This is a genomic window from Mesorhizobium sp. BR1-1-3 (assembly GCF_020165455.1).
GTDB classification, from domain to species: Bacteria; Pseudomonadota; Alphaproteobacteria; order Rhizobiales; family Rhizobiaceae; genus Mesorhizobium; species Mesorhizobium ciceri.
The window spans coordinates 1-42,760 of record NZ_JAIUIC010000025.1; the positions used below are offsets into that span (position 1 = coordinate 1).

At 63.7% G+C, this 42,760-nt stretch carries 40 protein-coding genes; 27 read left to right on the top strand and 13 right to left on the bottom strand.

Features of this window, described 5'->3' with window-relative positions:
- Positions 1–148: 148 nt before the first annotated feature.
- The gene (locus LB559_RS31835) at positions 149–1,486 is read right to left on the bottom strand and encodes an aromatic ring-hydroxylating oxygenase subunit alpha (RefSeq protein WP_224675830.1); all 1,338 of its coding nucleotides are present in this window, start codon (positions 1,484–1,486) and stop codon (positions 149–151) included.
- Positions 1,487–1,614: 128 nt separating this feature from the next.
- Between LB559_RS31835 and LB559_RS31840 the strand changes: the two genes are divergently transcribed.
- On the top strand, positions 1,615–2,532 hold the full coding sequence (locus LB559_RS31840) for a LysR family transcriptional regulator (protein WP_127387524.1): 918 nt from the start codon (positions 1,615–1,617) through the stop codon (positions 2,530–2,532).
- A 3-nt stretch (positions 2,533–2,535) separates the two neighbouring features.
- Here LB559_RS31840 and LB559_RS31845 read toward each other — a convergent pair whose 3' ends face one another.
- On the bottom strand, positions 2,536–3,807 hold the full coding sequence (locus tag LB559_RS31845) for an NAD(P)/FAD-dependent oxidoreductase (protein WP_224675831.1): 1,272 nt from the start codon (positions 3,805–3,807) through the stop codon (positions 2,536–2,538).
- 195 nt (positions 3,808–4,002) lie between these two features.
- Between LB559_RS31845 and LB559_RS31850 the strand changes: the two genes are divergently transcribed.
- The 7 genes from LB559_RS31850 (at position 4,003) to LB559_RS31880 (ending at position 12,762) form a co-directional block, all read left to right on the top strand.
- Positions 4,003–4,995, top strand: a complete 993-nt coding sequence (locus LB559_RS31850) for a dipeptidase (protein WP_081714235.1) — start codon at positions 4,003–4,005, stop codon at positions 4,993–4,995.
- 312 nt (positions 4,996–5,307) lie between these two features.
- Complete coding sequence (locus tag LB559_RS31855) at positions 5,308–6,867, top strand: ABC transporter substrate-binding protein (protein WP_024502512.1); 1,560 nt, start codon at positions 5,308–5,310, stop codon at positions 6,865–6,867.
- A gap of 52 nt (positions 6,868–6,919) precedes the next feature.
- On the top strand, positions 6,920–7,867 hold the full coding sequence (locus LB559_RS31860; RefSeq protein ID WP_063171563.1) for an ABC transporter permease: 948 nt from the start codon (positions 6,920–6,922) through the stop codon (positions 7,865–7,867).
- Positions 7,868–7,889: 22 nt separating this feature from the next.
- Complete coding sequence (locus tag LB559_RS31865) at positions 7,890–8,735, top strand: ABC transporter permease (protein WP_082826413.1); 846 nt, start codon at positions 7,890–7,892, stop codon at positions 8,733–8,735.
- Entirely contained in the window at positions 8,732–9,715 is a 984-nt protein-coding gene (locus LB559_RS31870; RefSeq protein ID WP_224675832.1) for an ABC transporter ATP-binding protein, read from the top strand. The genes LB559_RS31865 and LB559_RS31870 overlap by 4 nt, the downstream gene beginning before the upstream one ends.
- Positions 9,712–10,686 carry an ABC transporter ATP-binding protein gene (locus LB559_RS31875; protein ID WP_013533007.1) on the top strand — a complete coding sequence of 325 codons (975 nt, stop codon included), beginning with the start codon at positions 9,712–9,714 and terminating at the stop codon, positions 10,684–10,686. Before LB559_RS31870 ends, LB559_RS31875 begins: the two co-directional genes overlap by 4 nt.
- Before the next feature lie 48 nt (positions 10,687–10,734).
- On the top strand, positions 10,735–12,762 hold the full coding sequence (locus tag LB559_RS31880; protein ID WP_224675833.1) for a CocE/NonD family hydrolase: 2,028 nt from the start codon (positions 10,735–10,737) through the stop codon (positions 12,760–12,762).
- Between the two features lie 17 nt (positions 12,763–12,779).
- Here the strand turns inward: LB559_RS31880 and LB559_RS31885 are convergent, their stop codons facing one another.
- Complete coding sequence (locus tag LB559_RS31885; protein ID WP_224675834.1) at positions 12,780–13,682, bottom strand: LysR family transcriptional regulator; 903 nt, start codon at positions 13,680–13,682, stop codon at positions 12,780–12,782.
- Between the two features lie 101 nt (positions 13,683–13,783).
- Between LB559_RS31885 and LB559_RS31890 the strand changes: the two genes are divergently transcribed.
- The 3 genes from LB559_RS31890 to LB559_RS31900 all read left to right on the top strand — a co-directional run bounded on the left by LB559_RS31890 (position 13,784) and on the right by LB559_RS31900 (position 16,405).
- The gene (locus tag LB559_RS31890) at positions 13,784–14,773 is read left to right on the top strand and encodes a zinc-dependent alcohol dehydrogenase family protein (RefSeq protein WP_224675835.1); all 990 of its coding nucleotides are present in this window, start codon (positions 13,784–13,786) and stop codon (positions 14,771–14,773) included.
- A gap of 269 nt (positions 14,774–15,042) precedes the next feature.
- Positions 15,043–15,345 carry a zf-TFIIB domain-containing protein gene (locus tag LB559_RS31895; protein ID WP_024502504.1) on the top strand — a complete coding sequence of 101 codons (303 nt, stop codon included), beginning with the start codon at positions 15,043–15,045 and terminating at the stop codon, positions 15,343–15,345.
- 73 nt (positions 15,346–15,418) lie between these two features.
- On the top strand, positions 15,419–16,405 hold the full coding sequence (locus tag LB559_RS31900; protein WP_224675836.1) for a Tim44 domain-containing protein: 987 nt from the start codon (positions 15,419–15,421) through the stop codon (positions 16,403–16,405).
- A gap of 41 nt (positions 16,406–16,446) precedes the next feature.
- Here LB559_RS31900 and LB559_RS31905 read toward each other — a convergent pair whose 3' ends face one another.
- On the bottom strand, positions 16,447–17,544 hold the full coding sequence (locus LB559_RS31905; protein WP_063167548.1) for a lactonase family protein: 1,098 nt from the start codon (positions 17,542–17,544) through the stop codon (positions 16,447–16,449).
- A gap of 199 nt (positions 17,545–17,743) precedes the next feature.
- On the opposite strand from LB559_RS31905, the gene LB559_RS31910 reads away from it, so the two are divergent.
- From LB559_RS31910 to LB559_RS31945, 8 genes are all read left to right on the top strand, one after another.
- Positions 17,744–18,295, top strand: coding sequence for a MaoC family dehydratase (locus LB559_RS31910; protein ID WP_224675837.1), 552 nt, complete (start codon positions 17,744–17,746; stop codon positions 18,293–18,295).
- A 1-nt stretch (position 18,296) separates the two neighbouring features.
- A complete protein-coding gene (locus LB559_RS31915) occupies positions 18,297–19,457 on the top strand; it encodes a CaiB/BaiF CoA transferase family protein (RefSeq protein ID WP_224675838.1) in 1,161 nt (386 codons plus the stop codon).
- Positions 19,454–20,623: an extracellular solute-binding protein gene (locus LB559_RS31920; RefSeq protein ID WP_224675839.1), complete on the top strand. Its 1,170-nt coding sequence runs from the start codon at positions 19,454–19,456 to the stop codon at positions 20,621–20,623. Before LB559_RS31915 ends, LB559_RS31920 begins: the two co-directional genes overlap by 4 nt.
- Before the next feature lie 25 nt (positions 20,624–20,648).
- Complete coding sequence (locus tag LB559_RS31925; protein WP_224675840.1) at positions 20,649–21,836, top strand: ABC transporter substrate-binding protein; 1,188 nt, start codon at positions 20,649–20,651, stop codon at positions 21,834–21,836.
- Positions 21,837–21,902: 66 nt separating this feature from the next.
- Positions 21,903–22,640 (top strand): ATP-binding cassette domain-containing protein, encoded by a 738-nt coding sequence (locus LB559_RS31930; protein ID WP_013533018.1) that lies wholly within the window; start codon positions 21,903–21,905, stop codon positions 22,638–22,640.
- Positions 22,633–23,391 (top strand): ATP-binding cassette domain-containing protein, encoded by a 759-nt coding sequence (locus LB559_RS31935; protein WP_063167545.1) that lies wholly within the window; start codon positions 22,633–22,635, stop codon positions 23,389–23,391. The genes LB559_RS31930 and LB559_RS31935 overlap by 8 nt, the downstream gene beginning before the upstream one ends.
- Positions 23,388–24,338: an ABC transporter permease gene (locus tag LB559_RS31940; RefSeq protein WP_013533020.1), complete on the top strand. Its 951-nt coding sequence runs from the start codon at positions 23,388–23,390 to the stop codon at positions 24,336–24,338. The genes LB559_RS31935 and LB559_RS31940 overlap by 4 nt, the downstream gene beginning before the upstream one ends.
- 1 nt (position 24,339) lies before the next feature.
- Entirely contained in the window at positions 24,340–25,311 is a 972-nt protein-coding gene (locus tag LB559_RS31945; RefSeq protein WP_224675841.1) for an ABC transporter permease, read from the top strand.
- A 9-nt stretch (positions 25,312–25,320) separates the two neighbouring features.
- Here LB559_RS31945 and LB559_RS31950 read toward each other — a convergent pair whose 3' ends face one another.
- Positions 25,321–26,160 carry an amidohydrolase family protein gene (locus tag LB559_RS31950; RefSeq protein ID WP_224675842.1) on the bottom strand — a complete coding sequence of 280 codons (840 nt, stop codon included), beginning with the start codon at positions 26,158–26,160 and terminating at the stop codon, positions 25,321–25,323.
- A gap of 65 nt (positions 26,161–26,225) precedes the next feature.
- Positions 26,226–27,011 carry an IclR family transcriptional regulator gene (locus LB559_RS31955; protein ID WP_013533023.1) on the bottom strand — a complete coding sequence of 262 codons (786 nt, stop codon included), beginning with the start codon at positions 27,009–27,011 and terminating at the stop codon, positions 26,226–26,228.
- Positions 27,012–27,180: 169 nt separating this feature from the next.
- On the opposite strand from LB559_RS31955, the gene LB559_RS31960 reads away from it, so the two are divergent.
- From LB559_RS31960 to LB559_RS31995, 8 genes are all read left to right on the top strand, one after another.
- Complete coding sequence (locus tag LB559_RS31960) at positions 27,181–28,500, top strand: ABC transporter substrate-binding protein (RefSeq protein WP_224675843.1); 1,320 nt, start codon at positions 27,181–27,183, stop codon at positions 28,498–28,500.
- A 135-nt stretch (positions 28,501–28,635) separates the two neighbouring features.
- Positions 28,636–29,532 (top strand): carbohydrate ABC transporter permease, encoded by an 897-nt coding sequence (locus LB559_RS31965; protein WP_013533025.1) that lies wholly within the window; start codon positions 28,636–28,638, stop codon positions 29,530–29,532.
- Between the two features lie 2 nt (positions 29,533–29,534).
- Complete coding sequence (locus LB559_RS31970; RefSeq protein ID WP_063171551.1) at positions 29,535–30,401, top strand: carbohydrate ABC transporter permease; 867 nt, start codon at positions 29,535–29,537, stop codon at positions 30,399–30,401.
- A gap of 4 nt (positions 30,402–30,405) precedes the next feature.
- Entirely contained in the window at positions 30,406–31,503 is a 1,098-nt protein-coding gene (locus LB559_RS31975; protein ID WP_224675844.1) for an ABC transporter ATP-binding protein, read from the top strand.
- Between the two features lie 5 nt (positions 31,504–31,508).
- Positions 31,509–32,621, top strand: coding sequence for a mandelate racemase/muconate lactonizing enzyme family protein (locus LB559_RS31980; protein WP_063167541.1), 1,113 nt, complete (start codon positions 31,509–31,511; stop codon positions 32,619–32,621).
- 9 nt (positions 32,622–32,630) lie between these two features.
- Complete coding sequence (locus LB559_RS31985) at positions 32,631–32,960, top strand: L-rhamnose mutarotase (RefSeq protein ID WP_063171549.1); 330 nt, start codon at positions 32,631–32,633, stop codon at positions 32,958–32,960.
- Positions 32,953–34,029 (top strand): Gfo/Idh/MocA family protein, encoded by a 1,077-nt coding sequence (locus tag LB559_RS31990; protein WP_224675845.1) that lies wholly within the window; start codon positions 32,953–32,955, stop codon positions 34,027–34,029. Before LB559_RS31985 ends, LB559_RS31990 begins: the two co-directional genes overlap by 8 nt.
- A complete protein-coding gene (locus LB559_RS31995) occupies positions 34,026–34,481 on the top strand; it encodes a MaoC/PaaZ C-terminal domain-containing protein (RefSeq protein WP_027163926.1) in 456 nt (151 codons plus the stop codon). The genes LB559_RS31990 and LB559_RS31995 overlap by 4 nt, the downstream gene beginning before the upstream one ends.
- 14 nt (positions 34,482–34,495) lie before the next feature.
- Here the strand turns inward: LB559_RS31995 and LB559_RS32000 are convergent, their stop codons facing one another.
- The 7 genes from LB559_RS32000 to phnY form a co-directional block, all read right to left on the bottom strand.
- On the bottom strand, positions 34,496–35,293 hold the full coding sequence (locus LB559_RS32000) for an ABC transporter permease subunit (protein WP_013533032.1): 798 nt from the start codon (positions 35,291–35,293) through the stop codon (positions 34,496–34,498).
- Between the two features lie 3 nt (positions 35,294–35,296).
- Entirely contained in the window at positions 35,297–36,154 is an 858-nt protein-coding gene (locus LB559_RS32005; protein WP_224675846.1) for a 2-aminoethylphosphonate ABC transporter permease subunit, read from the bottom strand.
- Entirely contained in the window at positions 36,147–37,292 is a 1,146-nt protein-coding gene (locus LB559_RS32010) for an ABC transporter ATP-binding protein (RefSeq protein ID WP_224675847.1), read from the bottom strand. The genes LB559_RS32005 and LB559_RS32010 overlap by 8 nt, the downstream gene beginning before the upstream one ends.
- A 29-nt stretch (positions 37,293–37,321) precedes the next feature.
- Positions 37,322–38,353, bottom strand: a complete 1,032-nt coding sequence (locus LB559_RS32015; RefSeq protein WP_013533035.1) for a 2-aminoethylphosphonate ABC transporter substrate-binding protein — start codon at positions 38,351–38,353, stop codon at positions 37,322–37,324.
- A 255-nt stretch (positions 38,354–38,608) separates the two neighbouring features.
- Complete coding sequence (locus LB559_RS32020; RefSeq protein WP_224675848.1) at positions 38,609–39,619, bottom strand: C-terminal binding protein; 1,011 nt, start codon at positions 39,617–39,619, stop codon at positions 38,609–38,611.
- Positions 39,620–39,621: 2 nt separating this feature from the next.
- Positions 39,622–40,980, bottom strand: coding sequence for an aspartate aminotransferase family protein (locus LB559_RS32025; RefSeq protein ID WP_063167535.1), 1,359 nt, complete (start codon positions 40,978–40,980; stop codon positions 39,622–39,624).
- Between the two features lie 72 nt (positions 40,981–41,052).
- Entirely contained in the window at positions 41,053–42,510 is a 1,458-nt protein-coding gene (gene phnY / locus LB559_RS32030; RefSeq protein WP_224675849.1) for a phosphonoacetaldehyde dehydrogenase, read from the bottom strand.
- Positions 42,511–42,760: the final 250 nt, after the last annotated feature.

Sequence of the window (42,760 nt, forward strand, 5' to 3'; positions counted from 1 at the left end):
CATCCTCAATGCAAAAGCACGCGATGCGCGCAACGAGTTCGCGAGTGCAACTTGACACCCCAGATAGTCGCTCTCCCGCAACATTCCGCCGGCCACCTTCATATGGCATCGGAACGCGACGCCTCAAAGAGGCATCTTCGGCTGCGGGTCAGCGGCGCGTGTTGCAGCTCGCCGCTTTCGGCGAGGCGAAAAGTTCCTTCGGTGCAGACCACTGGCTGAGCGGTGCGCCGCGCGTGCCGGTGATCAGCGAACGCAGTTCTGACAGATAGGTCTGCACGAAGAACGAGGTCTGGCTTTCCAGCGGCGTATAGGGACCCGGCCGGTAGGCGCGCGACATGATGCCGTCGGCATTGTCCTCGGTGATTTTCTTGTCCTGCACCGTGGTGACGTCCCACATCCAGCTGATCGCATCGGCGTCGATGTCGCCATCGGCGTCCTTGTCGACGAGCCATGTCAGGATGACGTCTGTTTCCATGGCGTTGCGCGGTATCATCTGGAACAGCGTGACATAATCATTGGCAGCACTTGCAAACGACAGGCGTCCGAGGCGGAAGCCGCTTTCGCCACCATCATAGGCGTGACGGCCGCCCATCAGGCATGAGACCCCCTCACCTGTATTGGACAGCGTGTTGCGGCCGGATCCGATCGGCTTGCGGTGCATGGCAAACGGCATCGTGTCGAGGTCGCCAGCCTGCCACGCGCCCTTGTGGAACTCGGCATCGCCGATGACGCTGTGCCAGGCCTCGATTTCATTCTGCCACTCGACCGCCTTGTCGGCGTCGCGGGTCGCGGTCACTTTGACATGGCCGTTGACGCGGTAATATTCGGGATGAGCCGGCCGGCAGTGATAGCATTCGAGGAAGTTCTCGAGCACCAGCTTCCAGTTCGCCTTGGTGAGATAGTTCTTGCGCGCGACGATGCGTGCACGGTCAAGGCCGTTTTCGCGCAAGCCGCCGGTCAGCCCGTCCGCGACAGGCTGGATGTCGGGCAGCGAATTGGCATCAAGGCCGCAGAACACGAGGCCGCCGAAACTCTTGCAGGGTACGCGGTGCAGTCCCAGCGCTTCCGGATCGACGCTTTCCGGTAGATCCTGCCGTGACTGCAACTCGCCGGTCAGCCTGAACGACCAGGCATGGTAGGGGCAGACCAGAAGCTTGCCGCGACCATCCTTGGCGCAGAGCCGCGAGCCGCGATGGGTGCAGACATTGTAGTAGGCCGCGACGTCCTCCTCGCCGTCGTCGAAGCGCACGACGATGATCTCCTCGTCGAAAAGCTGGCGCACGATGTAGCGGCCCTTTTCTGGGACCTCGCTGGCATGGGCGACAAGCATCCATTGACGCGGAAACCACAAGTCCCGTTCCAGCGCGAAGATGGCAGGGGCCGCGTAGAAGGCCTGTTCCAGCGACCAGTCCGGACGTTGCCGGTCGATCAGCCTGACGGTCTCGCTTCTGTCGATAGGCTGGCTGTTCGATGTGTAGGCCTGCACGGCAAACACCTTTCTGCTCGCTGGCGTTCGAATGACGTTTCGATAGAGTGTGCGATGCGGAAAGGCTTGCAGCAAATACAGAAATGATAGACCTTCATATCGAAAAGGCATGAAAGCAGGTTTGGATTGTGAAAACCCTCAAGACATCGCTTCCCCTGCTGAACGCCATGGTCGTCTTCGAGGCTGCCGCTAGGCATGGCGGGCTGACGCTGGCCGCACAGGAGCTCAACATCGCACAATCGGCGGTCAGCAGGCATGTCGCCAATCTCGAGCGCCAGCTGTCGGTCGAGCTGTTCACGCGCAGAGGCAACCGCGTCGCCGTCACCGGGGCCGGCAACACGCTGGCCGAAGCGATCCGCGAGGGTCTCGGCACCATCAGGCAAGCGGTCGAGGATTTGACCGCGCACGACAGCGATACATTCGTGATCGGCTGCAGCCACGACTTCGCGCAGGCATGGCTGATGCCGCGCTTCGGCCTCATCACATCGCAGGTTGCCGATGGCCGGGTGCTGCTGCAGACATCCACCGACTACAGGGATTTCGACCAGCCTGAAGTGGCATTGTCGATCCGTTTCGGCGAAGCCGGGCAATGGCCCGAATTCGTGACCGAAAAACTGCTCGAGGGTGAGTGGTTCCCGGTTTGCGCGCCCGCGTTCCTGGCGCGTTATCCGGCGCTCGCCTCGGAAGAGCCTGAGGCTTTCCTGGCAGTGCCGCTGCTGCATCAGGTGACGCCGCCGGGCGCGATCGACAGTTGGCAATCGTGGGTCGGAACCGACCGGAAACTCGACGGACCTCGGTTCACCGGCTACATGTCGATGATACACGAAACCATCGCCGGGCGCGGCGCGGCGCTCGCCTGGGCGGGATTTGCGGACGAGCATCTGCGCCGCGGCCAGCTCGTCCGGCTGACCAAGACGTCGCGGCGCCACGCCGGCTCCTTCCACATCGTCATGAGGAAGAACGCCGGCCCGGTTGTCAGGGCGGTGGCGCAGGCGCTGCTCGGCAGCGTCGGCGACAGCTTGCAGGCAAGCGCCGGGGGCAGCTGACGATCAGGCCTCGCGACCAAACCGCGACGCCTCGTGACGCGCGCCCCAGACCGGCATGGCGGCTTCGATTTCGGCTTCCGACTTGAAAGCATCGGATGCGTAGCGATCGACACGGAACCGGTCGGCGGAAACGAACGGGGTCTGCCCGAGGACCAGTTCGCAAGAGAGCCGGCCAAGACCCGGTCCATGGGTGACGCCGCTCTCATTGTCGCCGCCGACGACCACGATATTGTCGCTGCCGGGGACCTTGCCGACGATAAGGCCGTTGTCGGGCGTGTAGCACGGCACGCCTTGCGCCCAGCTCGCGATCGTCGAACCGCGCAGCGGCGGGAACACCGTCTGCAACTCGGCAAGCTCCTGCTCGGAGGTTTCCTGCATCAGCCCGATATTGTGCGGCTGGCCGGGTTCGATTTCGCTGTCGTTCGTCTTGTAGAGAGGTTTGTAGTGCCGGCCGGTTCCCCACATGACGGCGCCGAATGTCTCGCGCAGCCACAGCCGCAATTCGCGGCACTGGACGGTGGGAATGGTCGATGGCAGCCCACGGTCGTCGGTGACGATGCGCGTTGCAACGACGCGCAGCAGCGGCAACTGCCAGCCAAGGCCTGACAGGACCTGGTTGTTCCAGGCGCCGGCGGCAACAATCACGCCATCAGCCTCAAGACCGCCCTGGTCGGTCTCGATCGTCACCCGGTCGCCGGCATCATGGACGGCAGTCACGCGTGTGTTGCTGCGGAAGACGCCGCCGAGCTCGCTGGTCTGGCCGGTCAGCACCCCCATCGCCAGCTTGGTGTCAAGCTGGATGCCATGCGGATTGTAGGCCGCCGAATGGACCCGGGCCGGATCGATGAGACCCTGCATCTTCTGCCCGATCTGCACGGCATCCAGGTCCTGCATTTCCGGCGGCGCATAGGGAGAATCCAGCACCGGGCGGACGAAGCGTTCGCGCCCGTCCTCGGTCAGCGCCATGATCAAGGTGCCGTTCGGCCGATAACCAATCTCGGCGCCGACCTCGTGCAGCCTGCGATAGAAATCGAGGCCATATTGCTGCAGCTGAAAGCCCTCTTCACCGAGCGGGATCATGCCGGCGGACCAATGGGAGACGAAGCCAGCACCGGCGCTTGTGGTTGCGGCACCCGGCTGGCCGGCATCGATGACCGTCATCCGGCGCACGCCGGACCGCAGCAGATGGAAAGCCGCGCTGCAGCCGATGATGCCGCCGCCAATCACCGCGATATGCCTGCTATCGCTGCCGCCATGGCTTCCGTTTGAACTCATCTTTGTTCTCCCTTTTGCCGATGTTCCGGTCGGAGCGACATACAGCGACGGCGACCATACAGGCTCGTCCCGGACTGTCTAGACACATGTGTCTGTGGCCTGATACTTGATGCGCACTGCATCTGGATCACACGTCCGGAACGCCGCTTGATCCGGCTTTCCGTTGTGTTGTGTCGCCGAGAGAGCGAGGAAAAAGTGAGCGTTTCGACAGCCGCCCAGGCCATTTTCGACAGTGAAATCATATGGGACGCGCATTCCGGCTTCATGCCGGACCCGGCGGCGGACCTGAACAATCTGCAGATCTGGCGCGACGCCGGTATCGACTATCTGTCGATCGATGTCGGCTTCGACCTGTTGCCCTGGGAGCAGACCGTGCGGACGCTCGCAAATTTCCGCCACTGGATCCTTGCCAATCCCGAGCACTACACGCTGGTCTCCTCCGTCGCGGAAATCCGCAAGGCCAAGCTTGAAGGCAAACTGGCGATCACCTTCGACATCGAGGGCATGAACGCGCTCGACGGCCGCGTCGAGATGGTGGAGTTCTATCACCGTCTGGGCGTCCGCCAGATCCTGTTTGCGTACAACAGGAACAACCTGGCCGGCGGCGGTTGCCACGATGTCGAGACCAGCCTGACGGCGTTCGGCCGCGAGGTCATCGACGAGATGAACCGTCTCGGCATGTTCGTCGACGTCACCCATACCGGCTATCGCACCTCGATGGAGGTGATGGAATACTCCAACCGGCCGGTCATCTTCTCGCACTCCAACGCCAAGGCCTTGTGCGGCCATGGCCGCAATATCACCGACGAGCAGATCAAGGCCTGCGCGCGCACCGGCGGCATCGTCGCGATCGTCGGGCTCAATCGTTTCCTGGGAGAGGGACGCACGGACTCGGACAGGTTGGCTGACCACATCGAATATCTCGTCGACCTGGCTGGCCCAAATCATGTCGGCATCGGACTGGACTACGCCTTTCCGGTTGATGTCAAAGGCATCGACCGCATCATTTCCGACAATCCGCAATTCTGGCCCAAGAGCGAATATCCGGAGGGGGCGACGACCTACGCGGCTCCAGGTCAGATGCGCGAACTGACCGAGGTTCTTCTGCGCCGCGGCCAGTCCGAGCAGACCGTGCGCGATGTCCTGGGCGGCAATTTCATGCGCCTGGCGGCTGAAATCTGGAAGTGAGCGGCGGCGGAGAGACCTATCTCCGCTACAACTCTTGATCCAGGCCCCACCGAATGGCGGGCCAGGCCATATCGTCTGCGCGATCACATTCCGCCCGCGACTTGCCCAAGTCGACGCGCCGGCGGCGGTCGGAACAGATGTCGAGATTTTCCGCAAGATCGTCGGTATCCAAGATTCGGACGTGCCGGCAAAATTTTCGCTAGACATAGATGTCTATTATTAGCAGTTTTAGCGGACCGACACATTCGGCCCGGCTTGGAGAATGGCCTGCGGCCTGAAAACAAGACAACGAAAACAGCTGAGGGGTAGAGCATGTCCATTCTAGCCGACACCAGGGTTTCGCGCCGCAGCCTGCTCGCCGGAGCCGGCGCTTTCGGCCTTGCCTCAATGGTCAATCCAAAAGTTTCCTGGTCGAGCGACGGGCCGATCCTCAAGGTGCGATCCTACGCCGACATCCAGACGCTCGACCCTTGCTTCCGGCTGGCGGCGCCTGAAGGCGACATCACCAGCGTCATCTTCGCCGGCCTCGTCGTCACCACGCCTGGCGACAGCTGGGGCTGGCGGCCGATGGCGGCGGAAACGATCAAGCAGCTCGATCCGCTGACCGTCGCCTTCCAGCTGCGCGACAATATCGGCTTCACCGATGGCTACGGCCAGATGACGGCCGAAGACGTCAAGTTTTCGATCGAACGCATCGCCGACCCAGCCAACAAGAGCCCCTATTCCGGCGACTGGGCAACGCTCAAGGAAGTCGAGGTCAAGGACAAGCTGTCGGGGCTGATCCACCTGAAACAAGCCTTCGCGCCGCTGTGGACGTCGACCTTGCCGACGCCGTCTGGCACCATCCTGTCAAAGCGCGCCATCACCGAGCTCGGTGGCAAGATGGGCGTCAAGCCGGTGGCTCAGTCAGGCCCCTACATCCTGAAGGAATGGCTGCCCAAGCAGCGCACGGTGCTGGTCCGCAATCCCGACTGGAAGTACGAGCAAGGTGCCTTCGCGGAAATCCACATTCATCCGATCGAGGACGAGAAGACCGCCGAACTCGGCTATGAGGCCGGCGACCTCGACTACACCTGGACCGCGGTCTCCTCGATCTCGCGCCTGAAGCAGACGCCGCCGCCGAAGACGACCGTGGTGGAGAAGCCTTCGCTGGCCTTTGTCTGGCTCGGCATGAACCAGGATGTCGCTCCCTTCAACAATCCCAACATGCGCCGCGCGGTTCAGTACGCCGTGGACCGCAAGGCGGTGGTCGATGCTGCCTATTTCGGCGCCGCCGCAACCGCCACCGGCATCATCGCGCCCGGCTTGCCCGGCCATCGCGAGAAGAACCTTTTCGATTTCGACCCGGACCGCGCCCGCGACATGATCACCAAGGAAGGATTGGCCGGCACGACGATCACGCTCGACATCCTCAACAAGACCGAGCGGCTGACCGCGGCGCAGGTCGTGCAGTCGAACCTGCAGGATGTCGGCCTCAATGTGGAGATCAAGCAGAACGACAGCGGCACCTTCTGGACGCTTGGCGCCAAGGAAGGCGACTACTGGAAGAAGCTGCAGATGATCATCAGCCGCTTCTCCATGCAGCCGGATCCGAGCTGGGCGACTGCCTGGTTCACCCGCGACCAGATCGGCGTCTGGAACTGGGAGCGGTTTTCCAGCGAGGAATTCGACAAGCTCAATGCCGAAGGCATGGTCGAGCTCGACCCGGCGAAACGCGATGTCATCTACAAGAAGCTGCAGGACCTGATGGAGGAGAACGGCAACTACGTTTTCCTGACGCATGAGGTCACCGGCATCATGAATCGAGACACGCTTGTGGCCGGCCTGAAGCCGAACGGCGAACCCGTGTTCACCGACTTCAAACCGGCATGATGTCGGCGGGCGGGGCTCGCCCCCACCAAAGACCGTCCGACAGGTACCGAAAATGATCCGCTACGCCCTCAAGCGTCTGTGGCTTGGCGCCATCATCATCAGCGTCGCTATGATGATGATGTTCGCCATGGTCTACCTCATTCCCGGCGACCCGGCCTCCGTCGCGCTGGGGCCACGCGCGACGCCGGAGATGATGGAGGCGCTGCGCGTACGCATGGGCCTCGACCAGCCGGTGTGGCGGCAGTTCCTGCACTTCTACGGATCGGTCCTGCGCGGTGACCTGGGCACCGAGGTTCTGTCGAACCGGCCGGTGCTGGACGTGGTGATCGAGCAGCTTCCGTTCACGCTGGCGCTGGTGGTCGGCGGCATCACCTGGTCGGTGGCGCTTGGCATCCCGCTTGGCTGTATCGCCGCGGTGCGCCGAGGCGGCTTTGTCGATCAGGTGATCGGGGTTCTTTCGGTGGCGATGATCGCGGTGCCGTCCTTCGTCGTCGCCATCTATTCGCTGCTGGTGTTCGCGGTCGCACTGCAATGGCTGCCGGCGATCGGCGCCGGCGAACCGGGCGACCTCGCCAGCCGGCTCCAGCACCTCATCCTGCCGTCGCTGGCGGTCGGACTTGGCTGGATCGGCTACATCTCGCGCATGGTGCGCGCCTCGATGCTGGAGACGCTGGAGGCCAGCCATATCCGCACGGCGCGCGCCTTCGGCCTGACAGAGCACCGGATCGTCTACACCTACGCGCTGCGCATTGCCGTGCTGCCAACGATCACCCTGCTCGGCGTCGGTATCGGCCACATGCTGTCGTCTTCCGTTTTCGCCGAAATCGTCTTCGCCCGCCCCGGCATCGGCAAGCTGGTCTATGAGGCGATCTCGGTGCGCAACTACCCCATCGTCTCCGGAGCCGTGCTGGTCACCACGGTCTTCTTCGTCCTCGTCAACGTAGCGGCCGACATTCTGGTCGGTGTATTGGATCCCCGTGTCAGATCAAGTTTCAACTGAGCTGTCTTCCGGCGGCAGCCGGTTGTCCGGATTGTGGCGCACCGTGCGCGGCATCATGCGCGAGCCGCTCGGCGCCGTCGGCCTGACGCTGGTGACGCTGGTGGTGCTGTCGGCGGTGTTTGCCAGCGCGCTGACCAGCTATGCGCCGAGCAAGATATCGCCGGCCGAACGCTTCGCTTCGCCGAGCCTGCTGCATCTGCTCGGCACCGACCACCTCGGCCGTGATCTTCTGACCCGGGTGCTCTATGGCGGGCGCGTCGCGCTCTTGATCGCGCTGGGCGCGACAGCGGTGTCGCTGGTCGTCGGCGTGGTGCTCGGGCTGATCGCCGGCTATGGGCCGCGCTGGCTCGACAATGTGCTGCTGCTGATCTTCGACGCCGTGAAGAGCTTTCCCACCGTCATGCTGGCGCTGACGCTGGTCACCCTGTTCGGCCCCTCGCTCTATGCGGTGGTGCTGGTGGTGATGCTGGTCAATGTGCCGGGCTATGCCCGCATCATCAGGACGCAGACGCTGGTGCTGAAGTCGGCCGAACATGTCATGGCGGCGCGCTCGATGGGCGCCAGTGCCGGCCGTATCCTGCGCGTCCATATCCTGCCCAACATCATCGGCCCGATCCTGATCCTGATATCGATGGACATTCCCGTGGTGGTGGCGATCGAGGCCGGCATGAGCTTCCTCGGGCTCGGCGTGCGGCCGCCAACGCCGAGCTGGGGCGCGATCCTCAATGACGGCTTTGCCAACATCCGCGATTCCTACTGGATCGTGATTGCCGGCGGCCTGCCCATCGTGCTGACCACACTCGGCTTCACCTTCTTCGGCGAGACGCTGCGCGACCTCTTCGATCCCCGGCTGAAGGGGCGGTCATGACGGTTCTCGCGATCAAGGATCTGAGCGTCGCCTTCCACACCGAGAGTGGGCGACTGGAGGCGCTGAAGCAGGTGAGTTTTTCCGTGCCGGCCAACCGCAGCGTTGGCGTGGTCGGCGAATCCGGCTGCGGGAAGTCGACGCTCATCAACGCCATTCTCGGCCTGCTCGCCGACAATGGCGAGATACTATCGGGCGAGATCATCTTCGAGGGCGACAAGGACCTCGCCCGGCTCGACCCCACCGCGATGCGCGGCCTGCGCGGGCAAAGGATCGCCACCGTTTTCCAGGACCCGATGGGTGCGCTCAACCCGGTGCTGTCGGTGGGGCGGCAGATGCGCGACATCCAGTATCGCTCGGGTCTGTCGAAGCGGGACAAGGATGCGCGCTCGGTCGCCATGCTGCGCAAGGTTCGCATTCCCGATCCGGAAAGCCGGCTGACGCAGTTTCCGCACGAATTCTCCGGCGGCATGAAGCAGCGCATCGCCATCGCCATGGCGCTGATGATGGAGCCAGCGCTGCTGATCGCCGACGAGCCGACCACGGCGCTCGATGCGACGCTGGAGGTGGCCACCATCGAACTGCTCAAGGATCTGCAGCGCGACATCGGCTGCTCGGTGCTGTTCATCTCGCATCATCTGGGCGTGATCGCCGAACTCTGCGACGAGATGATCGTGATGTATGCCGGCGAGGTGGTGGAAAGCGGCACGACCCGCGAGATCTTCCACGACGCCCGCCATCCCTACACGCAGAAGCTGCTGGCCTGCGATCCCGCCCGGCTGTCGCAGCGTGTGTCCCGGCTGCCGACGATTGCCGGGACCTTGCCGGACCTGCGCCGCCGACCAAGCGGCTGCGTCTTCCAGCCGCGCTGCGATCGCGCCGACGCCCAATGCCTGACGACGCCTCCCAGCGCCCCTGTCGGCGGATCTCATATCGCCCATTGCTGGCACTCGGACGTTCCACTGGGGGCCATGAGCGCATGAACGAAGACCTGCTCCGTGTCAGCGACCTGCGCGTCTCGTTCCGGGTTGGCGGCCTGTCCGCCAGGCTCGCGGGGCGGGCCACCGAAATCGAAGCGGTCTCCGGCGTCAGTTTCACGCTTCAACGAGGCAGCACCTTCGCGCTGGTCGGCGAATCCGGCTCGGGCAAGACGACGCTGGCGCGCACCCTCAACGGTCTTCAGCCGGTGAAAGCAGGCACGATCGTGTTCGAAGGACAGGAACTGCAAGGCCTGTCCAACGCCGCGATGAAACCGGTGCGGCGGCGCATGCCGATGATGTTCCAGGATCCGGTCGGATCGCTGTCGCCGCGGCTCAGCGTGCGCTCGCTGCTGTCGGAGCCTTTCGTCATCCACGGTTTGTCGGATCGCGATCTCAACGCTGAAGTCACACGGCTTCTTGCGCTGGTCGGGCTGCCGCGCGATTTCGCCGACCGCTACCCGCACCAGCTATCCGGCGGCCAGGCGCGCCGCGTCGGCGTTGCGCGGGCGATCGCGCTGGACCCGGTGCTGGTCGTCGCCGACGAGCCGACCGCCGGCCTCGACGTCTCCGTGCAGGGAGAGGTGCTGAACCTGCTCAACGACCTGCGCGACCGCATGGGCCTGTCGATGCTGATCATCACCCACAATCTGCATGTCGTGCGCCAGATCGCCGACCGCATGGCGGTCATGTATCTCGGACGCTTCGTCGAGCAGGGCGAAACCGAAGCGATCTTCCGTGCCCCGCATCATCCCTATACGGCGGCCCTTCTGTCCGCCAACCCCGAGCCCGATCCAGATCGGGTGCACCAGCGCATCACGCTGCCGGCTGACGTTCCGTCCTTGCTGGCGCGCCCCTCAGGCTGCGAGTTTCACACACGCTGCCCGCAGGCCGAGGGCCGTTGCGCGCTGGATGTCCCCGTCCCGGCCTCGGTCGGCGACAGCCGTCTAACCTGCCATTTCCCGCTGAACACATAAGGATCGCCACCGGCGCAAGTGTCGGCCGGGGCGTTGAGAGGAGCCGCCATGCAAGATATCCGCGTCGTCACCGATTTCCCGCGCAAAATCCGCGAGATCGAGAATTTGTGGATTCCGATGCCGGATGGCGTCAAGCTGGCGGCGCGTGTCTGGCTGCCGGAAGACGCGGAGAGCGATCCCGTGCCGGCGATCCTCGAATATTTGCCCTATCGCAAGCGTGACGGAACGGTGGAGCGCGATGCGCTGACGCATCCCTATTTCGCCGGTCACGGCTATGCCGGCGTGCGGGTCGACATGCGCGGCTCGGGCGACAGCGAAGGACTGTGCAAGGGTGAGTATCTGAAGCAGGAGCAGGATGACTGCCTGGTGGTCATCGAATGGCTGGCGAGGCAATCCTGGTGCTCGGGAAGCGTCGGCATGATCGGCATCAGCTGGGGCGGCTTCAACGGGCTGCAGGTCGCGGCCCGCCGGCCGCCGGCGCTGAAAGCCGTCGTTTCGCTGTGCTCGACCGACGACCGCTATAACGACGACGTGCATTATCTCGGCGGCGCGATGATGTGCGACAATCTGATGTGGGGAACCACCGCCTGGGCCATCGCCATGACCCCGCCCGACCCGCTCATTGTCGGCGACCGCTGGCGCGATCTTTGGAAACAACGGCTGAATGGCAATGGCATCTGGATGCAGGACTGGTTTGAACACCAGCGCCGCGACGATTTCTACAAGCACGGTTCGATCTGCGAGGATTATTCCAATGTCGAAATCCCGGTCTACGCCGTCGGCGGCTGGGCCGACGGTTACCCCAATCCGATCTTCCGGATGCTGGAAAAGCTAAGCGGTCCCCGCAAAGGGCTGATTGGACCCTGGGGCCATAAATATCCGCACTTCGCCATGCCAGGACCGCGCATCGGCTTCCTGCAGGAGTGCCTGCGCTGGTGGGACCAATATCTCAAGGGCATAAACACCGGCATTGCCGACGAGCCGATGCTGCGCGCCTGGATTCAAGATCCCGCACGGCCGGCGGCGATCTATGACGAGCGGCCCGGCCGCTGGGTCGCCGAGCCGGCTTGGCCGGGGCCGGGGGTCGGCGAAAAGGTGCTGAACCTTGCGCCGCATGTGCTGAGCGAGGCCAGGGGCGAAGACACGATCCTGGAGATTTCATCGCCGCAGACGGCCGGCCTGTCGTCCGGCGCCTGGTGCGGTTATGGCGTCATGCCGACCTTGCCGGTCGACCAACGCACGGAAGAAGGCAATGCCCTGATCTTCGAGACGGCGCCGTTGACCGAAGCGGTCGAGATCCTCGGTTTTCCCGAATTCGAGGTCAAGCTCTCCTCCGACAAGCCGATTGCGCTTCTGTCCGCCACGCTGTCGCAAGTGTTCCCGGAAGGTGCTGCCTCGCGCATCAGCTACGGCATCCTCAATCTGAGCCATCGCAACGATGATCTGGACATCGTACCCATGGTGCCGGGCCGGGCGGAGACCGTCCGCATCAAGCTGCGCTGCTGCGGGCAGCGTTTCGAGGCTGGCGAGCGTATCCGGCTGGCACTGGCGACATCGCATTGGCCGATCGTCTTTCCGACCGCCGAGCAGGCGACGCTGTCGATCCATTGCGGGGACAGCCGGCTGATCCTGCCGGTGCGCGCGCCGCAGAAGCGGGACGACACGCTGGGGACCTTCCTGGCTCCGGAAAGCGCCGCGCCGATGGAGCAGGAGGTTCTGGCCAAGGGCGACGGCTTTCAGCGCTCGGTTTCGACAGACCAGGTCACTGGCGAGACCGTCTACCAAGTCGTCAATGATGGCGGCACGGTGCGGCATCCGCATACGGGAATCGTCCTTTCAGCGAAGCATGTCGACCGGTTCTCCATTCACCCCGACGACCCGACTTCGGCGGTCGGCACCTGCACCTGGGAAAAATCCTATGGCCGCGGCGACTGGCAGGCGCGCCTTTCAGTGACGGCGACGGTGCGCGCCCTGCGCGACGTCTGGCGGATCGAGACCCACATCACTGCCCATGACGGAGACGAGCGGATCGTCGACCGCAGCGAGGTCAAGGAGTATCGGCGCGATCTCAACTGAGCGGCGGCGATTGTCAATCAGGCCATCGATTTCGGCAAGGCGACGGCCAGCGCATCGACGGCCAGCCGCACCTTCAGCGGCAGATGCGGTGTCTGCAGCCAAAGCGCGTGGCAGTCGTAGAGATATCGCGGCTGGTCCGGCAACAGCGCCATCAGCGCGCCGGCCTGAATGCGGTCGCGTACCAGCCACCAGGGCAGCCAGGCCAGCCCCATGCCGTCGGCGGCCGCGTCAGCGATGGCATCAAGATCGTCGAGCCGCAGCCGTCCGGTTGGCGTGATCTCGAGCGTGGGTTGCCCCTCGCGCACAAACAACCACGGCTGAACGACCTGGCCGAGCCGGCGGTAGACAATCGCCTGATGGTCGGCGAGATCCTCGATCCGCTGCGGCTCGCCATGAATTCTGAGATAAGAGGGTGCCGCGCAGACGACCATGCCCTGACGCGCGACGCGACGCGCAATCACCCCCCCCTTGTCGTCAAGAGTGCCGGTGCGGATTGCGAGATCGTAGCCGTCCTCGGCAATATCCGCGAAGCGGTCGGTGAGCGACAGGTCGAGTTCCAGCATCGGATATTGACGGGCCAGCTTTAGCAACACGGGGGTCACGCAATGGCGCCCGAAATGCGCCGGCATGGTGACCCGCAGTTTTCCACGTGGCTCCGAAAACTGTTCGGCGGCGAGCGCATCGGCGGCTTCGGCCTCGGCCAGCACCACCCGACAGCGTTCATAGTAAGCGCGGCCGAAGTCGGTCAGGCTCTGCCGTCGCGTGGTCCGGTTGAGCAGCCGCACGCCCAGCCGCTCCTCAAGAAACCGGACATGCTTGCCGACCATCGGTCCGGAGAGATCAAGCGCGACCGCCGCGGCCGCGAACGAGCCGAGATCGACCGCCTTGACGAACACGGCCATGCTCTCAAGCCGATCCATATTCAGAACTCCTGGTTTCTACTGTTCTTCTCTTACAGCCATTTATCCCTGGCAAAACCGGCTGCATAGCTCATTCGGTTCAGATGATTTGGAGTATCCGAATGACACGCGTAGTTCGCTTTCACCAGCATGGTGGCCCCGAGGTTCTGCGCATCGAGGATGTCGCGCTTTCCCCACCGGGTTCGGGCCAAGTTCAAATCCGGGTCAAGGCACTCGGCCTCAATCGCGCCGAAGCGCTGCTGCGCGCGGCTTCCTATATCGAGACGCCGACGCTCCCCTCGGGGCTTGGCCTTGAGGCAGCGGGCGTCATCGAGGCTATTGGCGACGGTGTGAGGGATTTCGCGCCGGGCGACAGCGTCAGTGTCATCCCGCCGCAATCGATGATCCGCTGGCCGGCCTATGGCGAGTTTGCCACCTACCCCGCCGGACTTGTCGTCAAGCATCCGCCGTCGCTCGACTGGCAGACGGCAGCGGCCGTCTGGATGCAGTATCTCACCGCCTATGGCGCGCTGATCGATATCGCCGGGCTGCACAGCGGAGACCACGTGGTGATCACCGCAGCCTCGAGCAGCGTCGGGCTTGCGGCAATCCAGATCGCCAACAGGGTCGGTGCAACAGCGATTGCGGTGACGCGGACATCGGCGAAGAGGCAGGCCCTGCTCGACGCCGGCGCGGCTGAAGTCGTCACCTTGGCCGAGGAGGATTTGGCGGCACGGCTGAATGAGATCGCAGGGCCTGAAGGCGTGCGCGTCGTGTTCGATGCGGTCGGCGGCCCGATCTTCGAGCCACTCACAGCGGCCATGTCGCGTGGCGGCATCCTCATCGAATATGGCGGTCTCAGCCGCGAACCGACGCCATTCCCTCTGCCAGCGGTGCTGAGCAAGACGCTGACACTGCGCGGCTACCTCGTCCACGAGATCACCGGCAACCCTGTGAAACTCGAGGCCGCCAAGGCGTTTATCGTCGAAGGTCTGGAGCACGGAACGCTGAGGCCGATCATCGACAGGACCTTCGCGTTCGACCAAATCGTCGAGGCGCACCGCTACCTGGAGTCGAACGAGCAGTTCGGCAAGATCGTAGTGACGATCTGAGATCGTAGTGACGATCTGAGATCGTGGTGACGATCTGAGATCGTGGTGACGATCTGAATCGTGGTGACTGCCTGAGCAACGGTGGCGAACAAATCATTCTTGCAGGGCAATATCGGCCTTGAAGCCGCGGCTTTGCATCCCTAACTGTTCGGTGCGGGCCGGGCCCCTCTGACTGTCGCTTTTGGCGATTGTGATGTCGGACCGCTTTAACGGGCCCGTTTCCATTCTTTCGGTCAAGCGGGCTCATTCCTTTCGGTTTGGAGCCCCGTATGACATCTACTTCCCTCCTCGGTATGGTTTGCCCCTCCTGCCGCGTCGCGCTCGTGATGAGCGAACGCCAGGGTATCGAAATCGACTACTGTCCGCAGTGCCGCGGCGTCTGGCTTGATCGAGGAGAACTCGACAAGATCATCGAGCGTTCCGGCAGGGAAGCGGCGCCCGCGCCGCAGCCACAGCCGGCAGCATTCTCCCAGCCACAACATGGCCAGAGCCGCGATGACGATTATTCCCGCTCGCACGGTCACCGCTATCCAAAGCGGAAGAAATCATTCTTCGAAGAGTTGTTCGACTGACCGCATGATGCCCGACATCCAGGCCGGCACTTGCTGAAACTTCCGAAACCACATCGACAAAGGTTCATCTCCGATGATTTCCCGCACCAGCCGATTTGCAGCCCTCTTTGCAGGACTGTTCCTTGCATTCTCCATGGTTGCGATGGACCATGCCGAGGCCCGTCGTGGCGGCAGTTTCGGCAGTCGTGGCATGCGTACGTTCCAATCGGCACCGCCGACCAGGACGGCCCCAGCACCGACCGCTCCGGTCGAGCGGTCGATGACGCCCAACACCGGTGTGAACAACGCGGCCCGGCAGCCGCAGGCCGGCCTGCAGAGGCCCGGCTTCATGAGCGGTTTCGGTGGAACGATGATGCGCGGCCTGTTGCTCGGCGGCCTGTTCGGCCTGCTTTTGGGTCAGGGCTTCGGCGGCCTGGCCGGCATGTTCGGTTTCCTGCTTCAGGCCTTGCTGATCGGTGGCGCGATCATGCTGGCCATCAGGTTCTTCCGCTCGCAATCCGCGCGCGGCCCCGCGCCGGCGCTCGCCGGTGCCGGCAATGCACAGGCTTCGCGATTTGAGAACCGCTCAACGGCAGGGCAGCAGACTGCAGGCTCCTTCACAATTCCCGGTTTCGGCGGCGGTTCAGGTGGAGGCTCTCCGGCCGCCGCCTCCGAGGAGATCACGCTGGCCCAGACGGATCTCGACGCATTCCAGCAGCTGCTGACCGATGTCCAGGAAGCATTCGGGCGCGAAGACCATGCCGCTCTGCGCCGGGCGGTTACACCCGAAATGGTATCCTATCTGTCGGAAGAGTTGGCCGACAATGCCCAGAAAGGTCTCAGGAACGAGGTGACTGATATCACCTTGCTGCAGGCCGACATCGCGGAAAGCTGGCGCGAGGATGAGCGCGACTACGCCACGGCCGCCTTGCGCTACGAATCTCGTGACGTGACGCGCGAACGGGCCAGCGACAAAATCGTCGCGGGCGACGATGATCATCCGACAGAGACGACCGAGCTGTGGACTTTCGTGCGTGAGAATGGATCGAACTGGAAGCTCTCGGCAATACAACAGGCTTGAGCCTCGGGCGATTTTTTCCGAGGCTTCGCAGTTGTGGGCGTTCAGCGCACGATCTTGACGCACATCGGCGTGCCGATCTCGATGGCGCGCCCGGTGTCGGTCAGTATGCCGCTGTCGGCGTCGCGGGCGAAGATCGAAATGCGGTCGCCATTCTGGTTGGCGGAAAACAGATGGCCGCCTGACGGCGTCAGCGCCAGGTTACGCGGGGTCGCGCCGCCGCAAGGGATATAGCTGACGAGGCTGAGCGACCCTGTCTGCTGGTCGACCGCCATGATGACGACGCTGTCATGGCCGCGGTTGGAGCCGTAGACAAAACGGCCATCCGGTGAGATCTGGATATCGGCGCAGTGGTTGCTGTCGCGTGCCTCGGCCGGCACCGCCGGCTTTGCGTCGATGATCGAGAGCTTGCCGGTGGCTTCGTCCAGCGCCATCGACACGATGGTCGAATCCAGTTCGTTCATGACGAAGACGAAGCGTCCGTTCGGATGCAGTGCGAGGTGGCGTGGACCGGCGCCGGATGGCAAAGCGGATTCGGTTAGCTTGGCCAGATTGCCCTCGCGCTCGATCCGGTAAGACACCAGCCGGTCGATGCCGAGGTCGGCGACGATGGCTGTTCCCCCGCCGATGGTTTCGGTGACGCTGTGCGCATGCGAGCGTTCCTGCCGCGCCACATTCGGGCCGCTGCCCTCATGCGAAACGCTGGCAAGCGGCGCCGACAAGGCGCCGTTCTCTTCGAAGCCATAGACAGCCACCGCACGATCCGGGCCGCCCTCGCCCATGCCGTAATTGGCGACCAGCAGTTTTGTCCCGTCGCGGGTGATGGTGTTGTGGGCGGCTATGCTACCGAGCGACGGTTGCTTGTTCAGATAAATGAGCGTCCCCGAAGCTCGATCGAAGCTGTAAGCTGAGACGGTGCCCTCGCGCCAGGTGAACACTTCCGAGTTGGCGTAGATCCGCGAGCCGTCCGGCGTCACCGAGAGGAAGGTCGGATTGTCGACGTCGTTGGTCTCGGCCAGTTTTCGTGTTTCCAGCGTCGTCTCGTCAAAGCTGTAGACGCTGAGGCCGACGCCCCGAGCGCCCTGAAAATACGGCGCCTCGCGGTTCAGGCTGCCGACAAAGACCAGACAATTCTCGCGCATGATTTCCTCCCCTACCCGCCTGCGCTTTGGCGCGCGGGAGCAGCCAAAATTTCGCCTGTTCACGCTTGCAACGCAACCCCATATGTGAAAATACTATTTACAAAAGAAGATTGATGGGAGGAGACGTCTTGCATTTCGACGCCTTGATGCGTTTTCCGATAACTGTGACGTGCCCCGTGCAGGTCTGGCGGTGCCGACCATGAACGATTTCGCACCTACCGTCGGTGTCGCCTCGACGCATCCCAAGAACATGCCGGCGGATCACGCCGCGCTGCCGGTGTGGAACGCCGAAAATTGGTTCTATGAGGATTGGCCGGTCGGGCAGAAGATCCGCTCGTTGCGGCGCACAATGGCCGAAGGCGACAGCCATTTGTTCAACACGCTGGTGCTCGACATCCACCCCTATGTGCAGGACCAGATGTTTGCCGAGAACGAAGGCATTTTCGGCAAGCGGCTGATCGCCGGCGCCTTCGTCTTTTCGGCTGGCCTGGGGCTGGTCGCCACCAGCTGCGTCAATGCCTTCTCCTATGGCTACGACAAGCTCCGCTTCATAAAACCCGTCTTCATTGGCGACACGATCTATTCGATCCGCTCCAACCTCGACAAGAAGCCCCGCTACAAGGAAATGGGGCTGATCCGCGCCAGCTATGAGGTGTTCAAGGGCGAAGGCGAGTTGGTTCTCTATTGCGAGCATCTGCAGACGGTGAAGTACCGCAACCCGGCCGACTTCGTCGGCAAGACGGAGAAATAGCATGCCGGCAGCAGCCGAATTGCCGCTCGCCGGTCTCGTCGTCGCCGACATGAGCCAGTTCCTGTCCGGGCCCTATTGCTCACTCAGGCTGCTCGATCTCGGCGCCCGCGTCATCAAGATCGAGCGTCCGGATGGCGGCGACCTGTCGCGCCGGCTCTATCTCAGCGACACCGAGATCGGCGGCGATTCCACCATCTTCCATGCCATCAACCGGGCCAAGGAAAGTCTTGCCATCGACCTCAAGAACGAGGCCGATCTCGAGGCGTTGCGCGGCCTTCTGGCCAAGGCCGATGTGCTGATCCAGAATTTCCGGCCGGGCGTCATCGAGCGGCTCGGCTTGGACTATGAGGCGGTCCGCAAGATCAATCCGCGGCTGGTCTATGCCTCGATCAGCGGCTATGGCGAAGACGGACCATGGGTCAAGAGACCCGGCCAAGACCTGCTGGCGCAGGCGCGCTCCGGCGTGATGTGGCTGAACGGCGATGAGGACCAAGGGCCGGTGCCGTTCGGTCTTGCCATCGGCGACATGCTGGCCGGTGCCGCCTGCGCGCAGGGCATTCTGGCCGCACTCGTGCGGCGCGGCATCACCGGCCAGGGCAGCCATATCGAAACCAGTCTCCTGGAAGCGCTGGTCGATTTCCAGTTCGAGGTGCTGACGACGCATCTCAATGACGGCCGCCGGCTGCCCAGGCGCTCCAGCTTCCGCAGCGCGCATGCCTATCTGTCGGCGCCTTACGGTGTTTACCCGGCCAAGGACGGATACCTCGCCATCGCCATGACGCCGATTCCCAAGCTGGCCGATCTCCTGTCGCTCAGCGAACTCGCACCCTATCGCGACAAGCCTGCGTCGTGGTTCACCGCGCGTGACGACATCAAGGCGATCATCGCACAGCGGATCGCCACCAAGACGATCGACGAGTGGCTTGATATCCTCGAGCCGGCCGACATCTGGTGCGCCAAAGTGCTGACCTGGCCGGAGATGCTGGCGAGCGAAGGGTTCCATTCCCTCGGCATGCTGCAGACTGTGACGCGCGAGGACGATGTCTCGATCCTCACCACCAGTTCGCCGCTCCGGGTCGATGGCATAAGAGCCAAGGCCGATCGGGCGGCGCCCCGCATCGGCGAGCACAGTGCCGGCATCCGCGCGGAGTTCGGCCTGTGAGTTCGCCCAAGCTCAAAGGCATGACCTGGAGCCATCCGCGTGGCTATGATCCGATGGTCGCCTGCTCGGCGCTGTGGCAGCAGAAGACCGGTATTGCCATCGAATGGGACAAGCGCTCGCTGCAGGACTTCGAATCCTTCCCGGTCGAAGAACTGGCGCGCGCCTATGACCTCATCGTCATCGACCATCCGCATGTCGGCCAGATCACGGCCGAAGGCTGCCTGGAGCCGCTGGATGTCGCCGGACGCGAGGCGGAACGCACGGCCCTTGCCTCGGGCAGCATCGGCCAGTCCTATCCGAGCTACAACTGGCAAGGACGGCAATGGGCTTTCCCGATCGATGCGGCAACGCAGGTCCAGGCATGGCGTCCGGATGCGATCGGTGCGCCACCGGCGCGCTGGAGCGAGCTGCTCGATCTCGCCCGGCAAGGCCGCGTGCTGCTGCCGCTGCGGCCGCCTCACGTGTTGATGGTGTTCTACACGCTTGCCGGGAACCTCGGGCATGCCTGCACGACCGATCCATCCGACGATCTGATCGATGTGGAGATCGGTAGCCAAGTCTTCGAGGCAATGCGCGAGATCGCAGCGCTGGTCGATCCCGCGTGTTTCGAGATGGACCCGATTGCCGTCTCCGAACGTATGGCGGAGGCCGGTTCCAGGTTCGTCTGCGCGCCACTGATCTATGGTTACGTTTCCTATGCGACGGCTGGCTTTCGGGCGAACCGGCTGGCCTTTGCCGATGTTCCGGTCATCGGTTCCGGCGGCCCGGTCGGTTCGGCGCTTGGCGGCACCGGCATAGCCGTATCAGCCTTTTCCAAAGCCAGGGATGCCGCGATCGACTTCGCCTATTGGGTCGCGAGCGGCGATGTCCAGCGAGGCGCCTATGCCGCCGCCGGCGGCCAGCCCGGCCATGCAGCGGCCTGGGAGGACCAGGCTGTCAATGAAGCGACCGGCGACTTCTATCGGGATACGCGCGCGACGCTGGAGGGTGCATGGGTGCGGCCGCGCCACGACGGCTACATGACTTTCCAGCAAGCAGCATCCGAACGCATCCTTTCCGGCATGACCTCCCGGCATCAAGCCCGACAGGTTGTTGCCGATCTCAATCGCCTGTTTCGGGAGAGTTCCCCGGTGCAGGTGTCCGGCGCTGCCGGTGGAGGAGCCTGAACCAAACCGAACGGAGGAGAACGAGATGACAGGAATGATCCGCGGCCTGCTGGCCGCAACCGCGCTTGCCTCGCTTGCAACGACCGCCTTTGCGCAGGATGTGCAAGGCGTCATCGGCGGGCTGCCGACCGAACTCAAGGCGCAATATGACGGCGCGCCGCAGAAGGTGCTGCCTTCGGCCTGGGACAATTTCACAGCGCCGCCGAAACCGTGGAAATGGTGCCACTCGGAATCCTACCAGGGCAATCCGTGGCGGGTCACGGTGACCAAGGAATTGAAGCGTCTCGTCGACGGGCTGATCGCCGACGGAACGGTGTCCAGCTTCGAGGTGTCTGATTCCAACAATGAGGCCAGCCAGCAGATCAACCAGATCCGCGCCTTCATCGACAAGAAGTGCTCGATCATCACCTCGATCCCGGGCTCGGCGACGGCACTCGATGATGCGATCGACGCTGCCGCCAAAGCCGGCATTCCGTTCATCACCGCTGCCGGTTCGGTGACCAGCCCGAACGCCATCAATGTCGATTCCAACTATGCGCGCTGGGGCTACGACATGATGGCGGCGATCGGCAAGGCGCAGCCGGACGGCGCCAGCATCCTTCTGGTCGAAGGCATCGCCGGACACCCGATCGTGGTGCAGGAGCGCCAGGGCGCGGACAAGGCGCTGACTGAAAATCCGAAGCTGAAGATCTCGCGCAATGTCAATGGCAACTGGACAGCCAACGTCACCAAGACCGTGGTGCTGCAGGCGATCGCCACCAACCCGGCGCCGATCGATGCAGTGTGGACGACAGGCAGCGAAAGCCGCGTCGTCGCCGAAGCCTTCGCAGAAGCCGGCCGGCCCGCACCATTGATCACCGGCTCGATCACCGGCGATGCGCTGGGCTACTGGAAGGCCAACCCCGACAAGTACCGCTTCGAAGGCCATGCGGTGCTGCCGCACTGGACCGCGCAGACGCTGTTCCGCGTCGGCGAGCGCATGCTCGACGGGCAGAAGCCGAAGCTGAACACGCTGCTGATCCCGATCCCGCCTGTCCACACCGCCGATCTCGGTGCCTGGTACAAGGACTGCATGACGACGGACGCCGTGTCTATCTTCCCGATCCCGCCGAAAGATCCGATGCCGGAGGAATGGCTCGACGCCTATTTCTCGAACCCGGCGCCAACCAAGGGCTGGGACTATTCGAAGGTGCCCGATGCCTGTGCAAAGTGACGCCTGCTAATCTCTCAACAGGCCGGCTCCTTTCGGGGAGCCGGCCTGCCAGCATCGAAATGCGACATGCTTGAAGTCAAAACCATATCCAAACGCTATGGCGAGACGATCGCGCTCGCGGACGCATCGATCGCGTTTCGGGCGGGAACCATCCACACCATCCTGGGCGAGAACGGTTCGGGCAAGAGCACGATGGTCAAGCTGTTGTCCGGCATCGTCCAGCCGGACAGCGGCGCGATCCTCCTGCACGGCAAGCCGTTCTCGGGCGCCAACCCCTCGGCCTTCCAGGCGCAAGGCTTCGCCACGGTGTTCCAGGAGGTGCTGATCGCGCCGGATCGCAGCGTGACCGACAACATCCTGCTCGGCCTCGACGGGCTGGTCCGGCGCGCTGTGCCCCGCAACGAGCGCCGTGATCGGGCGAAAGCTGCGCTTAAGCGCTTCGCGGTCACCGACGTCCCTCTCGACATGCCAGCCGGCCTGCTGCCGCTCGCCGCGCAGCAATTGGTCGTCCTTGCTCGCGCGATCGTGCGCAACCCAAAGATCCTGATCCTCGACGAGGTCACCGCCGCGCTCGACTTCGCCGATCGCGAATCCGTTTTTTCGTTGATGCGTGCGCTTGCCGGCGAGGGCTGCCTGATCCTGTTCATCACCCACCGCATGGACGAGGTGATGTCGCTTTCGGATCGCATCTCGATCCTGCGGGGCGGCAGCGTGGTGCGCACCGAAGAGCGCGGCGCTTCGACGCCGGCTGAGCTTCTCAAGACAATGGCGCCACGTACCGCCGCGGAGCTTGCGCATGGCTGATCGCACCGCTCTCGATTTTGGTGGTCTTGCCGTTCGCGAACTCGTCATCGCGCCCGGCGCCAGCCCGATCACGCAGGCAATCGCTCCGGGTGAGATCGTCGGGCTTGCCGGCCTCGATGGTCATGGCCAGGAGCTGTTTCTCAAGATGCTTGCTGGCCTGGAACCGCCGCATGGCGGCTCGATCGAGCTCGGTGCATCGGATGCGTCCCGTAAGATCACCGGGTTTCGCAAGGCTGTCGCCAGCGGCATCGCCTATTTGCCGCGCGACCGACGCGCCAACGGCATTTTCCCGACGCAGTCGGTGCTCGACAACTTCGCCGTTTCGACTCTGTCGCGCGACACACGGCTCGGCCTGATCAGCCCGGCGGCGCGCAAGGCGCGCTACGACATCTACCGCGAAAAACTGTCAATCGCCGCACCCCGGCCCGATGCCACGATCACCACTTTGTCGGGCGGCAACCAGCAGAAGGTGCTGCTGGCGCGGGCCTTGGCGCTGGAGCCCGCGATCCTGCTCCTCAACGATCCGACGCGTGGCGTCGACGTGGCGACGCGGCATGTTCTCTACGACGTGTTTCGCGGGCTGGCGGCCGACGGCATGGGGCTCGTCATCCTGTCCAGCGAAATCGAGGAGATTCTTCTCCTGTGCCAGCGCGTGCTGGTGTTCCGTGAGAATGAAGTCGCGGCCGAGATCGCCGGCAACGCCCTCACCACCGACGGCGTGATATCAGCCATGTTCGGACGTGCGGCATGAGCCCTGTTGCGCGCCTCCTGTCCCTTGGACGAAATTTCGGCTTCGCCGTCGTGCTGCTGGTCGTGCTGCTTGCGGTCAATCTCATCCTCAGCCCGGGACGGTTCCAGCCGGGTTCCTGGGGGGCGCTGGTCGGATTGGCGGCGCCCTTGATCGGTGCTGCCATCGCCTCCACGCCTGTCATCCTCGCCGGGCGTGGCGGAATCGACATCTCGGTCGGGCCATTGATGGGCTTTGTCAACGCTTTGACGATCCAGGTGCTGTTCCTCGGCACCGGCATCTCGTCGCCCTTGGTGCTCGTTCCGGCGGCGTTGCTCGTCGGCGCGCTGGTGGGCGCGGCGAACGGCTTCCTGGCGACAATCGTGCGCATTCAGCCGATCGTCGCCACGCTCGGCACCTATCTGATCCTGACCGGCGTGACGCTGACAATCCTGCCGGCGCCGATCGGCCCAGCGCCGGCCTGGCTCAAGGCGCTGTCCGGTTCGCTGTCGATGCTGCCGCTGGCGGCGATGCTCGTCGCCTGGTGGCTGGTGCGGCGCACACCATACTACGACCAGCTTATGGCGGTCGGCAGCGACGACCGCGCCGCCTACACCGCCGGTGTCGATGTCACGCGCGTGCGCTTCATCGCCTATGTCATGACCGGCATCCTCGGCGGATGCGCCGGGCTGATGCTGACCGCGCTGATCGGCTCGGCTGATCCCAATATCGGGCCGACCTACACACTGATCGCCATCGCCGCCGTAGCACTTGGCGGCGTCAGCCTGGCCGGCGGCCGTGGTGGCGTGGCGGGTGCCGCCATCGGCGCCATCGACATCTTCCTGCTGCAGAGCGTGCTGACGACGTTCAACGTCTCGACCTTCGTGCTGCAGATCGCCTACGGCGCGATCCTGGTGCTGGCGGTGATGCTGACAGCGCTGCAGGAACGTCTTGCCATGGGGAGACGCTGACATGGTTTTGCGCCAAAACCTCTTCGCGACAACCAACGCCCGTGTCGTCGGCGCCTTCTGCGTCGCCGCCCTTCTGCACCTTGCCGGCACAATTCTCATTCCCGGCTACTCGGCGCCGTTTGCGATACGGGCCATGCTGGTGCTCGCCTCGCTGCTCGCCGTGGCCTCGATTGGCCAGACGCTGGTCGTCATCATGGGCGGCATTGACCTTTCGATCCCCTTCGTCATCGGCTTTGCCAATGTCGTGGCGGCGCAGCTTTATGGCGATGGCTGGAACTTTTTTCTCGTCTGCGGCCTGGTCGGCGCGCTGGCGCTCGTCATCGGCGGGCTGAACGGGCTGGTCTCGCGCAGCCTCGACATCCAGCCGCTCATCGTCACGCTCGGCATCGGCATGGTCGTGCAAGGGCTGGTGCTGCTGTGGACAGCCGGCTTCCCGTCAGGCTCCGCGCCACAAGCGGTTTCCAGCTTCGTCTCGATCGGCGGATCGGCCGGCCCGCTGCCGGTGCCGTGGCTGGTGCCAAGCCTGGTCGTGCTGGCGGCGCTGGTCGTGCTAGTGCTGGAGCGGACGCCCTATGGCCGCCGGCTCTATGCGTTGGGCAGCAATCCGGGAGCGGCGCCGCTGGCGCTGATCGATCCGGTTCGCATGTGGGTCATCACCTATGCAGCAAGCGCCTTCTTCGCCGCTGTCGCGGGCGTGCTGCTGCTCGGCTTCACCGGCTCGGCCTATGGCGATGTCGGCCAGCCCTATCTGTTCCAGACCATCGCAGCGGTCGTCGTCGGCGGCGCAGCACTGGTCGGCGGCCGGGGCAGCTATCTCGGCACGATCGCCGGCGTGCTGGTGCTGACCGAGATCAACACGCTGCTCATCGGCCTCGGCTTCCAGCCCGCGGCAGTGCAGGCCGCGCTCGGCTTCGTCATCGTGCTGCTGGTTTCGCTCTATGGCCGCGAACGGCACGTCTCGGCAACCATCTGAAAGGACCTGTCAGTCGAGCCGCCACAGCTTGCGGGCATTGCCGGACAACAGCCTGTCGCGCTCGGCAATGCTGCAGCCCGAGAGCAATGCATGGGTCGCCGCTACCCAGGTCGACAGGCCGCCGCCTAGCGTGCAGACCGGCCAGTCGCTGCCCCAGACGACGCGGTCCCAGCCGAATGAATTGATGGTGTGCTCGACGTACGGCCGCAACGTCTCGACCGTCCAGCTGCCGGCATCGGCATAGGCGACGACACCGGAAATCTTGGCCATGACATTCGGGCGCCGGGCGATCTCGCTCATATGCTCGTGCCATGGATGTTCCCTGTTGCCCTTGATGTCGGGCACGCCGCAATGGTCGAGGACGAACGTCACATCGGGTGCCAGGTCGGCAAGCACGATAGCCTTGGGAATCTGGTGCGGCAGCACGACGAGATCGAAGGTCAGGCCGGTGCCGCCAAGCCGCTTGATGCTGTCGCGGAACACCGCACCTTCCGAGAGCTCGTCGGGCGCGACATGAAGGACGCGGCGAAAGCCCTTTACGAACGGGTTTGCCCGCTGCCGTTCGAGATAGGCCGCGAAGTCTCCTTCCTCAGGACGGCAGGACGCGATCACCCCGGCCAGCATGCTGCCGGGCTGCCGTGACAGTCCTTCCACACGAGCCGTCTCGGCTTCGATGTCGGCCGGATCGACATCGACCTCCATATGCAGCACGCGCTCGACGCCGACACGCTGCGCCTCCGTCGCGTAGTCTTCATAAGAGAAATCGCGGTTGAGCGCCGGCACGCCGGCGAGCCAGGGATAGCGCAGGGCCGAGCGATCGATGAGGTGAAGATGGGTGTCGATGATCATGGCGAGGCTCCTCCCTCTGGTTTTTCAAATCATCTCACGAGAGAATTCTTCATTCAAATAAGAATTCACACCGATGAGCCGACTGCTGATCCAGCAAGGTGCGACAGCTTTTCACACGTTGCCAGCAACAGTTCGATTGTCCTGGTGATATCGGGTGCGGAAGGCGCGTTGACCACCGTGATGTAGGGAATCGACAGCGCGGCGATCGCCTTGCCGTCGGAACTGCGCACCGGGGCCGACAGGTTGAAGACGCCGGCTGTCTGCATCGAAGCCATCATCTCGTAGCCACGGTCGCGGATCTGGTCGAGACGGGTGAAGAACTCGCTCGATTGCGCCGTCTTGTCGGTGCTGCGAACGTGTTCGGAAATCATCATCTGGCGCTCTTCCGGTGAGCGGAAGGCGAGCAGCACATGTCCCGAGCCGGTATCGAATAGACTGATATGGGAGCCGACCCGGATCGATATGCCCCAGTAGTTCGGTGCTTCCTGCTGACCGATGACGACGGCAGAACCACGATCAAAAACAACGAGTTGGTTGGCCTGCTGCGATGTCTCGGCAAGCTCACGCATCAGCGGCGTCGCATAGGAGACCAGCCGCCGTACCGGCGCGTGCAACTGTGCCAGGCCGAACAGCTTGAGCGTCAGCGAATAGCGGTCGCCGTCGAGGCGCGTGACGTAGCCACGCCGCACCAGCCGGTCCAGCATGCGATAGAATTCGTTGGGACTGCGGTCGAGTTTCTTGGCGATTTCGGCCTGGGTCAGGCCACCGTCGACGCCCGCCAGCAGTTCAAGGATATCGAGCCCCTTGTCGAGCGCCGGCGCGCGATAGCGCTCGTCTTCGCTGTCGTCCATGGGCTCATCCTCCAGTGAATTTCGCCCTTCATATACGCAGGAACGTGCGCGGCGGAAACAAATTTCGCCTTGACGTGTCTATGAATGTTTTGTTTGTATATGAATGTAGCACTTCTTGTCATCAGACGAGTTGCGGTCGCCGCGAAGGCGGCGCCAAGGGAGGATACCAATGAACAGACTGCTTTCCGGCGTGTGCGCCGGCGCATTGTTGCTCGCGTCAGGTGCAGGCGCTGCTCTTGCCGGCGACCTGCCCGGCAAGTTCGAAGGCGTGACCGTCGACGTGAAGCTGATCGGCGGCCAGCAATATGAAAAGCTCTACGAACGGATCCCGGAATGGGAGAAGGCGACTGGCGCCAAGGTCAACATCCTGACCAAGAAGAACGGCTTCGACATCGACAAGGAGCTCAAGTCGGACATCGCCTCGGGCAGCACCAACTGGTGCGTCGGCTGGAACCATTCCTCCTTCGCGCCGCAATATACCGGCCTCTACACCGACCTCAGCAAGTTGCTGCCGAAGGAAGAGATCGACGCCTTCGTGCCGTCGACGATCAAGGCGGCAACCATCGACGGCAAGCTGGAGATGCTGCCGCGTGCGCAGTTCGACGTTTCGGCGCTCTACTACCAGAAGAGCCTGTACGAGAACGCCGACAACAAGACCAAGTTCAAGGCGAAATACGGCTATGACCTGGTGCCGCCGGACACCTGGAAGGAAGTCACCGACCAGGCCGAGTTCTTCGCCAACCCGCCCAATTTCTACGGCACCCAGTTCGCCGGCAAGGAAGAGGCGATCAACGGCCGCTTCTACGAGATGGTCGTCGCCGAGGGCGGCGAATATCTCGATAAGGACGGCAAGCCGGTCTTCAACTCCGAGGCCGGCATCCGGGCGCTCGACTGGTTCGTCAACCTCTACAAGGCCAAGGCCGTGCCGGCCGGCACCACCAACTATCTCTGGGACGATCTCGGCCAAGGCTTTGCGTCCGGCACTGTCGCCATCAACCTGGATTGGCCGGGCTGGGCCGGCTTCTTCAACGATCCGAAGTCGTCGAAGGTCGCCGGCAATGTCGGCGTCAAAGTCGCGCCGAAGGGTTCGTCCGGCAAGCGCACCGGCTGGTCCGGCTTCCATGGCTTCTCGGTGACCGAGAACTGCCCGAACAAGGAGGCCGCGGCTTCCCTGGTTTGGTGGCTGACCAACGAGGACAGCCAGAAGCTCGAGGCCGCCGCCGGTCCGCTGCCGACCCGCACCGCGGTCTGGGACTGGGACCTGAAGCAGGCCGAAAACGATCCTTACAAGAAGGAGGTTCTTACCGCTTTCCAGGAAGAGGCCAAGCACGCCTTCGCCGTGCCGCAGACGCCTGAATGGATCGAGATCTCGAACGCCGTCTATCCCGAGCTGCAGGCGGCGATCCTCGGCGACAAGACCTCGAAGCAGGCACTGGATGAAGCCGCCGCCAAGGCGACACAAATCCTCCAGGACGCCGGCAAGCTCTAGCAACGGCTCCCAGGGCTGCCTCCCCCATCAGCAATGGGGGAGGCGATCGCGTTGCGCGGGATGCCAGCGGTTTACGCTAACCCTTCGCGCCCAGCCAACGCACCGCCGTCCAAATACAAACACTCAAGGATTCTGATGAAGGGCTTCAAGCCATCCGCGCCATTCCTGCTGCTGCTTCCGGCCATGATCGTGCTGGCGGCGGTGGTGGTGGTGCCGCTGCTTCTGTCGCTCTATTCGAGCTTCACCCCGTTCCGCCTGACGCGGCCCGAAACGTTCTACGTCTTCATCGGCATCCGGAACTATCTTTCGATCCTGTCCAACACCGACTTCTGGTGGGCCTTCGGTCGCACGGTTCTGCTGCTGACCATCGCGCTCAATCTCGAAATGCTGCTCGGACTCGGCCTCGCCATGCTCGTCGAGAAGGCGACGCGCGGCCAGCGCATCCTGCGCACGCTGATGATGTTTCCGATGATGTTCTCGCCGATCCTGGTCGGCTTCCAATTCAAGTTCATGTTCAACGACAATATCGGCCTGGTGAACAATGCGCTGCAGTCGCTCGGCATCACGCGAGACGCCATACCGTGGCTGATCGAGGGCCATCTCGCCTTCATCGCCATCTCGATCGCCGAGATCTGGTCGTCGACGGCGATCTTCGCCATCCTGATCCTCGCCGGCCTGCTCGCCATGCCCAAGGAGCCGATCGAGGCGGCGCGGGTCGACGGCTGCACGCCGTGGCAGACATTCCGCTATGTGACGTGGCCATTCGTCATGCCCTTCGCCTACATCGCCATGACCATCCGTTCGCTCGACGTGGCGCGCGCCTATGACATCGTCAAGATCATGACCGATGGCGGACCGGCGGGCCGCACCGAACTGCTATGGACCTTGGTGGCCCGCACCGCCTACAGCGACGGGCGCATGGGCATGGCCAACGCCATGGCCTATTTTTCGATCCTGCTGTCGATCGCCTTCACCGTCTACTTCTTCAACAAGCTCGCCGCGGCGCGCACGCAGATCGGTGCGGAGTGGTGAGGATGGATGAGAATTCTTCCGCTCGCCTGAAGCGCCGGCTGCTCGGCATCGTCTATCGCATCGGCCTGTTCCTGGCGATGCTGACCATCTGCCTGCCGGGCCTGTGGATCGTGCTGTCGTCGCTGCGGCCGACGGTCGAGATCATGGCAAAGCCGCCGGTCTGGATCCCGCAGGAGATCTCGTTCGACGCCTATGTCGCGATGTTCTCGGGCATCGGCAAGGGCGGCATCCCGGTGATCGAATATTTCCGCAACTCGCTGATCATCTCGGTGACCTCGACGGTGATTGCCGTGGCCATCGGCATGGCCGGCGGCTATGCGTTCGCGCGTTATCGATTTCGCGGCAAATCGAGCGTCTTCCTCGGCCTGATGCTGACGCGCACCGTGCCGGGCATCGCGCTCTCGCTGCCGCTGTTCTTCCTCTATGTGCGGCTCGGCATCATCGACACCCATTTCGGGCTGATCCTCGCCTATGTCGCGCTCAACGTGCCGTTCACCATCTGGCTGATCGACGGCTTCTTCCGCCAGGTGCCCAAGGACCTCGCGGAAGCAGCGCAGATCGATGGCTGCACCCGCTGGCAGGCGTTCTGGCAGGTCGAGTTTCCGCTCGCCGGACCGGGCATTGCGTCGGCCGCGATCTTCGCCTTCCTGACCTGCTGGAACGAGTTCGCGCTGGCCTCGCAGCTGACCCGCTCGGTGAGCGCCAAGACGCTGCCGGTCGGCCTGCTCGACTACACGGCCGAGTTCACCATCGATTGGCGCGGCATGTGCGCGCTGGCCGTGGTGATGATCATCCCGGCGCTCACCCTCACCTACATAGTCCAGAAACACCTTGTCGGCGGCCTGACCTCCGGCGCGGTGAAAGGCTGATCCCATGGCAACCGTTACCCTCACCAAGCTGACCAAGCGCTACGGCACTATTGGGATCGTGCACGGCATCGATCTCGACATTGCCGACCGCGAGTTCATTGCGCTGGTCGGCCCGTCCGGCTGCGGCAAGTCGACGACGCTGCGCATGATCGCCGGGCTGGAGGAAATCAGCGCCGGCTCGATCGAGATCGGCGGACGCATCGTCAACGATTTGCCGCCACGCTCGCGCAACATCTCGATGGTGTTCCAATCCTATGCGCTCTATCCGCACATGACGGTGCGCGAGAATCTCGGCTTCTCCCTGAAGATCGCCGGCGCCGCCAAAGAAGACATGGACCGCCGCGTCGCCGAGGCCTCGGCCATCCTCGGCCTCGACACGTTGCTCGACCGCCGCCCGTCGCAACTGTCCGGCGGTCAGCGCCAGCGCGTCGCGATGGGCCGCGCCATCGTGCGCGACCCCGATGTGTTTCTGTTCGACGAACCGCTTTCCAATCTCGACGCCAAATTGCGCACGCAGATGCGCACCGAGATCAAGAAGCTGCATGCCAAGGTGCAGTCGACAGTGATCTACGTCACCCACGACCAGGTCGAGGCGATGACGCTTGCCGATCGCATCGTCATCATGCGCGACGGTCATATCGAACAGGTCGGCACGCCCGACGAGGTGTTCCGGCGGCCGGCGACGCGCTTCGTCGCCGGCTTCATCGGCTCACCGCCGATGAATCTGCACGAGGCGACGATCGATGACGGCCAGATGGTTTTCGCCAGTGGCGAAAGACTGCCGCTGCCCGCTCAGTTCAAGGCCAATGTCACCACCGGCGACAAGATCGTGTTCGGGCTGCGGCCGGACGACATCTATCCGACCGGCCATGGCATCAGTTCCGGTGGCGCGGCAGACGTCCACCAGATCGAACTGCCGATCACGGTCACCGAGCCGCTCGGCAACGAGACGCTGGTGTTCGTCGAATTCAACGGTACGGACTGGGTGTCGCGCATGCTGAACCCGAGGCCACTGCGGCCGGGCGAGCGGGTCGCCATGAGCCTCGACATGTCGCAGGCGCATCTGTTTGCCACTGAGACCGGAAAGACATTGCGGAGCTGATCGGCATGGCCAGAATCGAGAAAGTCGACCTTTGCATGGTGGACCTTGTGCCCAAGGTCAAGCGCACCGACGCGATCCAGAGCTTCGTCAGCCAGGAAACGCCGATCGTCACGATCACCGATTCCGACGGTGCGGTCGGCACCGGTTACAGCTACACGATCGGCACCGGCGGTTCGTCGGTGATGCGGCTGCTCTCGGACCATCTGGTGCCGCGCCTGATCGGCCGCGATCCCGACATGATCGAGGCGATCTGGCACGATCTCGAATTCGCCACCCATGCCACGACCATCGGGGCGATCACCGCCATCGCGATCGCCGCCATCGATACAGCACTCTGGGATCTGCGGGCCAAGAAGCAAAACCTGCCTTTGTGGAAACTGGCCGGCGGCGCCAAGGATCGTTGTCCGCTTTACACCACCGAAGGCGGTTGGCTGCACATCGAGACGCAGGCGCTGGTCGACGATGCGCTGGCCGCCAAGGCGAAGGGATTTCGCGGCTCGAAAGTCAAGATCGGCAGGCCGCACGGGTCGGAGGATCTTGCCCGCCTGTCGGCGGTGCGCAAGGCGGTCGGCGACGGCTACGAGATCATGACCGACGCCAATCAGGGGTTTTCGGTCGACGAAGCGATCCGGCGCGCGGCGCGACTGCGTGAGCTCGACCTCGCCTGGATCGAGGAACCGCTGCCGGCAGACGACATCGACGGGCATGTGCGATTGTCGAACTCGACGCCGACGCCGATCGCCATCGGCGAGTCGCTCTACTCCCTCCGCCATTTTCGCGAGTACATGCAGAAAGGCGCCTGCTCGATCGTGCAGGTCGATGTCGGCCGTATCGGCGGCATCACGCCCTGGCTCAAGATTGCGCACGCGGCAGAGGCCTTCGACATTCCGGTCTGCCCGCATTTCCTGATGGAACTGCATGTCAGCCTGACCTGCGCTGTTCAGAACGGCCGATATGTCGAGTACATTCCGCAGCTCGACCAGTTGACCGGCAAGCGCATGCGCATCGAAGATGGCCAGGCGCTGGCGCCCGACGAACCGGGAATCGGCATCGATTGGGACTGGGACGCGGTCAAGGCCATGAGCATCGCCGAATTCACCACGGCGATCACGAAATAGGAGACTGATATGCAGCGGATGGGGATGATTCTCGGACTGAAGCCGGAAAAGGTCGAGGAGTATGTCCGCCTCCATGCCGCCGTCTGGCCCGGCGTGCTGACCATGATCTCGGCCTGCAACATCAAGAATTATTCGATCTACCTGAAGCGGCCGGAGAACCTGCTGTTTTCCTATTTTGAATACCACGGCACCGACTATGCCGCCGACATGGCCAAGATGGCGGCCGACCCGAAGACGCAGGAATGGTGGGCCGTCTGCATGCCCTGCCAGGAGCCGCTGGCGACCCGCCAGGAGGGCGAGTGGTGGGCCGAGATGGATGAGGTCTTCCATCATGACTGAAGGCGGCTTCGACCCTGCCTTGCTCGTTCAATCCTGGCCAAAACCCTCAAGACCCCGGCCGATCGTCACCTTCGGCGCGGGATCGATCGTCGGCGACGCGCATTTCCCAGCCTACCGGAAGGCCGGCTTTCCGGTTGCCGGGCTTTATGATCCTGATCATGCCAGGGCTGAAAAGCTGGCCAGCCAATGGGGCGTGACGGCCTTTGGCTCGGTCGAAGAAGCGACTGCTGTCGAGGGCGCGATCTTCGACCTTGCCACCCCGCCGTCGCATCATGCCGATGTGCTGAAGTCCTTGCCTGACGGCGCGGTGGCGCTGATCCAGAAGCCGATGGGCAGCAATCTTGCCGAGGCGACCGCGATCCTCGAAATCTGCCGCGCCAGGAGGCTGCACGCGGCGGTGAACTTCCAATTGCGCTTCGCGCCAATGATGCTGGCGCTGAAGGATGCCATCGGCAAGGGCTGGCTCGGCGAGATCGTCGACTTCGACGCCTGGCTGGCGCTGGCGACACCATGGGAGCTTTGGGAATTCCTGCTCAAGGCGCCGCGCGTCGAGATCGCCATGCATTCGATCCACTATCTCGACCTGATCCGGCAGTTGCTCGGCGACCCCAGAGGCGTGCACGCCAAGACACTCGGCCATCCCAACCATAAGGTGGCGCAGACGCGCACCAGCGCCATTCTCGACTATGGCGACACCGTGCGTTGCGCGCTGTCGATCAACCACGACCACAAATTCGGTCGCCGGCATCAGGCCTGCGAGTTCCGCATCTGCGGCACAGAGGGTGCCGCCTATCTCAAGCTGGGTCTCAACCTCGATTATCCCCAGGGCGAACCGGACATTCTGGAAATCCATCCGAAGGGCGGAACGGACTGGATCGCCGTGCCCTTGGCCGGCGAGTGGTTTCCCGATGCCTTCGTCGGCCGCATGGCCAATGTCCAGCGCTTTGCGGCCGGAGAAGATGATACGCTGATAAGCCCCGTCGAAGATGCCTGGAACACGATGGCACTGGTCGAGGCCGCCTACCAGTCGAGCGCGGCACCGGCGACACCGATCGCGGAAAGACCCTGATGGAACAGATCCAATATTTCGAGGATTACGAGATTGGCGCGTCGCGCCTAACAAGCGGCCGCACCATCACCGAGACCGACTTCATCGTCCATGCCGGCCACACTGGCGATTTCTTTCCGCACCATATGGACGCCGAGTACATGAAGACGACGCCATTCGGCCAGCGCATCGCGCATGGCACGCTGGTGTTCTCGGTCGGCATCGGGCTGACCGCGAGCGTCGTCAACCCTGTCGCCTTTTCCTACGGCTACGACCGGCTGCGCTTCATCAAGCCGGTGTTCATCGGCGACACAATCCGCACGCGCACCACCATCGCGGTCAAGGAAGACGATCCCAAGCGGCCGGGTTCAGGACGGGTGATCGAGCGGTGCGAGGTGATCAACCAGCGCGGCGACGTGGTGCTGGCGGCAGACCACATCTACATCGTCGAACGCAGGCCGGCGCAGGGCTGAGACTCGGGAAAGTCCTACGAGCCGGTAGCGCGCTTGGTAATGCGCTCCAGCCCGAGCAAGAGAACCAGCGTCGCCACGACCAGGATCATTGTCAGTGCCGCGCCGGCAAAGATGTCGCCGCGATCGGTAAGGCTGAAGATCGAGACCGGCAGCGTCACCCAACCCGGCGGGTAGACCATGACGGTGGCGCCGAGTTCCCCCATCGACAGCGCGAAACTGAGACCGAAGGCGGCGACCAGATAGGGTGCGAGCAAGGGCAGTGTGACGTGCCAAAGCCGGTAGGCCGGGCGAGCGCCGAGGCTCGATGCCACCTGCTCGAAGTCGGGCGAAAGCCGCGCCAGTCCAGCCGAGACATTGCCGAAGGTGAAAGCCGAGATCAGCACGAAATGCGCGATCATGACGATCGCGATCGTGCCGTTGAGCAGCAGCGGCGGATGGCTGAAGGCAACCAGCAGGCCAAGGCCGACAGACACCGAAGGGACCGCGCTTGGGATGAAGAACAAAAGGCCGAGCAGCCGCCGCAAGGCATGGCCCTGGAGGCGCAGCGACAGGGCCGCCCAGGTGCCGCTGACCAGCGCCAGCGCGCTGGCCAGGAAGCCGGTGACCAGGCTGGCCTTGACCGCTCTGCCGGCGGCACCGGAAATGACATCGGTGTAGTGCTCCGTCGTCAGGCCGTTGGGCAGCACGCCGTTCCACTGGTCGGCGAGGCTGGACAGGAGGATGACCGCGAGCGGCGCCAGGAACAGCACGCCGAAGATCAGTGCGAAGAGCACCCACAGGACAAGACGACCGGAGCGTGACCAGACCAGCATAGGCTAGGCTCCCAACCGGCCGGCGGCGAAACGGTAGAGGCCAAACAGGCCGAGTGACAGCGCGATGTTGACGACGGCGATGATACAGGCGACCTGATAGGCCGATTCCTGGATCGCCTTGCCGTAGATCAGCAGCGGCAGGGTGATGACGCCCTTGGCGCCGATGAACAGCACGATGCCGAATTCGTTGACGGTCAACAACAGGCAGAGGCTGCCGCCGGCGATGAGTGCCGGGATTGCCGCCGGCAGGATCACCTGGCGAACGATGCGAAACGGCCGCGCGCCGAGCACGCTCGCCGCTTCGATCTGGCCACGGTCGACCAGCGAAAAGGCGGCGAGCAGCGGCCGCAGGATGAAGGGTGTGTAGACAGTGACCTCGGCCAGGATCACACCCCACGCGGAATAGAGGAAATCGACGGGCGGCAGCGGCAGCGAAAAGGTCTCCATCAGCCCGGCATTGAGCATGCCGGCGGAGCCGTAGAGGAAGGTGAAGGCAAGCGTCACCAGGAATGTCGGCAGCGCGATGAAAGTATCGATCAGCCGGGCGATGAAGCCGCTGCCGGGGAACGGCACGAAGGCCAGAATCAGCGCCAGCACGAGGCCGACGACCAGGCATCCGGCTGTCGCCGCGACCGAGATCGATACCGTGTTGATCAGCGCGTTGAGGAAGAAGCGCGAACGCAGCACGCGGATGACTTCGGCGACATTGGCGACGCCGCTGTCGTCGAGGAAGGCCTGGCGGGCGATCAGCGCCAGCGGATAAAAGAACAGCAGCGCCAGCAGGGCCGCCGGTGGCACTATCCAGAGCTTGCCGGGTTCCCTCCGAAACGCCGGCGCGCGAAGTGTGACGGCCTCAGACACCGGCGTCTTCCGGGAGAAGCGAGGTGTCGGCGGGCGCGAAGAACAGCGGCACCTTGGCGCCGGGTTCGGGCAAGGCGATCGGCAGCCTGGTCGCCGAGACACGCACCGGCGTGCCGTCGACGTCGAGCACGAGATGGGTCAGTTCGCCCTGCCAGTGCACTTCCTGGAGCGTGCCCACGATGCGGTTGGTATGGTCGCTGTCGGCGGTCAGGCTGAGATGCTGCGGCCTGATACAGAGCAGGCTCTTGTCGCCGGCCTTCTCGTTGCGGCCGGCGCCGGTCAGCAGCGCGTCACCATGCCTTGCCGTGGCAAATCCCTTCGACCCGACGGCCTCGGCAACCGTTACCGGAAGAAGATTGGCGCGGCCGAGGAACTCGGCCGTAAAACGGTTTGGCGGGCGGCGGTAGAGTTCGGTCGTCGGTCCATGCGAACAGACCCTGCCGTCGCGCATGATGGCGATTTTGTCGGCAAGCGTCAGCGCCTCGGTCTGGTCGTGGGTGACATAGAGGATCGTCAGGCCGGGCAGGCTGCGGTGCAGCCGCGCAATCTCCTCGACCATGTTGCGGCGGATCTGGGCGTCGAGCGCCGAGAGCGGCTCGTCGAGCAGGAGCACACGCGGCCGCACGGCCAAGGCACGCGCAATCGCCACGCGCTGCTGCTGGCCGCCCGAAAGCTCGCGCGGATAGCGCCGGGCATAGGCCGACATGCCGACAGTGCCCAGCGCATCCTTGATCCGCTCGCCGATCAGCGCCTTGTTGGCGCCCTGTGCTCTGAGGCCGAAGGCAACGTTGTCCTCGACCCGCATATGTGGAAACAGCGCGTAGTTCTGCACCACCATGCCGAGGCCGCGCTCGTAGGGCGGCAGATCGGTCACATCGGTGGCGCCGATGCGGATCCGCCCGCTGGCGGGTCGCACGAAGCCGGCCACGGCGCGCAAGGCCGTCGTCTTGCCGGAGCCGGATGGGCCGATCATCGCCAGGATCTCGCCAGGTGCGATATCCAGGGTCAGCGGATGCAGGACGACATGCGCGCCATAGGCAACGCTGACCTTGTCGAAATGGACATTGGAGCCGGCGCCGCGAACCTTCGCGGCGTCGATGTCCATGACACTGGTACCAGTAAAGGCTGCGGCCGACATGGCGTGGTCCTCCGGGTTTCCCTTGCGGATCAACTTCCGGTCGCTTCGTTCCAGCGCTTGACATAATCGGGCAGCTTGCTCAGCGCGTCGTCCCAGTTCGGCGACCAGATGGTCACGCCTTTCATCGCCTCCTGCGCCTTGGCGAAGTTGGCGTCATCCGGCTTGACGTCCTTGCGAGCCGGCATGCCGAGCGCAACGGAACTGATGCTCGACTGGGCTTCCTTGGAGAGCAGGAAGTCGATCAGTTTCTTGCCGTTGTCTGCGTTGGGTGCGCCGGTGACCAGGCCGATTTCATAGGGCAGCGCGAAGGTGGAGCGCACACCGTCAGGTCCAGCCGGCCAGAACACCTTGATATTGGGATTGTCGGCCATCTGCGACATGTTCATCTGCAGATCGCCATTGGCGACATGCAGCTCACCCTTGTTGACCAGCGCGGTCAGCTTGCCGGTCGAAGCGGAGGGGCCGACATTGTTGTCCTGCAGCTTCTTCATGAACTCGAAGCCGGCATCCTCGCTGCCGAAGGCGTGGATGATCTGCAGCATGACGGCGGTGCCGTCACCGGCCTGGCCGGGGGTAGAATACTGGATCTTGCCCTTGAACTTCGGGTCGAGCAGGTCGTTGTAGGCCTTTGGCGCTTCCGGCAGGACGGCACTGTTGTAGATGAAGTTCATATAGTTGTTGACCAGCGGCCGGTACTTGTCTGTGCCGCCATCGATCTGGTCGGCGGCTTCCGGCTTGTAGTCCTGCAGCAGGCCGTCAGCCGCGGCCCGCTGCACGAAGGGCGGCAAGGTCACCAGCACGTCGGCCTGCGGATTCGACTTTTCCTTGGCGACACGCTCGACGACGCCGCCGGAACCTGCCTCGATATACTGCACGGTGATGCCGGTGGCCTTGGTGAAGGCGGCGAATTCGGTCTCGAACCAGCTGCCATTGCCGTCATGCAGGCCGTCGGCGGAATAGATGGTGACGACGCCGTCGGCGAGTGCCGGTCCGACAAGAGCCGACGACGCCAACAGCGACGCGGCGAAGGCCATAGCTATGGTTGCCTTTTGCGATTTCATGCTCAGTTCCCCTGTGATTGATGGCACATTCTGCGATGCACTGTGACGATCTCGCCTGTAGGCCGGAGCCTTATGCGGCACCGTTCGATCTCGTCGTTGTGCCGACTTTGGGGACTGAGGATCGATAAGTAAAATCTATTTATTTTATGAGAGGCAAATTTTACCTGATAGTTGTCATGGAACTGTCGCAACGCTGGCCTGGCTTCGATTCCGGCCTCGCGGAAGGCCCGCGATTGGCGGCAGAGATGGTGATGGTCAGCCGAATGAAACCCCAGATGTCTGCGCCCGCAGCCGCGGGTCGAACGAACGAACGGTAACCGGCCGGCCTTCGAGAATTTCGAAGCAGCGCGCGAGCGTGTCGTCTTCGAGCCGGCGCATGGCCCCCTGCGTGAAGAAGGTGAGATGCGGAAACAGGATGACGTTGTCGCGGCCGAACAGCGCGCTCATCGGATGGCCCGATTTGGCCAGCGGCTCGACCGAATAGACGTCGAGCCCGGCGCCGCCGATGCGCCCCGAGATGATCGCCTCGACAAGGGCGGCCTCGTCGATCAGCGCGCCGCGCGAGACGTTGACGACGATAGCTGAAGGCTTCAGGCAAGCGAGCTCGGCTTCACCAATCAAGCCGCGCGTCCTGTCGTTCAGCACGCAGTGGAGGGAAACGAAATCGCAGGCGCGCAGCATGACGTGGAGGTCTTCTACCTTCTCGATGCCGGCGGTGCGCATGGTTGCGACATCGACACCGGGATCGAAGCCGAGAACGCGCGCGTGAAATCCTTGGCCTGCCATGCGCGCCATGCTGCGGCCGATCTTGCCGCAGCCGACGAGCCCAAGCGTGGCGCCGGACATGTCGCGCCCCAGCCAGCGTTGCTCGGGCCAGATCCAACCATCACGTGACACCGCCGCGGTGATGGAGGGCAGCCGCTTGGCCAGCGCGATCATCAGCGCGAAGGCGCCTTCGGCGACGGTTTCCTCAGCATAATCCGGCACGTTGACAACGGGAATGCCACGCCGCATCGCGGCGGGGATGTCGATGGCATCGACGCCGACGCCATATTTGACAATGCCGTTCAATCTGGGAGCCGCCTCGATCACCCGTGCGGTGATCGGCGTGTAGCACATCAGCAAAAGATCGGCGTCCGCAACGGCCTGCATGAGATCAGCTTCGGGGATGCCGTCCGGCAGCGTCACCAGTTCGACCCCCCTCGCCCGCAAGCCGGCGTCGATGCCGGGACATTCGAGTTCGCGGTCGGTGCGCACGGCCTTCACGGTCAGGCCGCCAGCACCGTGCGCTCGACGATGTCGAGCGCGCCGTCGAGGTCGGTTTTCGAAATGACCAGCGGCGGCGACAGCGTCAACACGTTGCCTTGGCTGATCTTGAAGCTCAGCCCCTGTTCAAGGCAAGCATAGAAGACGCGCTCGGCGAGATCGCGTGCCGGCTGGCGCGTATCGCGATCCTCGACGAGCTCGACGCCGACCATCAGTCCCCTGCCCCTGACGTCGCCGACATGGGGCGAGCGCGCCATCAGGTGCTGCATGCGCCCTAGCATGTGCCGACCGAGTTCGGCCGCGCGCTCGACCAGCCCTTCCTCCAGGATGATGTCGATCGTCGTCAATGCGGCGCGGGTCGTCACCGGGTTCTTCTCGTGGGTGTAGTGGCCGATCGCGAAGCCACCGGTGACGTCGAGATCGCGGCGCGCGATGATGGCGGCGATCGGCAGGACGCCGCCGCCGAGCGACTTGCCGAGGACGACGATGTCAGGCGTCACATCATCATGCTCGTGCGCGAAGAATTTGCCGGTCTTGCCAAGGCCGGTCGGGATCTCGTCGAAGATCAAGAGCGTGCCGTGCCGGTCGCAGGCCTCGCGCACCCGCTTCCAGAAGCCCGGCGGCGGCGGGTTTGGCGTCGCCCGCATCGGTTCGGCGACGACCGCCGCCACGTCCTGCTCGCGGCCAAGGACGTAGGCAATCATGTTGGCGCAGGCGAGGCCCGATGCTTCCAGGGAATCGTGGCCATAGGGGCAGCGATAGCCGTCCCAAGGCGCGACGTGCTCGGTGCCGGTCATCATCGGGCCTGATATGTGCGAGCGGAAGGTCGCCTCGCCACCAACGCTTGCTGCGCCAAAGCCGGCGCCATGGAACGCATCCCAGAACGACACCGTCTTGAAGCGGCCGGTCGCGGCGCGGGCGATCTTCAGCGCGACCTCGATGGCGTCCGAGCCGCCGGTGGTGAACAGCACTTTGCCGAGATTGCCGGGCGCCAATGCCGCCAGCTTCTCGGCCAGTTCGACGGCGGGCTCACAGGTGAAACGGCGCGGCGCAAAGCAGAGCTGATCGAGCTGCTTCTTGATGGCGGCCACAAGCCTCGGGTGGCCATAGCCGAGGTGATGGACGCTGTTGCCGTGGAAATCCATGAAGCGGCGACCGGCGGTGTCCTCGATCCAGATGCCTTGCGCCTTGGCGATCGTCGACAAACAGGGGCTGGACAGGCTCTGGTGCATGAAGGCGGCCGCGTCGCGATCGAGCAGGCCGCGGATCCGCGGATCGCCCTGCCCGGCATCCCAGCGACCGCGAGCCGCTGTGGTGTTGGAATCGCCTTCGGTGTGCACAAGTTCAGATATCGCGGCCATCATGGTCTCCGAAATGCGAATGAGGGAGCGGCGAACGCTCCCTCGATTGTTCTATCCGTCAATGCCGTCCGGTCAGGACCAGGGCAGCGAAAATGTCTTCACATTGGTGTAGCTCTTCATCGCTTCGATGACGCCTTCCTTGTAGCCATTGCCCGAATCCTTGATGCCGCCGAAGGGCGACATCTCGATGCGATAGCCCGGCACTTCCCAGATGTTGACGGTGCCGACCTGAAGGCCGGCGATGTATTTCTGCATGCGCGGAAAAGAGTTGGTGCAGACGCCCGACGACAGGCCGAAGGCGGTCGAGTTGGAGAGCGCAATCAACGCCTCGTCATCGTCCGGCGCACGCACGATCGGGATGATCGGCCCGAAGGTTTCTTCCATGACCAGCTCGGATGTATGCGGCACGCGATCGACGACGATTGGCGGCAGCAACGCGCCCTGGCGGCCCGGATTGTAGAGAATGTCGGCGCCTTGCTCGGCAGCCATGTGGACGCGGGCTTCGAACAGCGCCGCCGCCTTCTCGTTCACGACGGTGCCAAGGTCGGTCGCGCGGTCCATCGGATCGCCGAAGCGGATCTTCTTCGCCCGCTCCAGCACCAGCGGCACGAAACGGTCGGCGACACTTTCCTGGACGAGGATGCGCTTGACCGCGGTGCAGCGCTGGCCGGAGTTTTTCGTCGCTCCGGCCACTGCCAAGTCCGCCGCCTTTGCCAGATCCTCGTCCGATAGATCGTTGAGAATGATCAGCGGGTCGTTGCCGCCGAGCTCCAGCACCTGGCGCTTGTAGCCGGCGGTGCGGGCGATCATCTTGCCGACCGGCACGCCGCCGGTGAAGGTGATCAGGTCGATGTTCTCGTTGGTGATCATCTCGTTGCCGATATCGGCCGGCCAGCCGGTCACCACCGACAGCATCTCCGGCGGCAGGCCGGCTTCATAGAGAATGTCGGCCAAGAGAAGTGCGGTCATCGGCGTCAGTTCGGTCGGCTTGACAACCACGCAATTGTTGGTGGCGATCGCCGGCGCCACCTTGTGCGAGACCATGTTGAGCGGATGATTGAACGGCGTGATCGCCGAGATCGCCTTCAACGGCTCGCGGGTGGTGAAGATCTTGCGCGCCTTGCCGTGCGGGGTGAGGTCGCAGGAGAAGATCTGCCCGTCATCCTGGATGCACATCTGCGCCGACAGCGTGAACACGTCATAGGCGCGGCCGACCTCATAGAGCGAGTCCGTCTTGGAGATGCCGAGCTCGAGCGTGATCAGATCGGAGATTTCTTCGCGGCGCGAGGCCAGCGCTTGCGCCGTGCGAAACAGGATCTGCTGGCGCTCGTAGCGGGTCAGCTTCGATTTGTAGCCGGCGGCGATCTCGAACGCCTGGCGGGCGTGATCGGCGCGGCCGGCCGGAACGGTGCCGATGACGGTGTCGTTCCAGGGGTAGCGCACCTCGACGACGCCGTCGGCATCGACTCGTCTGCCGGCGATGCGCATCGGCTCGTGGCGAACTTTGATGGCGGGGTCGAGCTTGGTCATGGGTTCTGCTCCAGCAGATTCTTGGGTACGCCGCGGGGTCGACCCCCACTCCGGCCCTTCGGGCCACCTCTCCCCCGATCGACGGGGGAGAGGAAATCAGGCGAGGTCAGTGCCTCAACGTTTTCAGGCTAAGCCGCGGCTAACCCTGGCGCCTTTCCTCTCCCCCGTCGATCGGGGGAGAGCGACTATCTGGGGTGTCAAGTTGCACTCGCGAACTCGTTGCGCGCATCGCGTGCTTTTGCATTGAGGA

Coding starts and splice junctions, on each gene's coding strand:
- LB559_RS31845 (WP_224675831.1), bottom strand. CDS start 3,807: ATGAGTTCAAACGGAAGCCATGGCGGCAGCGATAGCAGGCATATCGCG.
- LB559_RS31855 (WP_024502512.1), top strand. CDS start 5,308: ATGTCCATTCTAGCCGACACCAGGGTTTCGCGCCGCAGCCTGCTCGCC.
- LB559_RS31860 (WP_063171563.1), top strand. CDS start 6,920: ATGATCCGCTACGCCCTCAAGCGTCTGTGGCTTGGCGCCATCATCATC.
- LB559_RS31870 (WP_224675832.1), top strand. CDS start 8,732: ATGACGGTTCTCGCGATCAAGGATCTGAGCGTCGCCTTCCACACCGAG.
- LB559_RS31875 (WP_013533007.1), top strand. CDS start 9,712: ATGAACGAAGACCTGCTCCGTGTCAGCGACCTGCGCGTCTCGTTCCGG.
- LB559_RS31880 (WP_224675833.1), top strand. CDS start 10,735: ATGCAAGATATCCGCGTCGTCACCGATTTCCCGCGCAAAATCCGCGAG.
- LB559_RS31885 (WP_224675834.1), bottom strand. CDS start 13,682: ATGGATCGGCTTGAGAGCATGGCCGTGTTCGTCAAGGCGGTCGATCTC.
- LB559_RS31890 (WP_224675835.1), top strand. CDS start 13,784: ATGACACGCGTAGTTCGCTTTCACCAGCATGGTGGCCCCGAGGTTCTG.
- LB559_RS31895 (WP_024502504.1), top strand. CDS start 15,043: ATGACATCTACTTCCCTCCTCGGTATGGTTTGCCCCTCCTGCCGCGTC.
- LB559_RS31900 (WP_224675836.1), top strand. CDS start 15,419: ATGATTTCCCGCACCAGCCGATTTGCAGCCCTCTTTGCAGGACTGTTC.
- LB559_RS31905 (WP_063167548.1), bottom strand. CDS start 17,544: ATGCGCGAGAATTGTCTGGTCTTTGTCGGCAGCCTGAACCGCGAGGCG.
- LB559_RS31910 (WP_224675837.1), top strand. CDS start 17,744: ATGAACGATTTCGCACCTACCGTCGGTGTCGCCTCGACGCATCCCAAG.
- LB559_RS31915 (WP_224675838.1), top strand. CDS start 18,297: ATGCCGGCAGCAGCCGAATTGCCGCTCGCCGGTCTCGTCGTCGCCGAC.
- LB559_RS31925 (WP_224675840.1), top strand. CDS start 20,649: ATGACAGGAATGATCCGCGGCCTGCTGGCCGCAACCGCGCTTGCCTCG.
- LB559_RS31930 (WP_013533018.1), top strand. CDS start 21,903: ATGCTTGAAGTCAAAACCATATCCAAACGCTATGGCGAGACGATCGCG.
- LB559_RS31935 (WP_063167545.1), top strand. CDS start 22,633: ATGGCTGATCGCACCGCTCTCGATTTTGGTGGTCTTGCCGTTCGCGAA.
- LB559_RS31940 (WP_013533020.1), top strand. CDS start 23,388: ATGAGCCCTGTTGCGCGCCTCCTGTCCCTTGGACGAAATTTCGGCTTC.
- LB559_RS31945 (WP_224675841.1), top strand. CDS start 24,340: ATGGTTTTGCGCCAAAACCTCTTCGCGACAACCAACGCCCGTGTCGTC.
- LB559_RS31950 (WP_224675842.1), bottom strand. CDS start 26,160: ATGATCATCGACACCCATCTTCACCTCATCGATCGCTCGGCCCTGCGC.
- LB559_RS31955 (WP_013533023.1), bottom strand. CDS start 27,011: ATGGACGACAGCGAAGACGAGCGCTATCGCGCGCCGGCGCTCGACAAG.
- LB559_RS31960 (WP_224675843.1), top strand. CDS start 27,181: ATGAACAGACTGCTTTCCGGCGTGTGCGCCGGCGCATTGTTGCTCGCG.
- LB559_RS31965 (WP_013533025.1), top strand. CDS start 28,636: ATGAAGGGCTTCAAGCCATCCGCGCCATTCCTGCTGCTGCTTCCGGCC.
- LB559_RS31970 (WP_063171551.1), top strand. CDS start 29,535: ATGGATGAGAATTCTTCCGCTCGCCTGAAGCGCCGGCTGCTCGGCATC.
- LB559_RS31975 (WP_224675844.1), top strand. CDS start 30,406: ATGGCAACCGTTACCCTCACCAAGCTGACCAAGCGCTACGGCACTATT.
- LB559_RS31980 (WP_063167541.1), top strand. CDS start 31,509: ATGGCCAGAATCGAGAAAGTCGACCTTTGCATGGTGGACCTTGTGCCC.
- LB559_RS31985 (WP_063171549.1), top strand. CDS start 32,631: ATGCAGCGGATGGGGATGATTCTCGGACTGAAGCCGGAAAAGGTCGAG.
- LB559_RS31990 (WP_224675845.1), top strand. CDS start 32,953: ATGACTGAAGGCGGCTTCGACCCTGCCTTGCTCGTTCAATCCTGGCCA.
- LB559_RS32000 (WP_013533032.1), bottom strand. CDS start 35,293: ATGCTGGTCTGGTCACGCTCCGGTCGTCTTGTCCTGTGGGTGCTCTTC.
- LB559_RS32010 (WP_224675847.1), bottom strand. CDS start 37,292: ATGTCGGCCGCAGCCTTTACTGGTACCAGTGTCATGGACATCGACGCC.
- LB559_RS32015 (WP_013533035.1), bottom strand. CDS start 38,353: ATGAAATCGCAAAAGGCAACCATAGCTATGGCCTTCGCCGCGTCGCTG.
- LB559_RS32025 (WP_063167535.1), bottom strand. CDS start 40,980: ATGGCCGCGATATCTGAACTTGTGCACACCGAAGGCGATTCCAACACC.
- phnY (WP_224675849.1), bottom strand. CDS start 42,510: ATGACCAAGCTCGACCCCGCCATCAAAGTTCGCCACGAGCCGATGCGC.